A 55,388-nucleotide genomic window follows, 5' to 3' on the forward strand; every position below is an offset into this window, starting at 1 on the left:
GACCTATGCCGAGAACGGCGCGCCGGTCGACCTGCCCAGCGCCTCGGTCAAGGTGGAGGAGCTGCGCGGCGAGGCCTTCACCAAGGCCACCTGGCGGGTCAATCCCAAGCTGACCCTGGAGGGCGGGGTGCGGCTGGAGACCTCGACGATCAAGCAGTCGGGCGACGCCTCCAACAAGGAAAGCTTCTTCTACGCCAAGCCGCGCTTCCAGGCGACCTGGACGCCCAAGGCCAACCACCAGGTGCGCTTCCGCTTCGAGCGCGAGCTGGGCCAGCTGGACTTCGAGGACTTCGCCGCCTCGTCCGACCTGGACGACGGCAATGTCTATGGCGGCAATGTCGACCTGCGGCCCGAGCAGCGCTGGATCTCGGAGATCACCTTCGAGCGGCGGTTCTGGGGCGAGGGCATCGTCTCGATCGGCTATCGCCACGACGAGATCATCGACGTGATCGACCGCCTGCCGCTGGACGGCGGTCTGTCGGCGGTGGGCAACATCGGCAACGGCACGCTGGACCGGCTGTCGGTCAATATCGTGGTCCCGACCGACAAGTGGGGGATCAAGGGCGGCCGCTTCACCTTCAAGAACGACTGGAACGAGACCCACGTCACCGATCCGACCACCCACAAGGACCGTCCGATCTCGGAGGTCCGCCCAACCCAGGCCAATATCGGCTTCCAGCAGGACATCGCCTCGTGGAAGACCCAGTGGGGGATCAACTGGCTGCCGAAGCTGGGCCGCGACACCTTCGACCCCGACCAGACCGGCGGCTGGCGCGGCGCGGCCTATTTCGAGACCTTCGTCGAGTACAAGCCGACCCCGACCCTGGCCCTGCGGGCCCAGCTGAACATGTGGGACGACTTCGTCATCCGCCGCACGGTCTATGCCGACCGCGACACCCGGGCGGTGGCGTTCAGCGAAGAGCGCGACATCAACCCGCGGACCTTCTGGACGCTGCGGCTGAGGAAGACGTTCTGAGGGGCCGGATCACTTGCCCCCTACGGGCCTTCGGCCGTCTTCCCCCGGAGGGGGAAGAGCGCTGTGGTCGACGCTGTGCGGCTCCGCCCCCTATGGGGGCGGACAGGCCGCGAAGCGGCCAGGTGGGGGCAAGTGGGAAAACCCTACTTCTTCAACCGCCCGATCAGCGCCGAGGTCGACGGATCGTGCGCGCCCGCCACGCCGCTCTCCAGCTCGGGCAGGATGCGGCCGGCCATCACCTTGCCCAGCTCCACGCCCCATTGGTCGAAGCTGTTGATCCCCCAGATCACCCCCTCGACGAAGGTCTTGTGCTCGTAGAGGGCGATCAGGGCGCCGAACGCCTGGGGCGTCAGGCGGTCCATCAGCACCAGGGTCGAGGGCCGGTTGCCGGCGAAGGTACGCTGCGGGGCCAGGGTGGCGATCTCGGCTTCCGAGACGCCCTTGGCCTGGAGCTCGGCGACCACGTCCGCCGTGGTCCGCCCCACCATGAAGGCCTCGGCCTGGGCCAGCAGGTTGGACAGCAGCTTCTCGTGCATGCCAACCGGGCCTTCGTCCGACTTGGCGACCCCGATCAGCTCCATCGGCGTGATGTCGGTCCCCTGGTGCATGCACTGGAAATAGGCGTGCTGGACGTTGGTGCCCTCGTCGCCGAACACCACCGTGGCCGTGCCGCGCTTGACCGGCTGACCGTCCGGCCCGACCGACTTGCCGTTGCTCTCCATCTCCAGCTGCTGGAGGAACGAGGCCAGGCGGCGCAGGCGGTGCGAATAGGGCACAACCGAGCGGGCGCGGCGGTCCAGGCCGTTGCGGTTGAACACCTGGGCCAGGGCGATCAGCACCGGGGCGTTGGCTTCCAGCGGGGCGGTCCGGAAGTGCTGGTCCATCTCGGCCGCGCCGTCCAGGAAACCCTGGAACACGTCCCAGCCGCAGGCCACGGCCACCGACAGGCTGACCGACGACCACAGCGAATAGCGGCCGCCGACCCAGTCCCAGAAGCCGAACACCCGGTCGTCGGCCACGCCGAAGGCGGCGGTCTTGTCCAGGGCGGTGGAGATGGCGGCCAGGTGGGCGTTGGCGCCGGTCTCGCCCAGGGCGGCGGCCAGCCAGGCGCGGGCCGCGCCGGCGTTGGCCAGGGTCTCCTGGGTGGTGAAGGTCTTGGAGACCACGATGACCAGGGTCTGTTCCGGGTCCATGTCGGCCGTGGTCAGGGCGAACTCGGCGCCGTCCACATTGGCCACGAAGCGCAGGTCGATCGACGGCTTGACCGGCCGCAGGGCGTCCCACAGCAGGCGGGGACCCAGGTCGCTGCCGCCGATGCCGATGTGCAGGATGGCCTTGAACGGCTTGCCGGTCGCGCCCTTGATCGCGCCCGAGCGGACGGCCTCAGCAAAGGCTTTCATCCGGGCGCGGACGGCCTCGACCTCGGCCATGACCGGAACGCCGCCGGCCTTGACGTCGACGTCGGCCCTGGCGCGCAGGGCGGTGTGCAGCACCGCGCGGCCTTCGGAGGAATTGATCGCCTCGCCGCCGAACATCGCCGCCCGGGCGCCTTCGACGTCGGCCGCGTGGGCCAGGTCGAGCGCGGCCTCGAGGCCGGCCTCGTCCCAGGCCTGCTTGGAAAGGTCGATGTGCAGGCCGGCGACGTCCAGGGTCAGGGTTTCCAGCCGCCGGGGCTCGGCGTCGAAGAACTCGACGATGCGCTTTTCGCCGGCGGCCTTGGCGGCGGCTTCCAGGCGGGTCCAGGCGGCGTCGAGATCGGCCATGCGGGCGTTCCTTTCGGTGCGGTTGGTAAATCGGCGTTTACCCGGGCGGGCTTACCAAACCCCTGCCGCCGCGTCATGAAGACCAATGACGTTTTTCGCGGGGAGAGCTCCATGTCCTGTGACGCCGTCGCCTTTTCCGCCATGCTCTGGCTGGCTTCGTTCAGTCCTGACGCAGCCCAGGCCGGCCCTGCTCCGGCCGTGGTCCAGCCGGGCCAAGCCCCGCCTTCGGTGGCGGGCGAGCCGCTGTTCATCGACATCGTTGGCCGGGCCAAAAAGCTGAAGGCCCAGACCGAGGCCTACCGCGCCGCCCTGCCCAAGGACCCCGCCGGCGTCGCCCAGGCCTTGAAGGGCTGGGACGCCTTCGGCCTCAAGATCGGCGAGCTGTCGGACCTGGACATGAAGGGCCACGTCACCCTGAAGGCGCGCGGGGCGGTCGACGACCTCAAGTGCATCCTGCGCGGCATCAGCCAGGACCTGCCCGAAAAGCTGAAGGCCGTCTCGGAGGCAAAAACCGTCAAGGACCAGGACCTGGCCCTGCGGGACATGGTCTATCTGCTGAACGACAATGTCGAGGTGATCACCGCGCCCCCGCAGCCGGCGGCCTGAGGCCGCAAGCCCCCTCGGTCGCGTCGCGACAGCTCCCCGAAGGGGAGATCCACGCGGTAAGGATCGGCGGCCACGACTTCGCCACCGGCGCTTGTTAAGGCGCAGCTTGCCATCCAGAAGGTCGCCTCCTCCCGAGCCCGCCCGCCGATCATGTCGCCAAAGTTCAAATCCGCCGCCGCCCTCGCCGCCAGCCTGGTCCTGGCCGGCTGCGCGACCGAGACCAAGACCACGGTCTTCGTGCCGGTGGTCGCCCCGACCCCGCCCAGTTCGCTGACCCCGCAGCCGGTGATGCTGTTCAACCAGACCAAGGACGGCCGCAAGCTGTTCACCCTGGACGCCGAGTTTCCCTATTGCGACGTCGAGACCGGCAAGCTCATCGTTGTTCCCCGCTGGTACGTCACCGACTTCGCCAGCGTGCCCTGGTACGGCCAGGGGTTCATCGACCCCCAGGGGCCGACGGCGCGAGCCGCCATCGTCCACGACTGGCTCTACACGATCGGCGAGCCGGGCAAGCGCGAGGAGGCCGACGCCATCTTCCTGCGGGCCATGCTGAAATACGGCGTGCCGCCGTTCCAGGCCAACATCGCCTACAAGGCCGTGCGGATCGGCGGCGAGAAGGGCTACGGCCTGCCGACCGACTGGCGGTTCACCGATCCCAAGCGCCAGGACCTTTTCCAGCCGCCGCCGTTCCCCAAGCCCAGGACCGGGGCGGTGCGGATCCTGCCGCGCTGCCAGGGCTTCGGGGCGCTGATCCAGTCCGGCTGGCGAGCCTATCCGCTCAAGGCCCCGACCGTGGTCACGCCGCCGCCGGTGGTGGTGACGCGGACGCCGCTGGACCAGGTGCGCGAGCGGCTGCCTTTCGGGGGCAAGAGCGAGAAAAGGAAGTAGAGAGGCGGCGCGCTTGCCCCCACCTGACCGCTTCGCGGTCTGTCCGCTCCCATGGGGGGCGGAGCCGCAGGGCGTAGAACCTTGAGGCTCTTCCCCCTCTGGGGGAAGACGATCGCGAAGCGATCCGTAGGGAGCAAGCGACGGATCGCCGCTATCCCTTCGCCGCCTTCTCCACCGCCTCGATCACCAGCCCCTCGGTCAGCAGCTGCGGCAGGATCACCGGGTCGCCGCCGCCCTTGGGATAGACCAGGTACAGCGGCACGCCGGCGCGGCCGTGCTCGGCCAGGGCAGCGGCGATCGTGGCGTCGCGCTTGGTCCAGTCGGCGCGCAGCAGCACGGCGTCATTGGCCCTGAACGCGTCGACCAGGCGCTGGCCCTTCAGGGCGGTTCCTTCATTGACCTTGCAGGTGACGCACCAGTCGGCGGTGAAGTCGACCATCACCACCTTGCCCTGCCCTTGCAGCTCTTTGACCGTCTCCGGGCTCCACGGCTCGGCGCTCAGACCGGGACCAGCGGAGATCTCGGTCGAAGCGGCGGCGGGAGCCGAGGCGGCGGGCGCGGCCCGGACGCCGGCCGCCACCAGGGCCAGGGCGGCCACCAGAAACAGGGCCGCCAGGACGAAGGGAACGACCGCGCCCTTGCCCTCGATGCGGCGGCCCTGCCCCAGGCCGTAGAGCCAGGCGGCGAAGGCGACCAGCACGCTGGCGGCCAGCAGGGCGGCCAGCGGGATCGATCCCGTCTGCTGGCTGTAGACCCAGGCCAGCCAGGCGGCCGTGGCGTACATCGGGAAGGCCAGGCCCTTCTTCAGCACGTCCATCCACGGGCCGGGACGCGGCAGGCGGGCCAGCAGGCCGGGGATGAAGGCCAGCAGCACGAACGGCGCGGCGAAGCCAATCGCCAGGCCCAGGAACACCAGCAGGGCGGCCAGCGGCGGCTGGGTCAGGGCGAAGCCCAGGGCCCCGGCCATGAACGGCGCGGTGCAGGGGGCGGCCACGACCACCGCCAGGGCGCCGGTCAGGAACGAGCCGCCCAGGCCCGAGCCGCCCGCGCCGGCCGCCACGCCCTGCACGGAGGCCCCGACCTCGAACACGCCGGACATGTTCAGGGCCACCAGCAGCATCAGCAAGGCCAGCCCCGCGACCACCGCCGGCGACTGCAGCTGGAAGCCCCAGCCGACCGCCGCTCCGCCGGCTCGCACGGCGATCAGCAGGCCGGCCAGGACCAGGAAGGTCGCCACCACCCCGGCCAGGAAGGCCAGGCCCTGGACGCGGGTCCGGCCGGCGTCGTGGGCGTGGGCGGTCAGGCTGGCGGCCTTCATCGACAGAATCGGGAAGACGCAGGGCATCAGGTTGAGGATCAGCCCGCCGAGGAAGGCGAAGGCCAAGGCCAGAGGCAGGCCCAGGCCCGCGCCCTCGGCGGCGCCATGCGCCTTGGCCGGCGCGGCCGGCGGCGCGCCCAAGCCGCCGGCCTCGGGGGGAAGCGCCCCCGGCGTGGCGGTAATCTCGTAGGCCGCGCCGTTCAGGGCCAGCACCCCGGCCAGCTCGGTCGGCTTGGTCTCGGCCTGAGTGAAATCGTAGCCGGGGGTCAGCGACAGGGTCAGGCCTTCGGGGCCGCGCTCGATCGCCTGCTCGGGCGGGTGCTCGATGACCTTGCCGGAATAGGGATAGAAGAACGCGCCCGACACGTCGGCGCCCTTCAGCGGCGCGCCGGTCACGGCCAGCTTCAGCACCGAACCCTCCAGCTGGAACACCGCCTTCAGCCCGGCCGGCTTGGGGGCCTTGGCCAGGGTCTGCGCGACCTTGGCGCCCCACTTCGGGTCGGCCTGGGGCGCGCCCGCCACGACCGGCAAGGTCAAGGTGACGACCGCGTCCTCGGGCACGCAGACCTGCTCGCAGACCAGGAAGGCGGCGGCGGCCTTCAGGGTGACGACCGACCCGACCTGGGCGCTGGCCGGCACGCTGATCGGCACGGGCAGCAGCACCTCGCCGGTATAGGCGAAGTCCAGCAGCGGCCCGACGCGGCTCTTCTCCGGCGTCGGCCAGACGATGTCGCCGGCGGTCCAGCCGGCCGGCAGGGTCCAGACGATGCGGGTGGCGTCGCCGGCGTCGCCCGGATTGCGCCAATAGGTGTGCCAGCCGGGCTGGATCTTCTGGCGCAGGGCGACATAGACCGTCGAGCCCGGCGCGGCGCCGGCTTCCTGCGAGACCAGCTCGACCTCGATGTGGCCGGTCTGGACCGGATCGGCCTTGGCCGCGCCGCCCAGGCCCGGCACACCGGCGCACAGCAGGATCACCAGGGCCGGCAGGACGGCGAACAATCTGCGGAGCGGCATGAACAGGTTCCGAACGCGGCCAGGAAGAACGCCAAGACACATGGCTTGTCCAAGCGCTCTCGACAATGGCCAAGCCGTCGTGATCAGGTCCAGGACCCGCGTTCGCAACAGAGTCGCCCGTCCATGCCCGCTTCCTTCGACGACATCGAGATCGGCCAGGTGGTCACGCTGGGAACCACGGTCGTCGACGGCAAGGCGCTGGAGGCCTTCTGCGCGGCCTTCCAGCCCGGCTGGCCGGCGGCCAGCGGCGCGCCCGACACCATGGTCTTCGCCATCTGGTCCAAGCTGGACGCCGAGGCCAGCGCCGCCTGGCCCCAGACCAAGCGGGTCGGGGTCGACGCCCTGCGCTGGCTGCGCAACCCGCCGGCCGGCGAACTGCTGCGCGGCCGCATGACGGTGATGGGCAAGGACCCGGTCGGCGACGGCAAGGGCATCGTCATCGCCCAGCACGACCTGCTGGACGAGGCGGGCCGGCTGGTCTTTTCGTGCCTGACGCGGAGCATCTTCGCGCGGTAGGACCCCGGCTGAAGCTGGGGACAGGCACATGTGCCTGTCCCCGACCGCGCAATGAAAAAGGCGGCGGGCTCTCTCGAACCCGCCGCCTCTTCGACGCCGTGAAGCATCCAGCCTAGTTCAGGGCGCCGTTGGCGACCGATTGCTGCTGGCGCAGGGTGGCCAGGGCGATCAGGCGGTCCCAGCCGATCAGCGACACCAGGTGCGCATAGATCTGGGCCAGGGCGCCGCTGGCCTGCAGTTCCTTGATCTTGTCGGCCGGCAGGGCGTTCAGCTTCTCTTCCGAGACGCCGAAATACTCGGCCACGGTCTGGGGCTCGCCGGCCGAGCCGTCGGGATTGACCGGAGTGAAGACGGCCTTCTTCAGCTCGAACAGGTCGTTGTCCTTCAGCAGCTGCACGAACGAGTCGGTGCGGCGGCGCTCGACTTCGAAGTCGTCGCAGAACTTGATGCAGTTCTGGGTGTATTCGGTCGGCTCGCCCTTGGCGTCGAACAGCGGGGTCTGGCCGCCTTCGGCCAGCAGGTCCGAGCCGCGGTCGATGCAGACGATCAGGCGGTCCTGGCTCTCGTCATTGGCCAGGACGAACGGATAGCGGCGGATATAGGCCGGGATGTAGGCGCCCGGCTCGAAGCCGCCGTCGGCCTGGATGAACAGGTTCTCGCCGGTGTTCAGGCCCATCACGGCCAGCGGCACGCGATCCTCGCCGGCGAAGATCACCGGATAGCTGAGGGCGGCGGGGGCGAATTCGGTGACGGCCAGCGGCACGGCGGTGCCGTTCAGGGCGAAGCTGTAGGGCTTGTCCTTGTGGACCAGGGCCAGCTTGGCATGCTGCTCGCGGTTCAGCGGCTCCGGCGAGGAATAAAACAGGACGTTGCCGGAGATGCCGCCGGCGGGTTGGGTCGTTTCCATGAACAGCTCGACAAAAGGCTAGTGAACGGACGCCTATTGCGCTCAGGCGGCCTTTAAAGGTCTGGCGCTTCTAGCCGATCCCGAGGGGCCTCGCAATCGACCCCTCCGCCGCGCGGTCCAGCCCCGCTTCCGCCCCGCAAGCTTGACGCCGCCGCTCGCCGCCGCTCTGTGGGGGGCTGACCGATCGGAGGCCGTCCATGACCCGCACCGCGCTGTTGCCCGCCGTCGTCGCGGGCGTCCTGCTGAGCGGTTGCTCGCCAGCCCAGGGCCTGCTCTCGCCGCCCAAGGCCGCGCCGTACGCCGTCAGTCCCAGCACCGCCAGCTGGGCCAAGCCGCCGCCCGGCTATCTGACGACCGGCATAAACCTCGACGGAGCCTTGATCGTCGGCCCGCCGCCGACGCCGGACTCGCCGCGCGGCAAGGCCGACCGGGCGACCTTCGAGACGACGCGCAAGCTGGCGGGCACGCCGGCCTGGAACACGGCCATCGCCGACGCCGACCTGTCCGGCGTCCATGGCTTCAGGAGCTTCTCCTGCGCGGCCGGGGTGACGATCGGGCCGGACGCCACCCCGACCCTGGCCAGGCTGCTGTTGCGGATGACCGACGACGCCGCCACCCTCTACCAACCCGCCAAGGCCGCCTTCCAGCGCCCGCGCCCGCCGGTCGGCAACACCAGGCCGATCTGCGTGCCGCGCGAAAAATGGATCGAGACCGACGGCTCCTACCCATCCGGTCACGGCCTGATCGGCTGGTCCTGGGCCCTGGTGATCTCCGAGGTCGCCCCCGAGCACGCCAGCGCCGTCCTGGCCCGCGGCCGCGACTTCGGCGACAGCCGCGTCGTCTGCGGCGTGCATTATCCCAGTGACATCGAGGCGGGCCGCTATCTGGGTTCGGCTCTGGTCTCGCGCCTGCACCAGGATCCGGCGTTCATGGCCGACCTGGCCAAGGCCAGGGCGGAGGTGGCCGCGTCCCGGGCCAACGGAGCGCCGACGGGGTGCTCGGCCGCGTAGGTCGGCTGGGCGGCGTCCGAACGGGTCTCAATCCAGCATCCGCTCCAGCGTCGAAAGCGCGTCGGCCTCGCGGGAGGGCTTGTCCCAGCGAATGCGGTTGATGCGCGGGAACCGCATGGCCACGCCGGACTTGTGGCGCGTCGAGCGTTGCAGGCCCTCGAACGCCACCTCGAACACCAGGCCGAACTCCAGGTCGGCCCGCACCGAACGCACCGGCCCGAACCGCTCGATCGTATGGTCGCGCACGAACTTGTCGATCTGCTTGAGCTCCTCGTCGGTGAAGCCGAAATAGGCCTTGCCCACCGGGGTCAGCATACGCTGGCCAAGATCGTCCTCGCGCCAGACGCCGAAGGTATAGTCCGAATAGAAGCTGGACCGCTTGCCGTGGCCGCGCTGGGCGTACATCAGCACCGCGTCGATCAGGCGAGGGTCGCGCTTCCACTTGAACCACGGGCCCTTGGGACGGCCCGGCTCGTAGACGCTGTCCCAGCGCTTGAGCATCAGCCCCTCGGCGATGGCCGGGTCGCCCTCCGGCGGCTGGGCGCGCAGGGCGGCCAGTTCCTCCCAGGTTTGGAACGGTTGGATCGGCGACAGGTCGATGCGCGGACCCGCCGCCCCCGCCTTGGGAATTTGCGCCACGAACGCTTCCAGCCGTTTGCGTCGCTCGCCGAACGGCAGGCCGCGCAGGTCGGTCTCGCCGTCCAGCAGCAGGTCGTAGGCCCGGATCCCGGCCGGGAAAGCCTGTAGCTGCTTGCCATCGACCGTCTTGCGGTTCAGCCGCTGCTGCAGGTCGCCGAAGCTGGCCACGGCCCCGTCGCGCATCACCAAGAGCTCGCCGTCGATCGCCCCCTCGAAGGTCAGGGCCTCGACCACGTCGGGGAAGGTCGCCGAGATGTCGTCGCCGGTGCGGGTGTAGAGCCGCTTCTGGCCGCGCTCGCTGACCGCCTGGACGCGGATGCCGTCCCACTTCCACTCGGCGGCGTAGTCGGCGGGGTCCAGCTTGGCGAAGTCGGCCGCCTCGTCGATCGCCTGAGCCAGCATGACCGGTCGGAACCGTCCAGGCGCGTCGGGCGAGGGCTGCTCCGAGCGGCCCTCCAGCCAGGCGAACAGGTCGCCATAGGGCGGGGTCATGGCGTGCCAGACCTCCTCGACCTGGCCGATCTCCACCTGGCCGAAATCGGCGCAGGCCTGCTTGGCCAGCCGCGCCGAGACGCCCACCCGCAGGCCGCCCGTCATCAGCTTCAGCAGCGCCCAACGACCGTCGGCGTCCAGGGCGTCCAGCCAGCCCTCGATCAGCCGCTGCACCTCCGACCGTGACGCCGTGCGCAGGCTCTCGACCACCTCCGACAGGTCCGGCTCGCGGTTGGCGCCGGGCTTTTCCGGCCAGACCAGGGCGACGGTCTCGGCCAGGTCGCCGACATAGTCGTAGGACCAGGCGAACAGCTGGGGGTCCATCCGGCTCTCCACCGCCTTGCGGATGAAGGCCGGCTTGGCGGCGTTGAACGACAGCGCTCCGGTCAAGGCCGCCAGCACCCAGCCGCGCTCGGGATCGGGAGTCTCGCCCAGGAAATCCTTGATCAGGGTCAGCTTGGCGTTGCGCGAGCTGGTCAGGGACAGCCGGTCGAGAAGATGGGCGAAGGCGCGCATGGTGGCCATTCAACGCGCGAGATCGCGTGGGGGCCAAGCTTTTCCCTTATGGTCAAGCTCCCGGCGCCGCGCTAGCCTTGGCTGAGTTGTCTGGGGGAAACACGTCTTGCGTCAGTTCGAAGCCGCCGTCGCGGCCACGGTTCTCTGCATCGCCGCGCCCGCGTTCGCGGCCGATCAGCCGTCCACGCCGCCGCCGGTCACGGCCTCGGCGCCGGACCTGTCCTGGCAGGACAGGCTGGAACACCACACCGGGGTCATCGACCTGCCGCAGGCCAAGGCCCGGCTCAATCTCGGGACCGACTACTACTATCTCGACGCCGCGGCTTCGCGGCGCGTGCTGGTCGAGGGCTGGGGCAATCCGCCGGACGCCGCCGACGGCGTGCTCGGCATGATCTTTCCCGCGCGTTTCAAGCCGCTGGACGGACCGTCCTGGGGCGCGGTGATCACCTACCAGGATTCCGGCTATGTCGCCGACAAGGACGCGCGCGACACCGACTACGACAAGCTGCTGGACGACCTGCGCAAGTCCGAGCCCGACGACAACGCCGAGCGCGAGAAGGCCGGTTACGCCAGCCTGCACCTGGTGGGCTGGGCCGAGCGGCCGACCTATGACGCCGCCCGGCACGTGGTGATCTGGGCGCGCGAGCTGAAGGCCGGCAACGCCTCGGTCGACACCCTGAACTACGACATCCGCCTGCTGGGCCGCAAAGGCGTGCTGAGCCTGAACGTCATCTCCAGCATCAACGACCTGCCCGAGGTGCGCGCCGCCGCTGGTCACATCGCCGACCAGGCCGCCTTCGTGCCGGGCCAGACCTACGCCGACTTCCGCAAGGGCCAGGACAAGATGGCCGAGTACGGCGTCGCCGGACTGATCGCCGCCGGCGTCGGGGCCGCCGCCGCCAAGAAGCTGGGCCTGCTGGCGATCCTGGTGGTGTTCCTGAAGAAGGGCGCCGTGCTGCTGGTCGCCGCGTTCGGCGCCGTCGCCGCTTGGTTCCGCCGGACCTTCCTGGGCCAGAAGGACGTCGCCGCGAAAAGTTCCAAGCCACCGAGCGGGCCGGACCTGATCTCCTAGAGCATCGCGCGGAAAAGTGGACGCCGGTTTTCCGCAAAGCGATGCGAAAACAAAAATCTAGAGCAGATCGTGCGATTCCTATATCGCGCGATTTGCTCTAGTCGAACGGGAAGGAGGACGGTTTCAGTCAGAAGGTCGGCCTTGCGGTCAATTCGAACATCTGTTTGCATTGACCTGTCCAGCTGGACCGGAGGCGACCTTGATCCCGCCCGAACCCTTCGTTCCGCATCCGCGCAAGAGCCCGCTGACCACGCCGTGGGAGCCGATCTTCGCCGACGTTCGTGAGGATCGCTGGATCCTGGCCGTCGAGGTGCGCGAGCCGCACACCAATTCGCGCGGCGGCCCGCACGGCGGCCTGATCGCCGCTCTGGCCGACAACGCCATGGGCCTGTCCTGCGGGGTGATGCTGAGCCGGCTGAACATTCCGAGCCAGGGCCTGGTCACCCTGTCCCTGGGGCTGGACTACATCGCCGCCGCCCAGATCGGCCAATGGCTGGCCTTCGACACCGACTTCATCAAGCCGGGCAAGAGCCTCTGCTACGCCGAGGCCACGGTGCGGGCCGACGACAAGCCGGTGGCCCGGGCGCGGGCGACGTTCAAGGTGGTGTGAGGCCAAGCCTCTACTCCCCCTCCTCCTCGTCATAGCCCACCAGCCGCAAAGCCCGGGCCGGTATGCCCTGCAGCTCGCACCAGCGCTCCAGCGCCTCCTCGCGGCCGTGGGTGATCCACACCTCGCCGGGCCGCAATTCGTCGAGGGTGGCGGTCAGTTCGTCCCAGTCGGCATGGTCGGAGATGATCAGCGGCAGCTCCACGCCGCGCTGGCGAGCCCTGGCCCGCACCCGCATCCAGCCGCTGGCGAAGCAGTCGACGGGATCGGGGAACCGCCGCGACCAGCGGTCGGCCAGGGCCGAAGGCGGGGCGACGATGATCGCGCCCTCGAAGTCTTTCTTCGTGCCTGTGGTGGCGGGCGCGAGAAGGCCGAGATCGACGCCGTGGCGGCCGTAGAGCCGGTTCAGACGGTCCATCGCGCCGTGCACATGGACCGTCTTGTCCCATCCCGCCTCGCGCAGCAGGCGGATCACCCGCTGGGCCTTGCCCAGGGCGTAGGCCCCGACGATGTGCGAACGCTCGGGAAACTGCTCGACGGACTTCAGCAGAGCGGCCACCTCGCCCTTGTCGTCGGGATGGCGGAATACCGGCAGGCCGAAGGTCGCCTCAGTCACGAAGACGTCGCAGGGCACGGGCTCGAAGGCCGGGCAGGTGGGATCGCGGCGGCGCTTGTAGTCGCCGGAGACGACGATGGTCATGCCCTTCCAGCGGATGACCGCCTGGGCCGAGCCCAGCACGTGGCCGGCCGGGACCAGCCCGACCTCGACGCCGTTGTGGGTGAAGGTCTGGCCATAGGCCACCGCCTGGCGGCGGCCAGCGAAGTCCTCGCCGTAGCGCTCGGCCATGATCGCCAGCGTCTCCGGGGTGGCGGCGACCACGCCATGTCCGGCCCGGGCGTGGTCGGCGTGGCCGTGGGTGATCACGGCCCGGTCCACCGGGCGGACCGGGTCGATATAGAAGTCTCCAGGCGGGCAATAGAGCCCGTCGGGCTTCGGACAGATCAGGTCCTGAGGCTTCATCGGCTGGATATGGGAACGCGCGCGGCTATAAACCTATCCCAGGAGCCTTGAATGAACACAGATCCGAGCGCGGGCGAACAGCATCGGCTGATCGCCAACACCATGAACGAGGGCAGCCCCCAGGCCCGGGCCCTGGGGTTTCAGACCCTGGAAATCGGCGGGGCCGTGGCCATCCTCAAGGTGCCCTATCGGCCCGAGATCGTCGGCGATCCGGAGACCGGGGTGATCGCCGGCGGGGTGGTCACCACCCTGCTCGACCACGCCAGCGGCCAGGCGGTGCACGCGGCGATGACCGAATGGACCTCTATCGCCACCCTGGACCTGCGGATCGACTACATGCGGCCGGCCCAGCCGGGGCGTGACGTCCTGGCCCGCGCCCATTGCTACAAGCTGACGCGCTCGGTGGCCTTCGTGCGGGCGGTGGCCTACGAGGACGCCCCCGACGACCCGGTGGCCGCCGCCCAGGCCGTCTTCATGCTGGATTCCAGCGCCGGCAAGAAGGCGGGCGCCAACCTCAAGCCGCCCCGGTCCAGGACGGAGGGCGCGGCATGAGCGACGCCGACAGCCGCCTGAGCGCCGTGCTGGGCTCGATCCCGTACGCCCGGTTCATCGGCATGCGCGCCGAACTGGCCGGCGACGAGATGACCGCCATCCTGCCGTTCTCCGACCGGATCATCGGCAATCCGATGCTGCCGGCCATCCACGGCGGGGTGCTGGGCGCCTTCATGGAGATGACCGCCCTGGCCCAGCTGTCGGTGGCCGAGCCCCTGAAGCGCCAGCCGCGCACCATCGACATCTCGATCGAGTACCTGCGCTCGGGCCGTCCGCTGACCACCTTCGCCCGCGCCAGGATCAACAAGGTCGGCCGGCGGATCGCCAATGTCCATGTCGAGGCCTGGCAGGAGCAGCGCGCAGCCCCGATCGCCGCCCTGCGCGGTCATTTCCTGCTGACCGCGGCGGAGGATTGACCCTAACCGAAGAACGCCGGTTGGAAAGGTGAAAGTTTCCGGAGAAACGGTTTCAATCAACCACATTACACCTCTGTAATGCCGAATACCGGAGACAACGTTTCTTAAAAACGCTTCATGAAGCAAAGGTAACGGGTATTCACCATCCCGCGGGCCTATATCCCTGATCACCGGACGCGGACGGCGCGCCGGACCAACAGGGAACCAAGACAATGACCTTCTCGACCAACGCCTTCTCGGGTTTCGCCAGCATCGTTCTGGCCATGCTGCCCCTCGTCGTGATCGCCGGTTCGCTCGTCACGAGCTTCTAAGTGATCGCCGCGTAGCTCCACCGGGTTCGCGCCCCCTTCTTCAGGGATTGGAGGCGCCCAGCGCCTCGCGGGCCGCCCGGTGGAGAAAGGCGTGACGATGCGCCAATCGATCGATGTCGGCGTCGTATCCGCCGCCGATCACCCCGGCCACGGGGATCCCCCTTTCCAGACACGAGCCCAGGACGAACGCCTCGCGCCGCGCGAGCCCCTCGTCGCTCAAGTCCAAACGCCCCAGCTTGTCATCCGCGTGCGGATCGACCCCGGCGTTGAAGAACACCAGGTCCGGCGCCACGCGCGCCAGCAGGTCCGGGAGGACCTCTTCCAGCTTCCGTAGATAGACCCCGTCGCCCGCGCCGTCCGGCAGGTCGATGTCCAGGTCGCTGACCGCCTTGCGGGCCGGGAAGTTCTTCTCGGCGTGCATCGAGAAGGTGAAGACGCTGGGATCGTCGTCGAAGATCCGGGCGGTGCCGTCGCCCTGATGGACGTCCAGGTCGACGACCAGAACCTGACCGATCTTGCCTTCCGCCAGCAGCCGGCGGGCCGCCACCGCCACGTCGTTGAACACGCAGAAGCCCGCCCCGGTGTCGGCCTGGGCGTGGTGGCTGCCGCCGGCGGTGTTGCAGGCGACCCCGTGCTCCAGCGCCAGACGCGCCGCCGCCAGGGTGCCGCCCACGGCCGCCTGGGCGCGCCGGGCCACCGACTCGGTGTTGGGCAGCCCGACCCGTCGCGCCACCTCGGCGGGCAGGGTCAGGTCGATCACTCCGCGCACATAGGCCTCGTCATGGACCAGCAGCAGGCTGTCCAGGTCGATCGGCTCGGGCCGGACGAAGCCGGTCGGTCCGGCCAGGCCTTCGGCCTGCAGCACGGCGGCCAGTCGCGCGAACTTGTCCATCGGAAAGCGGTGCCCGGCCGGCATCTCGGCGCGGAAGGCGGGGTGGTGGACGATCGGCGGAAACGGCGTGGCCATGACGCAACGATGGGAAAGGCGCAGCCCTGACGCAAGGTCACGTCTTGCCCCGCTCGCCCGGCGCGCCTAACCAACCGCCATGCGCACGCCCGAAAACCTCGCCGAAATCCTGACCCTCGAAGCCATCGAGGTGAACCTGTTCCGGGGTGTCAGCCGCAATGACGGCTTTCCCCGCATCTTCGGCGGCCTGGTCATCGCCCAGGCCCTGACCGCGGCCTACAAGACGGTGCCCGACCGCATCTGCCACTCGCTGCACGCCTACTTCATCCGGCCTGGCGACGTGAACGCCCCGGTGCTCTATGAGGTCGAGCGGGCCCGCGACGGCGGCACCTTCACCACCCGGCGGGTGGCGGCCATCCAGCACGGCGAACAGATCTTCAACCTGGCTTGCTCGTTCCAGACGCCCGAAGCGGGGCTGGAGCATCAGAGCGACATGCCCGAAGCGCCCGATCCGGAGAGCCTGCCGACCGACGCCGAATATCTGCGCTCGCTGGGCGACGAGGTGCACCCCCGTTTCGTGAAGATGGCGGAACATCACCGGCCGGTGGACCTGCGCTGGGTCGATCCGCAGCATCCGACCAGGCCGACGCCCAAGCCGTCGACCAAGCAGGTGTGGATGCGGGCCCGCGCGCCGATCGGCGACGACATCCGCTTGCAGCAGTGCGCCCTGGCCTACGCTTCGGACATGGCCTTCATGGAAAGCGCCCTGCGTCCCCACGGGCTGATCTGGACCAGTCCCGGCCTGCAGGCCGCCAGCCTGGACCACGCCATGTGGTTCCACCATCCATTCGACTTCAACGACTGGATCCTGTTCGCGCAGGACAGCCCGTCGGCCTCGCAGGGCCGCGGCCTGGTGCGCGGGCAGATGTTCAGCCGCGACGGCAAGCTGGTCGCCTCGGTGGCCCAGGAATGCCTGATGCGGGTGCGGAAGTAGGCTAGGCGGGCATTTCCAAGATGTCGCATCCTGCGACATCAAGCGTGCGACCTTGGCGGCGAAACTCCTTTTCCTCTCTTGTCGAAGGGAGGGCGCCGATCAGTCGTAATGGCGCTCGGCGTCGCCTTCGTCGCCGGTCGGCTCGGGTCCTTCCGGCTCCCCCACCATGGCGGGCGGATCGGCCAGGACCAGGCCCTCGGCGATCTTCAGCTCGGGCACGGCTGCGCGGGTGAAGGGCAGATACCAGGTCTGGCCGCCCAGGGCCGGAGTGATCTCCAGCAGGTCGTCGGCGCCGAAGTTCTGGACGCTCTTGATCCTGCCGAGCAGGTCGTTGGTCGCCACGTGGCGCACGGTCAGGCCGATCAGGTCGGCTAGGTAGAACTCGTCTTCCTCGGGCTCCGGCAGGGCGGAGCGCGGCACGTAGAGGCGCAGGCCGCGCAGGGCGTCAGCCGCCTCTTTGCTGTCGATCCCGGTGCAGCGGGCGACGACGCCGTCCTTGGCCACGCGGGCGGTGGTCAGCGTCAGGGCGGGCGAGCCGTCCTGGCGCGTCAGCACCTTGAACTTGGTCAGGGTCAGCGGATCTTCGGTATAGGTCGTGATCCGCACCTCGCCGCGCACGCCGAAGCCGCCGGCGACGCGGCCGACCAGGATCAGGGTCTGTGCGGGGGACGAGGTCATGCGGGGCGCGCGCAAAAGAAAACGCCGCCGCCGAACGGATGTCCGGCGGCGGCGCTTCCGAGGGCCTTAGCCTTCGGTGGTTTCTTCCGAAGCCGGGGCTTCTTCAGCGGCCGGAGCCTCTTCGGCGACGACTTCCGGCTCCGGAGCCGGAGCGGCGGCGGCTTCGGCGGCCGCGGCGGCGGCGGCTTCAGCGGCGGCCTTGGCGTCTTCCTTGGCCTGGGCTTCGGCGGCGGCGCGCTCTTCGTCGCGCTGGGCGCGTTCGGCCAGGCGCTCTTGAGCCTTCTTGCCCGGGGCGCCCTTCTGCGGGTTGTTGCCGTGGGCCCAGGCGGTCAGGCCTTGGGCGGCCAGGAAGCGGGCGACGCGGTCGGTCGGCTGGGCGCCCTTCTTGAGCCACTCCTGGATGGACTCGACCTTCAGGGTCACGCGCGCGGCGTCGTCCTTCTTGAGCAGCGGGTTGTAGGTGCCGACCTTCTCGATGAAGCGGCCGTCGCGGGGCGAGTGGCTGTCGGCGACGACGATCGAGTAGTAGGGGCGCTTCTTGGCGCCGCCACGGGCGAGACGGATCTTCAGCATTGTCGTAGTCCTTGGTCTAAAGTTCTATTTCTTGAACGGGTTGAAGCCGGGGGGCAGGCCGCCCAGTCCGGACAGGAGGTTGGGCTTGGCGTCGCCGCCGCCCCCGGATCCCGGAAGACCGGGGAGCCCCGGAAGGCCGCCAAGGCCCCCCGCGGAATTCGGATCGGGCGCGGCCATCTTGCCGCCGCCCATGGCCTTGAGCCGGGACATGTCGCCGCCGCCCATCATGGCGGCCATGCGGGCCATGCCCTTGCCGCCGTCCTTGCTCATGGCCTTGAACATGTCGGCCATCTGGCGGTGCTGCTTGAGCAGGCGGTTGACCTCGGCCACGTCGACCCCGGCGCCCGCCGCGATGCGGCGCTTGCGCGAGGCCGCCAGGATGTCGGGCTTCTTGCGCTCCAGCTTGGTCATCGAGCTGATGATCGCCTGCTGGCGACGGAAGATGCTGTCGTCGATGCCGCTTTCGGCGATCTGCTTCTTGACCTTCTGGACGCCCGGCAGCAGGCCCATGATGCCCTGCATGCCGCCCATCTTCTGCATCTGCGAGAGCTGGGCCGACAGGTCGTTGAGGTCGAACTGGCCCTTGGCCAGCTTCTTGGCCATGCGCTCGGCTTCGGCCACGTCCAGGTCCTGGGCGGCCTTCTCGACCAGGGCGACCACGTCGCCTTGCCCGAGGATCCGGCCGGCCACGCGGCGGGCGTCGAACACGTCCAGGGCGTCGATCTTCTCGCCGGCCCCGAGGAACTTGATCGGCAGGCCGGTGACGTGGCGCATCGACAGCGCCGCGCCGCCGCGGCCGTCGCCGTCGGCGCGGGTCAGGATCAGGCCGGTCAGCGGCAGGCGCTCGTGGAAGGCTTTCGCCGTGCGCACGGCGTCCTGGCCGGTCAGGCTGTCGGCGACCAGGATGGTCTCGGACGGCGTGGCGATGCGGGCGATTTCCGCCGCCTCGCTCATCATCGCCTCGTCCAGGGTGGTGCGGCCGGCGGTGTCGAGGATCAGGACGTCGTAGCCGCCCAGCTTGGCGGCGGTCAGGGCGCGCTTGGCGATGTCGGCGGCGCTCTGGCCGGCGACGATCGGCAGGCTCTCGACCTCGACCTGCTTGGCCAGCATGGCCAGCTGTTCCATGGCGGCCGGACGGCGGGTGTCGAGCGAGGCGACCAGCACCTTCTTGCGCTCGACCTTGTTCAGCCGCAGGGCCAGCTTGCCGGTGGTGGTGGTCTTGCCCGAGCCCTGCAGGCCGGCCATCAGGATGACCGACGGCGGGTTCAGGGCCAGGTTCAGGCCGGTGGGAACTTCGCCGCCCAGCATGTCGACCAGGCCGTCATAGACAATCTTGACCACCTGGTCGGCCGGCTTGACCGAACGGATGACCGCCTCGCCGGACGCGCTTTCCTTGGCCTTGCTGATGAAGTCCTTGACCACCGGCAAGGCGACGTCGGCTTCCAGCAGGGCGACGCGGACCTCGCGCAGCGCCTCGTCGATGTCCTTCTCGGACAGCACGCCGCGACCGCCGAGGCGGTCGAAGACCCCTGAAAGTCGCTCTGTAAGGCCGTCGAACATGCGAAACCCACGTCAAAACAATGACCAAACGCGATCAGCCCCCGTGGACGATCACGTCGACGGGGGTCCTCGCCGTCCTCGTCCGGATGGATCCTGGGCTACCAGGCCGGGGTCGTGACGGTGGAGGCGCTGCTGATGAAGCGCCGGAAGCGCGCGCTTATGCACGAAAGGGAGCAGGGAGTCAAAACGATCAGCCCCGCAGCTCCAGCCCGTTGCCCTCGGGATCCGACAGGTAGAGCGACACCGCCTCGCCGGTCGAGCCATAGCGTTCGCCGATGTCGCCGATCGCCACCCCGTTAGCTTCCAGGTGGGCGCGCACCGTGTCGACGTCGAAATCGGCCACCCGCAGGCACAGGTGATCCATGTTGCGGCCCTCGGGGCCCGGCGCGGCGCCGCCCATCCGGCCCAGGCGGCCGGCGACGTCGATCAGGTCGATCAGCTGGGCGCCGGCCCGCAGCTGCACCAGGCCGATGGCGTCCTGCCGCCGTTCGACCGCGCAGCCCAGCACCTCGACATAGAACCTTTCCATCGCCGCGGGGTCGCGGGCGCGGATCACCACGTGGTCGATGCCGAGCAGGCGCATGACGAGGTCCTCGGGCGGAAAGGCGTCGCTGAGCTATTCATCGGCAGTCCCGTCGGCAAGGCCGGCCGTCACGGAGGGACGGCCGGCCTTGCCGCTCAGAGCAGCCAGCCGTCGGTCGACAGGCTGGCGCCCGAGACCAGCACGGCGAAGTCGGAATGGGCGTCGCCGTCCAGGTCGCCCCAGATGACCGAGGCCCGGCCGAACAGGCCCGCCAGGGCGTAGGCCCCCAGGTCGACCCCGCCCAGGGCGGCGACCGCGCCCAGCAGGCTGGAATAGGCGCTGACCATCAGCTGGCCGACCCCGCCGGCGGTCCAGCTGGACACCAGCGAGAAGGCCTGGTCGCCGTCCAGGGCGGCGTTGGCGTCCAGGGCGCTGAAGTCGAACAGGTCGCCGCGGCTGTAGTCGGCGACATAGTCGATCGACAGCTTGTCGCCACCGAACGCGGCGGCGTCGAAGGCGAAGACGTCGGCGCCGCTGCCGCCCAGCAGGATGTCGAGGCCCGCCCCGCCGTTCAGCCGGTCCGCGCCCGAACCGCCCAGCAGGACGTCGTTTCCGCCGGCCCCGAACAGGCGGTCGGCCCCGCCCTCGCCGCTCAGCAGGTTGAAGGCGTCGTTGCCCTCGATCAGGTTGGCCGAGCCGTTGCCCGTGCCCAGGGTCGCGTCGCCGGTCAGCTTGAGGTTCTCCAGGTTGACGGACAGGCTGTAGTTGATCGCGCTCCAGACGGTGTCGACGCCGGCGGCGGCGAGTTCGGTCACGGTGTCGCGCCAGCTGTCGACGACATAGCGGTCGTCGCCGGCCCCGCCGGTCATCCGGTCGGCGCCCGCACCACCGTCCAGCACGTCATTTCCCAGGCCGCCGATCAGGACATCGGCCCCGTCGCGGCCCTCCAGCGTGTCATTGCCGGCGTTGCCGGTCAGGGTGTTGGCGGCGGTGTTGCCGATCAGCCGGTCCGAGCCGGAGCCGCCGACGCCGTTCTCGATCGTGACGCCATAGGCGATGCCGACATTGTCGGTCAGCCGGCCGACCACCGGGTTGGCGGCCAGCAGGGCCATGTTGGACGTGTAGGTCGCCAGGGACACTGGAGCGTAGCCCGCCGCCGCCCGGTTGGCGTTGACCTGCTCGAACGACGGGGCGGTGTCGTAGGTCACCCCGCCGATGCTGCTGAGCGAGCCGGGGGTCAGGTCGATCAACTGATCAGTCGCGTAGCCCGAGGCGTCCAGGGTGTCGATCCCGCCGGCGTCCCAGATGGCCATGACCGGGGCGGGCGTCTTGGTGAAGTCGTAGGAGTCGCGGCCGGCGTTGCTGTTGAAGCCGTAGGTCGTGTCGCCCGTGCGGGTGGTCATGTCGGCGCCGTAGATCGCCTGGATGGCGGCGATGTCGTGCACCAGCGGGGTCGAGGCGTAGACGGTGGTCGAGAGGTTGAAGTCGAAGTGCCGCGCCCCGGTCTCCGAGGCGGCGAAGTAGGACATGATGCTGTAGGCGCGGCTATCCTGGTAGTATTCGGCGTTGGCCGTGTAGGTGATGCTCACCCCGGGGGCGGCGTTATAGTCGCCAGGATGCTCCAATCCCAGGGCGTGGCCGCTTTCGTGGGTCAGGGTGTGGATGCCGTAGAGCCCCTCGTCCAGCTGGAAGTTGCTGGGCTGGTTGGCGCTGACCCAGACGTCGCCGGCGATCAGGTCGGCGTTGTCGGGCGTGTAGTCATAGGGCAGGTAGGCGTAGGCCTGGGTGCCCGGCCGGTTGGTGTAGTTGGCGAAGGTGATGTCGGCCTGTTCGGGCGCGGTCTCCACCAGGGTGGGGGCGATCAGGTCGTCCCAGCTGGCCATGGCCTCGCGGGCGGCCGCCTTCTGGTCCTCGGTGAATGGAGCGAAGCCGAAATATTCGGGCCGGCCATAGAGCTGGCCGCCCTCTTCATAGACGTAGGGCTCGGCGAACATGCTTTCGGCGGTGTGGAAGCCGAAGTTCAGCACGCTGACGTCGCCGTCGCGGGGTACGGCGTGCTCGACATGGCCCGGCGTCCAGCCGGCGCCGCCGCGATTGAGCTGCTCGATCACCTGCTCGATCGTGAACACCGGCTTGTCGCGGATCGTGCCGCCCTGGCCGTCCACCGAGGCGTTGACCGGCTCGACCGAGACGTCCAGCGCCGGCGCGACCGCGTCGGTCGGCCCCTGGAACACCGGGAAATCGATGTCCCGGTGGAGGTCCTGGTCCAGGCTTTCGTCGTGGAGGCGCATCGGTCTTTCCGTTGGCTGGTGTGGATGTCGTTTCGCGGCGGTCAGGCCGCGCGGGCTAGGGCGCTGGCCGTGATCGCCACGGCAGGGTTTCGGCGAGCGCGGCGTTCACGGCGGCGTCGAGTTGGGGGCTGGGACTGGCGCCGCCGGCGGGCAGCGCCGTCGCGCGGGGGGCCGCGCCGAACAGCTCGGACGGGGCGGCCGTGGCCCGGAAGACGCGGAGACTGAAGACCAGCAGCGATCCGCCTCGGGCTGCCGAGGACCGGGCCTCATCCGGCTGGACGTTGGCGTGGAACAGCAGGACGGCGGTGTCGGCGGCGATCAGGCCGGGATCGCCCGGCGCCAGCAGCACGACCGGGATCGGCGCTCCGTCGGCGGCCAGGGCCCGGACCCGCTCGCAAAGCGCCGCCTGCAGCCGGCGACGGTCCGGCGTCCGGTCGGGGTCGACCAGGCACTGAACGCCCAGGCGTCGGGCTCCGTCCCAGGCGAGGGTCGGGGTCGAAGCTGTGGCGACGTCGCCGCAAATCATGGTCCCGATCGGGGACAGGGCGCAGGCCCATGCCATGAATTGTCGAATTGGCGACATAGAATTCCCGCAGCCGATCCGTCTTGGGCGTCTTCGGCCTTCTGACCTTCGCGGGGAAATCGGCCCTATGCAAGCATAAGGTGTATGGTGAAGCTTACATATTTCAAGGTGCGCTCAAGCTTGCGACGACGCGCCTTCAATCGGCCGGCGAGGTGATGGTCGCACCAGCGGCCTTCAGGCGGTCAAGAACGCCGTTGGCCGGCAGCAGAAAGGCCAGGTCGACGACGGCGATGGTCACGCCAGGCCGGTTCAGCGCCTCGTTCAGGGCGTCCGCAGACTGGCCGATTTGCTGCGCCAGCAAGGCCGGACCGCCGGGCGCGCGCATCACGCAGCGCTGGGCCGCCGAGGTGGAATAGCGGGCCCGCACGCTGGCCAGGTCGCCATTGGCCCAGTCGGTTCCGATGTCGGTCGGGTGGGCGCCGTCATATTCCAGTTCCGTCAGGGCGTCGCGCAGGCAGGCCAGGTTGGCCTCGTCAGACAGCTTGCCGGCGCTGGCGAGGATCGGGCCCAGGCGGTACTGGCTCATCGCCTTGACCTTGACGCCCTTGGCCTTGGCCATGCGCTCTATCGTGCTGACCGGCTTGGCCTCGGACAGGCCCGCCGCCTGGCGGAAGTCGGACAGCAGGATGAAGCCGGCCACGGCCGGTTTCCAGTCCTTGTACGGCACGCCCGTTCGGCCGGCCCGTTCGCGGGCGCTGACAAACCGCGCCTTCAGGTCAGCCGGGAGGCGATCCTCCAGGTTCTTGCTGAAGGGGCCGTAACGCACGCCCCCGCCGCCGGTCAGGAAGAATTTGGTGACCTGCAGCGGGCCGACCGAGGCCTCGGGCGGAACCAGGACCAGGCTGGCCTGGTCCATGGCCCGGTTCAGGCGCGGACTGTCCCACTTCAGCTGATGCGGCAGGGGCGGAGCCGAGCCGACGACATAAAGCTTGGCGGCGCCCTTCTCGACCAGCCACAGGGCCGGACCCGGCGGCCGGGCGACCACCTGCAGTTCCTCGACCACGGCGCTGCCGGAATCCTGGGGAAACAGTTCGACCGTTTGACCGGAAGGCGCGGGCGGGGCCTGGGCCGACGCCGGAAGGGCCAGGGCCGCGAAGCCGAGGGCGGCGCCGCCGATCAGCGCGGGAATGCGTCGAACCATGGGCGTCCTCGTCTGGCGGCGGCGTTACGAACGCAGATAGGTATCCTAGTGCCGTGGCGAAAGCGCGGCGGGCGGCAGGTCGCGCAGGGTCTGGGCCAGCAGCCGCCCCTCGGCGCCGCGGCTGGAACCGGCCCGCCAGGCGACGACGATCTCACGGCTGGACTGTTCTGAGTCCAGCGGCCGGATGGTGACCGGCGCGTTGTGGGCCAGGCCGGCCGCCACCGCCATCGACGGCAGGAACGACACGCCCAGGCCCGAGCCGATCATCTGCACCAAGGTGGGCAGGGAGGTGGCCGCGAAGCTTTCCTCGTCGCCAAAACCGGCGCCGCGCGGCGGCTCCAGCCCGCAGGCGGCCAGGGCGTGATCACGCAGGCAGTGGCCGTCCTCGAGCAGGATCATGTCGTCGCCGCGCAGGGTTTCGGGATCGACCCGGTCGAAGGCAGCCATGCGGTGGTTGGCCGGAGCGGCGGCCAGCAGCTCGTCGTCCTCGACATGGGCCCAGTCCAGGCCGGTCATGTCGTACGGCAAGGCGATCAGGGCCGCGTCCAGTCCGCCGGACTTCAGGGAAGCGATCAGCCGATGGGTCAGGTCCTCGCGCAGGTACAGCTTCAGCTTGGGGAACTGGTCGCGCAGGGCCGGCAGGGCGCGGGGCAAAAGATACGGGGCGACGGTGGGGATCACGCCCAGGCGGAACCGGCCGGCGAGGGGCTGGCCGGCCCCGCGCGCGGCCTGCACCAAGTCCTCGGCCTGGGCCAGGATCGCCTCGGCCCGGCGCACGGCCTCCTGGCCGGCCGCGGTCAGGATCACGCCGGACCGCGCGCGGTCGACCACCGGGGTGCCGAGAATCTTCTCCAGTTCCTGGATGCCCGCGGACAGGGTCGGCTGGGTGACGTGGCAGGCGTCAGCGGCCCGGCTGAACGAGCCGTGCTCGGAAAGAAGCTTCAGATACTGGAGTTGGCGCAGGGTGGGAAGCATGGCCCTTAGATAGGCAGGATCTATCGGAAATCACAGGACAATCGACGACGCCTCTGCCGCACTTGCGAGAATGCGGCGCAACAATCATAGATTAAACCTATCGTCAGGAACGAAACAATCGATTGGCCCTATCAGAATCCCTTGCGTAGAAGGGCCTTCGCAATTCCTTGCAGGAGAACTTCATGTCCTTGATCAACACCCAGATCAAACCCTTCACCGCCCAGGCCTACAAGGGCGGCAAGTTCGTCGAGGTCAGCGACGCCGACCTGAAGGGCAAGTGGTCCGTCGTGTTCTTCTACCCGGCCGACTTCACCTTCGTCTGCCCGACGGAGCTGGAAGACCTGGCCGACAACTATGCCACCTTCCAGCGCCTGGGCGTGGAGATCTACGCCGTGTCGACCGACACCCACTTCTCGCACAAGGCCTGGCACGACACCTCGCCGGCCATCGGCAAGATCCAGTACACCATGGTCGGCGACCCGTCGGGCCAGATCACCAACAACTTCGGCGTCATGCGCGAAGGTGTCGGCCTGGCCGATCGCGGCACCTTCCTGATCGACCCGGAAGGCGTGATCCAATTCGTGGAAGTCACCGCCGAAGGCATCGGCCGCAACGCCATCGAACTGCTGCGCAAGATCAAGGCCGCCCAGTACGTCGCGTCGCACCCGGGCGAGGTCTGTCCGGCCAAGTGGGAGGAGGGTGAAAAGACCCTCGCCCCGTCGCTCGACCTGGTCGGCAAGATCTAAGCCCGCCTACGACCTGTCGCGGCCTTCGGGCCGCGATGGGCGCTCCGCCGGTTCCGTCAGCCCGCGGAACCGGCGGCTTTGCCCGCCATTCCTGAATTCGCCAATTCCCGGCCCGCGTCTCCCCGCGCGTCGCCTCGTCGTCGGAGCCTGCCATGTTGGACGATGGTCTGAAGACCCAGCTGAAAGCCTATCTGCAGAACCTGCGCCAGCCGATCACGCTGGTCGCCTCGCTGGGCGAAGGCGCGGGATCCAACGACATGCGCGCCCTGCTCGAGGACGTGGCCGGAACCTCCGACAAGGTCAGCCTGAACCTGGCCGGCGACGACGCCCGCAAGCCGTCCTTCGCCATCACCCGCGCCGACGATAGCGCCGATGTCCGCTTCGCCGGCCTGCCGCTGGGCCACGAGTTCACCTCGCTGGTGCTGGCTCTGCTGCATGTCGGCGGTCATCCGCCGAAGTTCGACGCCGAGGTGCTGGACCAGGTCCGCGCCCTGGAAGGTGAATTCCGCTTCGAGACCTATTTCTCGCAGAGCTGCCAGAACTGCCCGGACGTGGTCCAGGCGCTGAACACCATGGCGGCCCTGAACCCCAACATCAGCCATGTCGCCATCGATGGCGCGCTGTTCCAGGCGGAAGTCGAGGCGCGCCAGGTCATGGCCGTGCCGACCATCCTGCTGAACGGCCAGCCGTTCGGCCAGGGCCGCATGAGCCTGGAACAGATCCTGGCCAAGCTGGACACCGGCGCCGTGGCCCGCGAGGCCGAGAAGATCAAGACCAAGGACGCCTTCGACGTCCTGGTCGTCGGCGGCGGCCCCGCTGGGGCCGCGGCGGCGATCTACGCCGCCCGCAAGGGCATCCGCACCGGCGTGGCGGCCGAGCGCTTCGGCGGCCAGGTGCTGGACACCATGGCCATCGAGAACTTCATCTCGGTGTCGCACACCGAAGGCCCCAAATTGGCCTCGGCGCTGGAGCAGCACGTCAAGGACTATGACGTCGACATCATGAACCTGCAGAAGGCCGTCGGCCTGGTTCCCGCCAAGACCCCCGGCGGCCTGATCGAGGTCAAGCTCGAGAACGGCGCCAGCCTGAAGTCGCGCAGCGTGATCCTGGCCACCGGGGCCCGCTGGCGGAACATCAACGTGCCCGGCGAGGCCGAGTACAAGAACAAGGGCGTGGCCTATTGCCCGCACTGCGACGGCCCGCTGTTCAAGGGCAAGCGCGTGGCGGTGATCGGCGGCGGCAACAGCGGCGTCGAGGCGGCCATCGATCTGGCCGGCATCGTCGCCCACGTGACCCTGATCGAGTTCGACAGCCAGCTGCGCGCCGACGCCGTCCTGCAACGCAAGCTGGCCAGCCTGCCGAACGTGCGCATCGTCACCTCGGCCCTGACCACCGAAGTGCTGGGCGACGGCGCCAAGGTCACAGGCCTGACCTACAAGGACCGCAACCACGACCAGGTCCACACCGTCGACCTGGAAGGGGTGTTCGTGCAGATCGGCCTGGCGCCCAACACCGAGTGGCTGAAGGACAGCGTGGCCCTGACCCAGCGCGGCGAGATCGAGGTCGACCACCGTGGCGAGACCTCGCTGCCCGGCGTGTTCGCCGCCGGCGACGCGACGACCACGCCCTACAAGCAGATCATCATCGCCATGGGCGAGGGTTCGAAGGCGGCCCTGTCGGCCTTCGACTACATGATCCGCCTGGAGCCGGCGGTTCCCGCCGAGCAAGAGGCCGCCTGACGCGTCTCCCGACCGGGTGAACGTCTCGATTGGGTCTCCACGAAGCCGCCGTGACCGCCCTTGGGGCTGTCGCAGCGGCTTTCTTGCGCCGGCTCGGCGTATTGGGAGATGCGGCGATGCGCCTCTCGCCGAACGCGCGATCTTCACCTCGACAGCAATCTTGAGCGCGCGCTATCCTGTTAACGAATGGGCAAATGATTCTGCGCGGCTGAGGGGCCGAATCGGCGCGATGGGCGTCGAGCCGCGGATCGTTAGAGGGTGGGCAAGATGAGGCTGCTGTCGAAGGGCGAGCGGAACACCAAGGGCGGCGTCAAGCCCGTGATGCTGGCCGCCGAGAACGATCGTCCCGAAACCGACGGCGGCGCCGACCGTCTGGTCGAGGCCACCCAGGCCATCGGCGTCCGCTACGAGACCATCCACGGCGGGCTGGACAGCATCAGCCGCGTGGTCGAGCACCTGCGGGCCATCGAGCCGCTGCTCTCCGAGATCCGCGGCCCGGTCGCCGAGGAGTTCGAAGCCCGCCGGGCCGAGCACGCCGAGTTGATCGCCCTGCGCGCGGCCCACGATCAGGCCGCCCGCCAGTTGGCCGTCGCCCAGGCCGAGGAGCGCGAGCTTTCGGCTCGCCTGGCGACCGCCGACGCCGCCCTGACCGAATCTGAAGCCCGACGCCAATCCCTGGACGTCGCCCTTGAGGACGGCGCGCTGGAGATTGACCGGCTGCGCAACGGTCTGCAGCAGTCCGAACTCAAGGTCGGCGGCCTGGAAGCGGCCCTGCGCGACGCCACCGCCCGCGCCGAACACCTGGCCCAGGACGTCGAGACCCTGCGGATCCAGACCCAGGACATCGACGCCCGCCGCGGCGAGTCCGAGGCCGCCCTGGCCGCCGCCAAGCAGCAGTCGGCCCTGCAGGCCGAAGAGCTGGGCACGGTGAAGAAGCGCCTGGACCAGGCCGGCGCCGACGTCGCCCGCCTGTCGCGCATCGAGACCGAGCTGGAGGCCCAGGTGGCCGCCGAGCGCGCCCGCGTGCTGGCGACCGAGAACGCCCTGACCACCATCCAGGCCGACAGCGCCCGCACGATCCGCGGCCTGGAAGCCCAGGTGGAAGCCGGCCGCGCCGAAGCCCTGGCCCTGCAGACGCGGCTGGAGACCGCCACGGGTCGCGCCGACAAGCTGGAAGAGATGAACGGCCAGATTTCGGCTCGTCTCAACGAAAGCAGCGCCCAGCAGCAGGCCGTCGAGCGCCGGGCCGGCGACCTCAACGTCGCCCTGGAGCGCGCCCTGGAACGGGTCCGCAATCTTGAGGACGAGGTCGAGGACCTGCGTGGCCGCCACGCCGGCGTCGACACCGCTCGCGCCGCTGCGATCGAACGCGCCGATCAGCTGGCCAAGACCGTGGTGGCCCACGAAAAGGCCCTCAAGCGCGCCGAGGAACGCGCCGCCCAGCTGCGCACCCGCTTCGAGGCGCTCCAGGCTTCGGAAGACGAGACCCGCCGCGCCCACGACGACAAGATCGCCGAGATGCAGGCCGAGATCGAGCGTATCCGCTCGGAGGCCGCCCTGGCCGAGGGCGCCCTGGAATCGGCCCGCCGCGACCGTTCACGCCTGCAGATGGCCCTGCTGGGCGCGACCAGCGACGACATGCAGGCCGTCGGCTGATCTTTCGAGCCTCCTGAACAAGTCGCATGGACCCCGGGCCTCCGCCCGGGGTTTTTGTTTGGGCCGTCCTCGCCGCAGCCTATTGCTACTATAACGATATATTATTGACGACTCCTCCTAAGAGTGATCACCCTGTGCTGGGCTTGGTCGATCGACGCGGGGGCTGACCCGCGCGATGTCCGACGTGGCGGAGGGCGCGATGAAGAACTCGAAACCGGAACGGAAGATCGGCTGGCGGACGCTGGCCGCGACCCTGGTGTGTCTGGCGGGCGGGGGCGGACTGTTCACCGCCCAGGCGATCGACGCCGCCGCGCCCGCCAAGCCGGCCTATCTGGCGGCCTTCCCGAACTTCGCGCCCAAACTGACGCCGCAGATGCCGGGCGACGTCGATATCGCGCTGAAAACCCAGCTGGAGCACGCCAAGAAATTCTCCGAGGTGCAGCGCGAGTTCGACCTCTATTCCTGGCAGATGTTCCTGGCGCTGAACTGGCCCACCAACAGCCAGGGCGTAGCCGCGCCCAAGCTGACCGACACCCGGTTCGGCCAACCGCACTGGACGCTATGGCACAATTCCAGCGCCATCTTCCAGACCGACGGCGCGCGGCCCGCCGCCTGCGGCGTCTCGCCCAAGGCCCGCACCCTGGTGCTGTTCCGCGGCGACCTGGCCAAGCCGGTCAGCAAGGGGCTGGCGCCGTTCTCGGCCCAGGCGACGGCCAACGCCGACCCCCGGGCCACCCGCTTCCTGGGCGTGCTGTCGGCGGTTGGCGAGCTGAACGCCGCCAATCTGGGCGACGACATCGACCAGGCCTTCTCGGGTCCGATGATCGATCAGAACGGCGAGTTCGTCTATTACGAGATCATGATCGACCCCAACGAGGTCGGCTATCTCTGCGACAACAGCCTGTACAACATCAACGGCCAGGTCGCCTTCACCAAGGCTGGCGGCAAGGTCTCCATGCCGGTCGGCACGCCCGACCAGGACTGGAGCGGGTCATTCGAACTGAAGTTCGCCTGGCGGATCCTCAAGCCGGGCAAGGACGACTTCACCCGCTTCTACACCAGCCCGGCCCTGGTCATGGACCCGGGGCCGGACGGCAGGCCGCTGGAGCGCAAGGTGACCGTCGGCCTGGTGGGCATGCACATCGGCCACAAGACCAAGACCTCGCCGCAGTGGATCTGGTCCACCTTCGAGCAGGTCGACAACCTGGATGTCGACGCGGTGGCCCACCCCAGGCTGAGCCCGTCGTTCGTCGATCCGAACTGCCCGATGTGCGCGGTCAACCAGCTGCCGCAGAAGGTCAAGGGCGTCTATCCGCGCATCCCGACCCAGGCCTGGCGCGGCATACCGATTCCCGGCGACAAGGTGGCGCTGAACCGCCAGGCCCAGGCCGCGCTGAAGGCCCAGGATTCGGTCTGGCAGTACTACCAGCTGATCGACACCCAGTGGCCGACCGATCCCTCGGCGCCGCCGGCGCCCTGGAACGGCGGCCTGCCCAACGCCATCGGCAACAAGCCGGGCGGAAATCCGACGCCGGTGTTCCTGACCAACATCACCATGGAAACCTACTTCCAGAAGGGCAACCAGGTCGCCTGCAACGGCGAGGAGCTGCCGGACGGCCAGGACTGCCCAGCCTCCGGACCCGCCCAGCCGCCGGTCTGGAACTCGGTGCTCAACAACCAGGGCAAGCCGGTGACCCCGGGGATCAACACCCTGACCTTCCAGACCGAAAGCTGCATGGGCTGTCACTCGTCGGCGGGGGTCTGGACCGCCTACGACCCCAAGAGCGGCAAGGGCAAGCAGTCGGGACAGCTGACGGCCGACTTCTCCTGGCTGCTCAGCCAGAAGGCCAGCTACGAGAAGTAGAGCGGCTACGGCGCCTTGCCGCTCTCGACATAGACCTTCAGCCGGTCGAACTGCTCGCCCAGCACCTGGTCGACGACCGGGGCGATCTTGTCGAGGCCGCCCTTCATGTAGCCGCCGGCGTCATAGGTCTGGGTCAGGGTGGTCTTGCCGTCCTTCTCCGCCAGGGTCCAGCCGAGGTGGCCCGTCGGGCCGGACATCTGCAGCGGCCCCAGGCCTCCGAACAGCCTCAGGCCCTGGCCCGGCTGGGCGTAGACGACGGTCATGTGCAGGACCGAACCGCCGTTCGGCAGCTTCTCGCAGAAGCAGCCGCCGGCCATGGGGGCCAGGGACAGATTGGCGGCCGAGCCCGACCAGGTGTGGTCCTTGTTCCACCACTGCGAAGGCTGGGAGAGCGCCGCGTAGACCTTGTCGGCCGGGGCGTTCAGCAGGGCGGTACGCTTGACCTCGAAGCCGTTAGGCTGGGCGTCGATGACCTCGCCCTGGGCGGCGGTTGCGGCGAGGGCGAGCGCGGCGGCGAGCAGCAGATGTTTCATGGGGAGCCCCTCCTGTTTAGGAGAAGGGTGGCGTGCCCGAGCGCCCCGTCAAGTCGGACTTGCCCCCACCTGACCGCTGCGCGGTCTGTCCAAGGCGCGAGGCTCTTCCCCCTCTGGGGGAAGACGACCGCGAAGCGGTCCGTAGGGGGCAAGCGGTCTGGCTCGAACCGCCCCTAAGCCGCCTCGAACCGCAGCGGGCCGCCCCAGAAGCTCTCGACCAGGGCGTTCTGCGGACCCGGCTTGCCGGTGGTCAGGAAGCGGCGCGAACCGTCCCTCCCCGGGTCGAATTCCGGATGGCGCCGCAGATACAGCTCCAGCGCGTCGGCGGTCGAGGCCGGCTGGTGGATGACCGGGGTGCCGGCCGGCAGGGCGGCGCGGAAGATGTCGGCGATGATCTCGTAATGGGTGCAGCCCAGCACCGCCCGGTCGGGATAGCGGCCGATGCGGGTCTTCAGCGCCTGGACATAGCCCTCGACCGCCTTGGCCAGATCCACGGCCCCGGCGTCGGCCTCGATCATCGGCACGAGGTCGGGGCAGGCTTGCGAGAACACCGCAATGTCCTGCTTGCGCTTGTCGATCTCGATTTCGTAGACGCGCGAATTCGCCGTGCCCTGGGTCGAGAACACGCCCAGCACGTCCAGCTGTTCGACCTTGTCGCCGCGCCGTTCGGCCTCGTGCTCCCAGGGCAGGCCGGTGGCCGCCTCGATGGTCGGGACGATGATGCCCAGCACGTTGATCGGCCGGCCCAGCGCCTTGCGATAGCCGGGCAGCCAGGTCTGCTGCAGGCGGCGCAGGGCGATGGCCGAGGCGGTGTTGCAGGCCAGGACCACCAGGCTGGCGCCGGTGTCGAACAGGCGCTGGCAGCCGGCCCGCGTCAGGTCGACGATCTCTTCGCCCGCCCGGCCGCCATAGGGGGCGTTGGCCTGGTCGGCGAGATAGACGAAGTCCGCCTGGGGCAGACGGTTCACGAGGGCGCGGTGGACCGTGAGGCCGCCCACGCCGGAGTCGAAGACGCCGATGGACATGAATCTGGCTTACCCCGCCGTTGCCGAACCGTCCACGCGCGGCGTCTGAGATTCTCGCGCAGATCTGGTGCAGATGCTGCTCTCCTCGCACGAACCGGTCCCGGCGGACCGGAGCTCACGGGAATTCTGTCGCAAAATTCACGTTTGGCGGGACGAATTCGGCTCGAAAGCGCTTACTTCCCAGCCATCCGGCGCTTTAGGGTCGCGGCTCGTTCCTTCGGAGACCCGCCGCCGTGAAGCGCCGTTCCTTCCTCGCCGCCGCCAGCGCGACCGCCCTGACGCCCATGATCGCCAAAGCCGCCACGCCCGCCGCCTCTCCGGCCTCGTCCAACCCGCTGCTGGCCCCGTGGACCGGCCCGCACGGCGGCCTGCCGCCGCTGGACAAGGTCAGGCCCGACCTGTTCGCCGCGGCCTTCGAGGCGGCAATGGCCGAGCAGCGGCGGGAGATCTTCGCCCTGACCGCCAAGCGCTCGGCGCCGACCTTCGAGGGAATCCTGGCGGCCTATCAGGACTCCGGCCGGACCCTGAACCGGGTCAGCGCGCTGTTCGGGGTGTTCACCTCGACGATGAACGACGCGGCCATGCAGAAGGTCGAGGCCGAGACCACGCCCAAACTGGCGGCGTTCGGCGACGAGATCGTCCAGAACGAGCAGCTGTTCGCCCGCATCAAGGCCGTCTACGACGCCCGCGAGACCTCGAACCTGACGCCCGAGCAGAAGCGCCTGACCTGGGTGATCTACAACTATTTCGCCCGCCAGGGCGCGGCGCTGGACGCCACGAAGAAGGCCCAGCTGGGCCAAATCAACCAGGCCCTGGCCAGCCTCTACACCAGGTTCAGCCAGAACGAACTGGCCGACGAGGAGGGCTACACCCTGGAGCTCTCCGAGGGCGACCTGGCCGGCCTGCCGGAGTCGGTCAAGGCCGGGGCGGCGGCCGCCGCCGAGGAAAAGGGCCTCAAGGGCAAGTGGCTGATCACCAACACCCGCTCGTCCATGGAGCCGTTCCTGGTCTATTCCGACCGCCGCGATCTGCGCGAGAAGGGCTGGCGGATGTGGGTGTCGCGTGGCGACAACAACGACGCTCACGACAACAAGGCGGTGATCACCGAGATCCTCAAGCTGCGGGCCGAGAAGGCCCAGCTGCTGGGCTTCCCGACCTACGCCCACTGGATCACCGACGACCAGATGGCCAAGACGCCCGAAGCGGCCATGGACCTGATGATGCAGGTCTGGAAGCCCGCCGTGGCTCGCGTCCACGAGGAGGTGGCCGACATGCAGAAGGTCGCCGACGCGGAAGGCGCGACCTTCAAGATCGCGCCCTGGGACTATCGCCACTACGCCGAGAAGGTGCGCAAGGCGCGTTACGACCTCGACCAGAACGCGGTCAAGCCGTACCTGCAGCTGGAGAAGCTGCGCGAGGCGATCCACTGGGCGGCGGGTCAGCTGTACGGCTTCACCTTCACCCAGGTCACCGACGTGCCGGTCTGCCATCCTGACGTGCGGGTGTGGGAGGTGACCAAGGGCGGCCAGCGCGTGGGCCTGTGGTACTTCGATCCCTACGCTCGGTCCGGCAAGCAGTCGGGCGCCTGGATGAGCGAATACCGGACCCAGGAAAAGTTCAGGGGCGTGGTCACACCGATCGTCTCCAACAACTGCAACTTCGTGAAGGGCAAGCCCGGCGAGCCGGTGCTGATCTCCTGGGACGACGCCACGACCATGTTCCACGAGTTTGGCCACGCCCTGCATGGCCTGAACTCGGACGTGAACTATCCGGCCTTGGCCGGCACCAACGTGGCCCGAGACTTCGTCGAGTTCCCCAGCCAGCTGAACGAGCACTGGCTGCCGACCAAACCGGTGCTCAGCCAGTTCGCCGTGCACTACCAGACCGGCCAGCCGATCCCCGACGCCTTGGTGGCCAAGATCGAGAAGGCAAAGACCTTCAACCAGGGCTTCTCGACGGTCGAGTACCTGGCCTCGGCGATCTACGACATGAAGATCCACCTGGCCGCCAAAGGTCAGGCTATCGACCCGGCCGCCTTCGAAAAGTCGGCCATGGACGAGATTGGCCTGCCGCCGCAAATCGTCATGCGTCACCGGCCCACCCAGTTCGGGCACATCTTCGCCGGCGAGGGCTATTCGGCCGGCTACTACGACTATATCTGGGCCGACACCCTGACCGCCGACGCCGCCGAGGCCTTCGAGGAAGCGCCCGGCGGCTTCTACGACAAGGCGGTGGCCAAGCGCCTGCACGACGACATCATGAGCGTGGGCAACACCGTCGACGCGGGCGAGGCCTTCCGCCGGTTCCGCGGTCGCGACGTGAAGATCGGCGCCCTGATGCGCAACCGCGGCTTCCCGGTCCCGCCGGGAACGTAGGCTGAGCGGAGCTTGGGGACAGGCGCAAGCGCCTGTCCCCGGCCGCATCTCGTTTCGATCGTTTCAGATATATCTAAAAACACTCTTGACCTTGGCGTAATCCGATATATCTATCGTTTCGATATAACGAAACAGGATCTGAATCCCACATGTTTGGACGTCATTTCCACCATCACCCCGGCCGCCACGGCGGTCATCACGGCGCCCCCTTCGGTCGCCATCCGTTCGGCTTCCACGGCCACGAGGGCCACCATCGTCGTGGCGGCCGCATGGGCCGGTTCTTCGACCACGGCGACTTGCGCCTGGTGGTCCTGAAGCTGATCGCCGACAAGCCCAGCCACGGCTACGAGCTGATCAAGGCCGTCGAGACCGCCGCTGGCGGCGCCTACACTCCCAGCCCTGGCGTGATCTATCCGACCCTGACCCTGCTGGAGGAGTTGGGCTACGTCACCGCGGCCGACGCCGGCGGCGGCAAGAAGCTCTACACGATCACCGACGAGGGCCGGGCCTTCCTGGAAAGCAACAGCCAGCCGGTCCACGGCCTGTTCGCCCGCATGGCCGAGGCCGCCGCCCAGAGCGCCGCCTTCTCGCCGCAGATCATGCGGGCCCGCGAGAACCTCAAGACCGCCCTGCGCCTGAAGCTGACCTCCGGCTCGCTGACCCCCGAACAGGTCGCGGCGATCGCCAAGGTCATGGACGACGCGGCCGCCGCCATCGAAGGGGTCTAGCCGCCATGCAGAGCCATGCCCGCCTGAACACCGACCGCGGCGCGCGCTACATGATTCAGCTGGCCAAGCACTGGGGTCACCGGTTCGAGGCGACCTATGACGACGTCTCGGCCCTGATCCCGCTGCCGCTGGGCACTTGCAGCATGCTGGCCGATCCCGAAGGCCTGGACGTGACGATCGAGGCCGTCGACCTGGAAGCCTTGGCGCGGCTGGAGGACATCGTCGCCGAGCACCTGCTGCGCTTCGCGTTCCGCGAGCCGGTCAAGCGGCTGGGCTGGACGCGGGCCTGGGAGGCGGGCTGCATCGATCCGCCGACCCTGCGGGTCAACCGCGTCTCGTCCTCTTAAGGGTGGAGGCTGTGAAAAAACGCCATCGCTGAAGAAATCGCGGGTGTTTTCTGTCGAACTGGGCGCGATTTGCAGTTCATGTTGGAATTTCTCGCGACATCTGCTCGTGTATTGGGAAAATTTTCCAACGAAAAGCCCGCCGCCGAGTTTTTACACAACCTTGGCGGGTTGCGGACGTTCAATCGCCACTCGGCCCGCAGGCCCAACCGATCAGCCTTCGGGTCCCCATATCGTAAGTGCCTGTAACGAACCTATCGTTGGAGTCATCAATCAGCAGCTCCTCCTGGTCGGCCCGCAGGAGGTGCGTGCCCGGCGCGTAGATCGGTGTCGAAGCTCTTTCGTGGAAATGAACGGTCACCTTCGACGTGTCCGAGCCAAGCCATGGGCCGCTCAGACGCCAAAACACCATGTGCCAGCCGGAGCGCTTGGACCACGAAGGCCTTTCCCAGATATAGTAGCGTGAGGGCCACTGATCGGCCGAGCGAACGCACGGGTGTCGCTCAAGCAATCGATCAATCTCGTCAGCAATGGCTGGGCTTGGGGGCGACGTGATCGTAAGCGCAAGGAACAGAAGGCCAGCAAGGATTACGCCGCACGCTAGAAGTACGGAACGTTTCCCTGTTCGCGGATTCCTTCGCATAGCTCGACCATAGACACGGACGAAATGTGCGCAACGGGTCGCAATCAGACGAAAGCGCGGTGCGGGAAGCCGGACGCCGGAGTCCGCCTCGGCAAGGTCGCGGTCCTGGTCCGCGTCGACGTCGCCCCCCGCCGAGCACTCGCCCCTCGCATTCGCGCCCTCGCCGTCCTACCTAGGCAGTCGCCGCGCGGGATCCCCGCCCAAGCCGATCCGGAGTCCCCATGTCGCTGAGAGTCGCCGTCCAGATGGATCCCGTGCTGGGGATCAACATCGAAACCGACACCACCTTCCTGATGATGTGGGAAGCCCAGCAGCGCGGCCACCGGCTGTGGTTCTACACGCCCGACAAGCTGTCGATGGAGGACGGCCGGGTGTTCGCCCGCGCCCAGCCCCTGACCCTGACCAAGACCCAGGGCGCCCACGCCGAGCTCGGCGAGACCGTGATCCTGGACATGAAGGACGACGTCGACGTGGTGCTGATGCGCCAGGATCCGCCGTTCGACATGGCCTACATCACCGCCACCCACTTCCTGGAGAAGGTCCATCCGCACACCCTGGTGGTCAACAATCCGGCCGAGGTGCGCAATGCGCCCGAGAAGCTGTTCGTCACCGACTTCCCGGGCGTCCAGCCGCCGACCCTGATCACCAGCGACCACCAGGCGATCTACGACTTCCGCGCCCGGCACGGCGACATCGTGCTCAAGCCCCTCTATGGCGGCGGCGGGTCGGGCGTGGCGCGGCTGCTGGCCGACGACCCCAACCTGGACGCCCTGCTGGAGCTGCACGCCATGATCGGCCGCGAGCAGGTGATCGCCCAGAAGTTCGTCCCGGCCGTCAGCAAGGGCGACAAGCGCATCCTGCTGGTGCACGGCGAGCCGGTGGGGGCCGTCAACCGGGTGCCGGCCGCCGGCCAGGTGCGGTCCAACCTGCGGGTCGGCGGCCGGGCCGAGGCGGTGGAGCTGACCCCGCGCGACCTGGAGCTCTGCGCGATCATCGGCCCGGAACTGAAGAGGCGCGGCCTGCTGTTCGTGGGCATCGACGTGATCGGAGAATATCTGACCGAGATCAACGTCACCTCGCCCACCGGGGCCCAGCAGCTCAAGCGGTTCGGCGGCGCCGACGCCGCGGCGATCCTCTGGGATCGGATCGCCGAGCTCAGCTCCACCTGAGGATTAAGTGCGTCGGATAGACGACTGAATCGTCACACTTTCCTGAAATGTTCGTTTTTCGTTCTTGCTCCGCTCCAGCGACCATGCTTGGCTTGTGGATAAATCGGTGGGCAAGGGGGCGGGGAAGCCAATGGCGGCAAAGGTCGTCACGGTGGCGTTCGAGGGCGTCGAGGCGCGCCGGGTCGACGTCGAGGTGCAGCTGACGGGCGGCGCCCAGGTCATGGTCATCGTCGGCCTGGGCGACAAGGCCGTGGCCGAGAGCAAGGAGCGGGTGCGCGGCGCCTTCGCCGGCCTGGGTCTGGCGCTGCCGCCCAAGCGCATCGTCGCCAACCTGGCCCCGGCCGACCTTCCGAAGGAGGGGTCGCACTATGACCTGCCAATCGCCCTGGCGGTGATGGCGGCCATGGGCGTGATCCCGATCGACGCGCTGGACGGCTGGGCGGCGATGGGCGAACTGTCCTTGGACGGACGGATCGCGGCCTGCGCCGGAGCCCTGCCGGCGGCCATGGCGGCCGGGGCCATGGACCTGGGCCTGATCTGCCCCGAGGCCTGCGGGCCCGAAGCGGCCTGGGCCGGCGGCACACGGATCCTGGCGCCGCGCTCGCTGGTGGCCCTGATCAACCACTTCCGGGGCGGCCAGCTGCTGTCGGCCCCGTCGCCGGGCCCGGTGGTCGAGGGCGAGGCGGCCAAGGACCTGCGCGACGTCAAGGGCCAGGAGCACGCCAAGCGGGCCCTGGAGATCGCCGCCGCCGGTTCGCACAACCTGCTGTTCTGCGGTCCGCCCGGCTCGGGCAAGTCGATGCTGGCCCAGCGCCTGCCCGGGCTGCTGCCGCCCCTGAGCTCGCACGAGCTGCTGGAGACCTCGATGGTCCATTCGGTGGCCGGGCTGATCGCCAAGGGAACCCTGACCCGGGCCCGGCCCTACCGCGCCCCGCACCACAGCGCCTCGATGGCCGCCCTGACCGGCGGCGGGCTGAAGGCCAAGCCGGGCGAGGTGTCGCTGGCGCATAATGGCGTGCTGTTCCTGGATGAACTCCCGGAGTTCGGAGTCCAGGCCCTCGACAGCCTGCGGGGGCCGCTGGAAACCGGCGAGGTGATGGTGGCGCGGGCCAACGCCCATGTGCGTTATCCGGCCCGGGTGCAGCTGGTGGCGGCGATGAACCCCTGCCGCTGCGGCCACGGGGGGACCGGGCGCGGGGCGTGCGAAAAGGCCCCGCGCTGCCTGCGCGACTATCAGGGCCGGGTCAGCGGGCCGCTGATGGACCGCATCGACCTGGCCGTCGACATGCCCGCCGTCACCGCCGCCGACCTGGCCCTGCCGCCGCCGTCCGAAGGCACGGCCGAGGCCGCCGCCCGGGTCGCCCGGGCCCGGCGGCTGCAGCTGGAACGGGCCGAGGCGATCCCGAACGCGCCGTCGGGGGCCGAGGCGCTGAACGGCCGGGCCGAGGGCCGCTATCTGGAGCAGATCGCCGACCTCGACGAGGCCGGACGCGGCCTGCTGTCCCGGGCCGCCGAGGCCGGCCAGATCAGCGCCCGCGGCTGGACCCGCGTGCTGCGCCTGGCCCGCACGATCGCCGACCTGGAGGGCGCGGCGGGCGTACGCCGCGTGCACGTCGCCGAGGCCCTGGCCCACCGGCGCACCAGCGCCCTGGGCGCGGCGGCGGGCGAGGGGGTGTTCTAATAGACCTATCGCGGCGCGCGCTTGGCCAGGATCCGCTGCAGGGTCCGCCGGTGCATGTTCAGCCGTCGGGCGGTCTCCGACACGTTGTGGCCGCACATCTCGTAGACCCGCTGGATGTGCTCCCAGCGCACGCGGTCGGCGCTCATCGGGTTTTCCGGCGGGGCGGGGGCGGCGTCCTTGGCGGCCAGCAGGGCGCGGGCCACGTCGTCGGCGTCGGCCGGCTTGGACAGGTAGTCGATCACTCCCGCCTTCACGGCCGCGACGGCGGTGGCGATGTTGCCGTAGCCGGTCAGCATGATGACCTTGGCGTCGGGCCGCACGTCGCGCACGGCCTCGACCACCTTCAGGCCCGTGCCGTCCTCCAGCCGCATGTCGAGCACGGCATGGGCCGGGGCCTGGCTGCGCAGGGCGCTCATCGCCTCGGCCACCGAAGCGCAGAGGGTCACCGCGAACCCGCGCTGTTCGAGCGCGCGACCCAGTCGCGTCCGCAGGGGCGCGTCGTCGTCGAGGAGCAGCAGGGACTTGTCGGGCAGAGCCGCGACCATTTCACCGATATCCGCCATGAACTTCAGCGCCTCCCTACGCTGACACTCAACCAGGCTGCGAGCGAGCCATCTTGCTGCCCAATTCGCGAGTGTCGCAAGTGTTTCATTACAGCTCGCTCGCTCCGATGATCGCAGGCGCCTCCAGCGCCGACCGGGGCCAGCGCGCGGCGACCACCGCGCCGCCGCGCCGACCATTCCTGAAATCCACGCTCGCCCCGGTTCGTTCCAGCAGCGTCTTGGCGATGAAGAAGCCCAGCCCCATGCCGATGTGGCCGGTCCGCGAGCCCTCCGCCCCCGGACGGGACGTCACATAGGGCTCGCCCAGCTTGGCCAGGATCTCGGGCGAGAAGCCCGGCCCGTCGTCGCGCACCTCGATCACCACCGCCCGGGCGTCGAAGCGGGCCACGACGATCACCTCGGCCCGGGCGAAATCGACGGCGTTCTCGACGATGGTCGTCAGGGCATGGAGGATCTCGGCCCGTCGCCAGATGTCGGGCGCCGAATCGCCCGGCGGGCCGTTGACCACCGCCTCGACCCGGATGCCGTGGATCATGTGCGGCTCGATCACCTCGTGCACCAGCTGGGTGAGGCTGATCCGCTCGTGCACCGCGTCCTTGGCCTCGGGCATCTCGGTCAGGCGGGCCAGGATCTCGCGGCAGCGCGCCGCCTGGCCGATCATCAGCTCGGCGTCCTCGCGGGTCTGCTCGTCGGGGGCGTTGCGGACCATCTCGCGGGCCACGACCGAGATGGTGGCCAGGGGCGTGCCCAGCTCGTGGGCGGCGGCGGCGGCCAGGGCCCCCAGGGCCGAGAGCCGCTGTTCGCGGGCCAGCACCGTCTCGGTGACGTTCAGGGCCAGCTCCATCCGCGCCGACTCCGTCGCCGCCTGCCAGGCATAGGCCCCAGTCAGGGCGATCCCCAGGATCCGCGCCAGCACGATGGTCATCAGGGTCAGGCCGCCGGGCACGGGGGCCGGCCCCGCCGACGGGGGGTAGGGCGAGGGCAGGTAGACGAACGTCAGCACCAGGCAGGCCGCCACCGCCAGGGCCCCGACCGCCACGGCGAACCGGGCCGGCAGGGTGGCGGCGGCCAGGGTGACGGGGGCGATCAGCAGCAGGGAGAACGGATTGACGATCCCGCCGGTCAGGTAAAGCATTCCCGCAAGCTGTATGGTGTCGAACGCGATCTGGGCCGTGGCCTCGCCCTCGCGCGCCATCCGCTGGCCGCCGAACGCCAGGCCGATCAGCACGTTCAGCCAGGCCGACAGGGCGATCAGCGAGAAGCAGAGGGCGAAGGGCACCTTCAGGTCCAGGACCAGGCCGGCGACCAGAACGGCGGTGGTCTGGCCGATCACCATCAGCCAGCGCTGGGCGATCAGGGTGCGGACCCTCAGGCGTCCGCGACGCAGCCCTGGCCCCGCCCAGGACCAGTCCTCGTCTTGCGCCGCCTCGGCGTCAGGCTTATCGAGCCCCGACCGAGGCGAACTATGCGGCGCATTCTTGAGAGACGCGTCTGCCATGTCGCACCATAAGGCCAGAAATTCTCGTCTGGCGAGAGCGAAAGGTTCAAAGCCCATGCCGCGTCATCGGTTGCTTGCGATTCTGGCGGGGCTGCTGGCCGTCCTGCTGGCTGGCGGGCTGATCTTCAGGACCGGCGTCCTGGACAAGGCCCCGCCGCCGTCCCTGGTCGGCGGCCCGTTCCAGCTGGTCGACCAGAACGGCAGGCCGACCACCGAGGCGGCCCTGAAGGGCCAGTGGAACGCGGTGTTCTTCGGCTTCACCTACTGCCCGGACGTCTGTCCCGGCACCCTGCAGGCCCTGGCCGCCGCCAGCGACCAGCTGGGCCCCAGGGCCAAGGACCTGAAGATCGTCTTCATCTCGGTCGACCCGGACCGCGACAAGCCGCAGGCGGTCAAGGACTTCCTGTCGGGCCCGACCCTGCCGAAAAATATCCTGGGCCTGACCGGCGCGCCCGAGCAGACCGCGGCGGCCGCCAAGGCCTATCGCGTCTATTACAAGAAGGCCGGCGACGGGCCCGACTACAGCGTCGATCACTCCACGGCGGTCTATCTGATGGATCCCAAGGGCCGGTTCGTCAAAGTGATCCCCTACAATCTGCCGCCCGACGAGATCGCCCGGCAGATCAAGGACGCCATGGAGGGCCGCGGCTAGCGCCTGGCGCGCCCGCGACGCTGTACCGCTACCGGAAGGCTGTACTTTCTTGAGGATTGGCGTGCTATGTTGCATTGCAACATTCCGGATGCGCCATGCTTTACGCCCTGCACGAGGCCAGTTTCTACGCTTCCACGCCCCTGCGGCTCGCGGCCCGCGCGGCCCGCGACTTCTGGGGCTCGCCCCTGAATCCGGCCGCCGAGAGCGATCTTGGCCGCCGGATCCACGCCGGCGCGGACCTGTTCTCGAACGTCACCCGGCGCTACGGCAAGCCCGACTGGCGCATCGACAGCGTCAAGATCGGCCAGGTCGACGTGCGCGTGCGCCCGACCGTGGTCTGGGAAAGCCCCTGGGCGCGGCTGATCCAGTTCGACCGCGACATGGCCGACATGCGCCGGGCCGGCCGCTTCCAGCTGGACCCCGCCGTGCTGATCGTCGCGCCGCTCTCCGGCCACTACGCGACGCTGCTGCGTGGCACGGTCGAGGCCTTCCTGCCCGACCACGCGGTGTTCATCGTCGACTGGGTCAACGCCCGCGAGGTCTCGGTCCTGCAGGGGCGCTTCGACTTCCACGACTATATCGACCACATCCGCCAGATGCTGACGGTCCTGGGGCCGCGCCCCAATGTCGTGGCCGTCTGCCAGCCCGGCCCGCCGGTCCTGGCCGCCGCCGCCCTGATGGCCGAGGACAACGACCCCTCGCGCCCGGCCAGCATGACCTTCATGGGCTCGCCGATCGACGCGCGCCTGTCGCCGACCGTGACCAACCAGCTGGCCGAGGAAAAGCCGTTCACCTGGTTCCAGTCGAACATGATCTACACCGTGCCCCCGCCCTATCCAGGCATGGGCCGGCGCGTCTATCCGGGCTTCGTCCAGCTGGCCAGCTTCATGAGCATGAACGCCGAGAAGCACCAGGCCGCGCACCAGCGCTATTTCCAGGATCTGGTGAAGGGCGACGGCGACAGCGCCGACAAGCATCTGGAGTTCTATGACGAGTACCTGTCGGTGCTGGACCTGACCGAGGAATTCTACCTCCAGACCATCGACATCGTCTTCCAGCAGCACCTGCTGCCCAAGGGCGAACTGACCCATCGCGGCCGGATGGTGAACCCGGCGGCGATCACCGACATCGGCCTGATGACGGTCGAGGGCGAGAACGACGACATCTCCGGCATCGGCCAGACCCAGGCCGCCCACGGCCTGTGCTCGTCCCTGCCCGAGGCCCTGAAGACCGACTATGTCCAGCCGGACGTCGGCCACTACGGCGTGTTCAACGGCCGCCGGTTCCGCGAGGAAATCTATCCGCGGGTGCGCGACTTCATCCTCAAGAGCGACCCGAACTTCGGGGGCTGAGTCCGTTCGCACGGGGAGGGCCTGAAGCCTTGCGCGACGCAGCGGCAGGGGCGATCTAGGGAACATGAACCTCTTCCGCCCGCAGCGCTACGCCGATGGGGACCGGCTGGACGTGCGCGGCTGCGCGGTGCGGCTGAAGGTCGACGGACGGGCGCGGCGGATCTCGCTGCGGGTCGACCGGGCCAGGTCCGAGGTCGTGGCGCTGGCGCCGACCCCGCGCCGGCTGGCGGAGGCCGTGGCCTTCGCCCACGAGAAGGCCGACTGGATCGCCGGCCAGCTGGCCGCCCTGCCGACCCGCCAGGTCATCGCGCCCGGCGGCGTCCTGCGCCTGCTGGGCCGGCCCTATCGGCTGGAGGTAGGCCCCGGCCGGCCGAAAATGACCGACGACGCCCTGATCGCCCCCGATGACAGCACCTGGTCCCTGAAGATCCTGCGCCTGGCCAAGCGCGAGGCGCTGGTCCGCCTGACCGAGCGCACCGCCCACCACGCCGCCGCCCTGGGCCGTCCCATGCCGTCGGTGGCCATCGCCGACCCCAAGGCCCGCTGGGGCTCGTGCCGCCCGGCCCGCCCCGGCCATCCGGCCGCCATCCGCTACAGCTGGCGCCTGGTCCTGGCTCCGTTCGCGGTGGCCGACTATGTCGTCGCCCACGAATGCGCCCATCTGATCGAGGCCAACCACGGGCCCAGGTTCTGGGCCCTCTGCGAGCAACTGGCCGGCGATCCCGCCCCCCACCGCCGCTGGCTGCGGGCCCACGCCGCGGAACTGCACGCGATCTCGGCGTAGGGTGCGCGTCCCCGGGTCGCGGGGACGCGCACTCACGGCAGGGCGCCGGTTGGTTTGCAGAGCACCCCGCGTGAGTGCGTGTCCCCTCCTTGATCCGCCGAGTCCGGACCTAAAGCCCTCTTCAAGACGAACGATCCAGCGCCGTGGGCGACGTGGGGGACACGCACTCACCCCGATCGCTAGGGATCATCGGCTTCGGCCTTGCCGTGAGTGCGCGTCCCCGGCGCTTATCCTCGGGCCATGCGGGATGAACCCCAGTCAAATCAACACCCTGAACTTTCTCGACCCCAATCGATCCTCACCCTTCCGAACCACCCTTATCCTGGTCTCACCTCGTCGCGGGGAAAGGGCGCATGGCCAGCGACCGATGCGGCGGCGGGGGGCGATCGAGCGGGGCTCGTCGGAAGCGCGTGAGTTTGCAGCCGAAGAGCTGAAACAGAGGGCGAGGGACGTAAGCTCGCCCATCGGGGTCTTCATGCTGGGAAGGTCCCGCCCGTCGTGGGGTTCGCTCCGGTCCTCTTAAAACGGCTCACTCCCGCCTCTGACACATGCGGTGCACAGATCCAGAGGAACCACCGGGTGGGGTGAAGGGCGGAAAAGGCCCGCGCGCCCCGGCCTTGCGGATAACGGTCGCGCGGAGCGTCTGACTTCGTCGAAACGGTATTTATCAAAAGAACTCCGGACGTCGTCCGGCGCTCCGCGACCCTTTCCATCCACTCAGCGGTTTTCCGCGTGAGAGCGAGAAGCCGTGCCCGCCATCACTTGCCCCCACCTGACCGCTTCGCGGTCTGTCCGCCCCCACAGGGGGCGGAGCCGCACGGCGCCGGCGACAGCGCTCTTCCCCCTCTGGGGGAAGACGACCGCGAAGCGGTCCGTAGGGGGCAAGTGGATGTCAGTAAGGCAACTGTTCCGGCGCCGGGGTTCCGGCCGGCGGGGTTTCGGCGGCAGGGCCTTCGGGGGCGGCGGCGGGGTTCAGGATGTCGCCGATCGGGTCTTCCCCGGCCGGGCCCGGCGGCTCGATCACCCCGCCGGGGATCGGGGTGGCCTTCAGGCGAGGCAGGGTCGCGGCCATGAAATTATGCCAGATCTCGGCCGGGGCGCCGCCGCCGGTCACCCGCTTCATCGAGGTGTTGTCGTCCTTGCCGGTCCACACCGCGGTGACGAAGCCGCCCGTGTAGCCGACGAACCAGGCGTCGCGGTAGTCGCTGGTGGTGCCGGTCTTGCCGGCGATGTCGTAGCCTTCGACCTTGGCCCGCGTGCCCGTGCCGCCGGCCACGACCTGGCGCATCATCTGGTTCATGTACTGCAGCGAGGGCGAGGCGATCACCTGGGCGCGCTGGCCCTTGTCGACGCCGTGGTCGTACAGGACCTTGCCGCTGGTGGTGCGGATCCGCTCGATGCCGTAGCCCTTGGCCAGGAAGCCGCCGTTCGAGAACGGAGCGTAGGCCTGGGCCATCTCCATCGGCGAGACCTCGACCGCGCCCAGGGCCATCGACGGGTCCAGCTGGATCTTGCTGGTGATGCCCAGCCTGCGGGCGGTGGCGGCGACGTTGCTGGTGCCGACCTCGCTGGCCAGGCGCGCGGCGACCGTGTTGATCGACTGGGCCAGGGCCGTCTGCAGGGTCATCGGACCCAGATACTTGTTGGTGTAGTTCTTGGGCTCCCAGTTGCCGATCTTCACCGGCTCGTCGACCACCATGACATTGGGATTGCGGCCCTGGTCCATGGCGGTCAGGTAGACGAACGGCTTGAAGGCCGAGCCGGCCTGGCGGCGGGCGCTGGTGGCGCGGTCGAACTGGCTGTCGCTGTAGTCGGCCCCGCCGACATAGGCGCGGACGCGGCCCTCGCCGTCGATCGCCACCAGGGCCGCCTGCTGCACGCCCTGGCCCTTGTGGCCCTCGACCCCGGTCTGCACCGAGCGCTCGGCGGCGACCTGGATCGGCAGGTCCAGGGTGGTCTCCACCACCAGGTCCTCGGTCGGCTCGCCGACCAGCGAGCGCACCTGGGCGTCGACATAGTCGGTGAAGTACTGGGCGCGCTGGTTGGCCAGGGTGGCCGAGACACGGACCGGCTCGGCGAAGGCCTGGTCGCGCTGTTCGGGGGTGATGGCCTTCATCCGCACCATCTCGTCCAGCACGATGGTGGCGCGGCGGGCGGCGCGGTCGCTGGCCGAGACCGGCGAATAGCGGGCTGGAGCCTTCATCAGTCCGGCCAGCAGGGCGGCCTCGCCGACGGTCAGCTGCGAGGCGGGCTTGTTGAAATAGCGCTGCGAGGCGGCCTCGATGCCATAGGCCCCGGCCCCGAAATAGACCCGGTTCATGTACAGGGCCAGGATCTGCTTCTTGCTGAACTTCAGCTCAAGCCAGACGGCCAGGATCAGTTCCTGGGCCTTGCGGCGATAGTTCTGGGCCGGGCTGAGGAACAGGTTCTTGGCCAGCTGCTGGGTAATGGTCGAGCCGCCGCGCTGGGGGCCGCCCTCGTGGCTCAGGTTCCAGACCAGCGAGCGGGCGATGCCCCAGGGGTTGAAGCCGATGTGGTGGTAGAACTGGCGGTCCTCGATGGCGACGAAGGCGGCCGGCACATAGTCGGGCAGGGCGTCCAGGTCGACGGGCGGCGCGTACTGGCTGCCGCGCACGGCCAGCAGGGCGCCCGAGCGGTCCAGATAGTTGATCGAGGGCTGGCGCTTGACGTCGTACAGCTTGGAGGTGTCGGGCAGGTCGCTGGCGAACACGGCGAAGAAGGCGACGATGAAGATCAGGCCCCAGACGCCCAGCACGACGGTCCAATAGAGCAGCGCCTGCAAGGGCGTGCGTTGCGGCTTCGCCGGCTTGTTCCCGCCGAAGGTACCGTTGGCCATGTCGTCCTTAATCCCGCAAACACGCGGTCGCCCCGGGGCCCGCGCCGCATTCCGTTTAGCCGATGCCCACAGAAGGCGCGACAAGATTGACGAGAGATGAACACATCTTCACCCGCCTCGCGCACCCCCTTGCACCCTGGGCGTGTTCATGGTTCGTTTCGGCTTCCGGTCGCGACGCGCAGATGCTGGCGATCTTCCGTGCAGGACCGTTGAAGCCGATGTCCGCTTTCAAGCCGATTTTGGCGGCCGGATCATGGCGCCGCGCTTGGCCTGGCCTCCGCGCGCTGTCAAAAGACGCCCGTGTACGACCATCCTGATTCCGCATACGGGTCCCCTGCGCGGGGACCGGCCGTCTCGCTCGACGCGGCGCGCGAGGTGCTGCGCCGCACGTTCGGCCATTCGGACTTCCGGGGTCTGCAGGCCGGGGTGATCAGCGAGTTGCTGGCCGGGCGCAGCGCCCTGGCCGTGCTGCCCACCGGCGGCGGCAAGAGCCTGTGCTACCAGATCCCCGCCCTGGTCCGTCCGGGCCTGGGCCTGGTGGTCTCTCCCCTGATCGCCCTGATGGCCGACCAGGTGGCCGGCCTGCAGCAGGCGGGGGTGGCGGCCGAGCGGCTGGACAGCAACACCCTGCCGGGCGAGCGGGCCGAGATCTGGCGGCGCATCGACGCCGGGGTTCTGGACCTGCTGTACCTGTCGCCCGAGGGCCTGATGCAGCCGTCGATGCTGGAGCGGCTGTCGCGCCTGCCCCTGTCGCTGGTGGCGGTCGACGAGGCCCACTGCGTCAGCCAGTGGGGTCACGACTTCCGGCCCGAATACCGCATGCTGGGCCGGCTGGCCGAGGTGTTCCCCCACGCCCCGCGCCTGGCCGTCACCGCCACCGCCGACGCCCGCACCCGCGACGACATCCGCGCCGAACTGCGCCTGCAGGGGGCGGCCGAGTTCGTCGACAGTTTCGCCCGCCACGAGCTGGCCCTGAACGCCGAGCGCAAGAAGGGCAAGGGCCACGACCGGGTGATCGAGCTGGTCACCGAGCGCCCCAACCGCGCCGGCGTGGTCTATGCCGGCAGCCGCGACTCCACCGAGAAGCTGGCCGAGAAGCTGATCGCCGAGGGGATCCCCGCCCTGGCCTACCATGCCGGCCTCGACAAGGCCGTGCGGGCCCGGCGGCTGGAGGAGTTCCTGGAGGCCGACGCGGCGGTGATGGTGGCGACCATCGCCTTCGGCATGGGGGTCGACAAGCCCGACGTCCGCTTCGTGATCCACGCCGACCCGCCGGCCGCCATCGAGTCCTATTGGCAGGAGATCGGCCGGGCCGGCCGCGACCGCCAGCCGGCCGAGGGCGTCACCCTCTACAGCTCGGCCGACCTGGCCTGGGCCGTGCGCCGGATCGAGGCCCAGAGCGCGCCTGACGAGGTCAAGGCCGTGCAGCTGCGCAAGCTGCGCCAGTTCTACGCCATGCTGGAAGGCGTCACCTGCCGCGCCGCCGCCGTCCGTCGCTATTTCGGCGAGGAGGGCGTCGAGCGCTGCGGGGTCTGCGACATCTGCGTCTCGCCGCCGACCGGCGTCGACGCCACCCAGGCGGCCCAGAAGGCGCTGTCGGCCGCCCACCGCATGGGCGGTCGGTTCGGGCGCGGCCGCCTGGTCGACCACCTGCTGGGCAAGACCAAGGACGTCACCCCGGCCGAGGCCCAGATGTCGACCTTCGGCATCGGCAGGGAGTTCAGCCCCCAGGGCTGGCGCGACCTGATCGACACCCTGGTGTTCGAGGGCCTGCTGCGCGAGGACCCCAATGACGGCCGCCCGCTGATCGGCCTGGGCGACGGCGAGGGCGTGCGCCAGGTCTATCGCGGCGAGCGGCTGGTCTCGCTGCGCCAGCAGCCGGCGACGGCCGACAGCCCCGGGCGTTCAGGGGCCGGCAAGACCGCCCGCAAGCGCCAGGCCCTGACCGTGCCGCTGGAGGACCAGGCCCTGTTCGAGGCCCTGCGCAGCTGGCGGCGCGAGGAGGCGGCGCTGCAGCACGTGCCGCCCTATGTCATCTTCCACGACGCCACCCTGGCCGAGATCGCCGCCGCCCGTCCCGGCACGCTCGCCGCCCTGGCCAAGGCCGGCGGCGTCGGCCAGGGCAAGCTGGACCGCTATGGCGAGGCGGTGCTGAAGGTGGTCCGCGACAACTAAGTTGGCGCTGGACAGGGAAACGTTTCACGGCGCGATGTGTTAGGCTGGTTGGCGCCTCATTCCACGGGATTTCGCATGACCGACTTCACGATCAAGACCCCGGCCCCCAAGGCCTCCGCCAAGACGAAAGCCCAGGCCGGCGTCAAGCGCGCCAAGGCCGCCGTCGAGAAGGCGGTCGAGACCGTGGCCGAAAAGACCGAGGTGGCCCGAACCTACGCCGCCGAGAAGGCCGATGTCGGCAAGGCCTGGACGGCCGAAAAGGCCAAGGTCGCCCACCAGCAGGCCGAGGAGCATCCCGTCGCCCTGGCGGTCGGGACCTTCGTGGCCGGCCTGGTGTTCGGCTTCCTGCTGGCCCGCAACTTCGACCGCTAGAGTCTCAAAGCGAGAGCCGCTCGGCGGTGACGCCGGCGGCGCGCAGGGCGGCCAGCCGGGCGAAGGCCAGGGTCAGGGCCTTGCGCCGCGCCGGGGCCAACGGCGCGACCGGCGCCTCGCGCACCACCGCGCCGCCGAAGCCGTCGGCGACGATCAGCCCTGGCTCGTCGGGCAGGATCCCCTCGGGAAAATCCGGCGACACCGCGAAATAGAAGGCGTCGCAAAACGGCGCGTATTCGGGCCATTTGCGGTCGACCCGGAAGTCCTCCAGCCCCGACTTCACCTCGACGATCAGCACGTCGCCCTTGGGACCGAGAGCCATCAGGTCGGCGCGGCGGCCGTTGGGCAGGGTCACCTCGGCCAGGGGCGCATAGCCCAGCGAGACCAGAAACCGCCCGGCCCCGCGGGTGACCAGATCGGTGGTCTCGGGCCGGGAGGGCCGAAGATCGATGACGACGTTCATGCTGGAACCATGTTCCAGCTTTGTTCGCGGATCAAGATGAGTTTGATCTGCTCTATCTTTTCGATAGCTCCACTATTCGAACGCCGCATAATTTGTATAACTCGCTAAGCTAACCTCCGTGGCGAGACGAGGGGGAATCGATGGACGTTGAGCAGCCCTATGTCATCGCGCGGAGTATTCAGGGGTCGGTAGGGCAAGGCCTGGTCCAGATTGGTGAGCGCGGACGGTGTCGTTTCTGCGGGAACACCGATCTCAAATTCTTCCGGAAAGTCGCTCATACATTCCCGGAAGCCTTGGGAAATAAATGGATCGTATCGCTTGATGAATGCGATCTCTGCAATGAGGCGTTCTCTGTTTATGAAGATGCACTGGCCAAAGCCGTCGGCTCGGTTCTGACTATCGGCGGAACTCTCGGGAAGGGCAACAAGGTCCGCCAGACCGGGCGCAGCAGGGGCAACACCGTCATTTCGCATGGCCGAAACGAGAACGGCAAGCGACGGTTGACCCTTCAGGCTGTCGTAGCTGATTTCAAAGATGCGTTCACATTGGACGCCGCGACTAACCTTCTCCACTGGAAGATGCCTGTTCCAGCAGCGCCGTTCTCTCCGCTCTTGGCCTATAAGGCGTTGGTCAAGATGGGCTTGAGCCTGGTTCCCACTGAGCGGCTTGGCGAATATTCAGCCCTGCTCGATTGGGTGCGTCGGCCATTGGCGGCCGCTCCTGAGGACAGCCTTCGCGTTGGCCTCTCCTTTGGGGCGGTAGGCAATAGTCCGCAGTTGGTTGTCGGGACGCTTCTGCGCAGGATCGCCAACATCCCTGAGGCGCCGGAAACGATCTTCATCTATTGCGCGGGGTCGGTATGCATCCAAATCGATCTAGCGGCCGCGCTGGCTACGGCAGAACGCCCGGCGTCGGCTGCGCGATTGAACTTCCAATGGATTAATGAGCTCTGCGGCGCCCCTCAACGGCCAGCGACGATCATCCGCTACGGCGCTCCGATAGAGCTTGACTGGTCGTCCGCAACTCAGATCCCAACCCCCATTGAGACACTGAAAATTACGTTCAATCCCACAACTTTGATGGGCTCGATAATGCCCATCCTTCGCACCGGCCAGCCGCCGCGAAAAGAGATCTAGCCCCGGGCGATAGGACGACGATGAAGTCTGGAACGCGGCGCATCACGGTCTCACCCCGGCGGCTGCTGCGGATATTCCAGCTTGGCGTAGCCTAGCGACTTCACGCGGGCCAGGGCCGCGGCCTTGGCGGCCGGGTCCATCACCGCCTTGCGCGACAGCAGCCAGACGAAGTTGCCGCCCGGCGTGGCCATGATCGCCCAGGAATGGTCGTCGGCGCAGTCCAGCACCCAGTATTCCTGCTTCTTCAGCCCGCCCAGGAAGCTCATGGTGAAGCGGGTGTTCTGGGTGCCCGCGATGATCTTGCCGGTGGTGTCGAACGCCTTGGCCGCCCCGCTGGCCGAGCCCTTGCGGCAGACCTGGTGGACGGAGAAGCCGTCGGCGCCACGGCCGGTGAACTCGGTGGTCGGGGCCTCGCAGTCGCGCTGGCCGGCGTTGGGCGTGCGGGCGATCTCGTACCACTTGCCGGTATAGAAGCTGGCGGCGATCGGCCGGGCCGGCGGCCTGGCGGCGGCGGTCGCCGACATCGGGGCCGCCAGCAGGCTGGCGGCGATCAGGATCGTAAGTCTGCGCATGACGCCCATCTTGCCCCAAGGGACGCCAGAAACGCAAAGCGCCTCGCCCAGGTTCCGGCGAGGCGCTGGTGAGAGCTGACGGCCGGCTATTCGGCGGCGATGGTCACCGGCGTGGCGCGGTCCTTGAAGTTGATGGCCTGCAGGTGGCGGATGCCCTCCTCGGCGATGTCGTCGCCGACCATCCGCTCGCCCTCGCCCTTCAGTTCGTCCAGGTCGACATACATGGCGTAGAAGGCCTTGGTGCGCTCGGTGATGATGCCGGCGTTCAGCAGCGTCTTGACCAGCACCCGGAAGATGTTGGTCTGCTCCTTCATGTTCTCCCGACGCAGGTCGTCGGTCATGATCTTCCCGTATTCCTCGACCACCTTGTCGGGATCCAGGCCGAACTCGGCGTAGAGGTCCAGCTGCTGGTGCGGCGAGACCAGGTTGAACAGCAAGGTCTGGAAGCAGTGCGCCGCCCAGTCCTCGATGATGGCGTGTTCCTCGGGGGTCAGCTTGGGCACCGTGCGGTCGGCCCAGATCTTCCCGAACTTGTGGTGGAAGGCCTCGTCGGTCATCACCAGCTGCAGCATCTTCTTGGCCAGCGGGTCGTTGATCTGGGTGTAGAAGGTGGCGAAGGCGCCCATGGCCAGGCCCTCGACCAGCATCTGCATGCCGATGATCTTCTTGTAGACCTCGGGCGCGCCGATGATCTCGACCAGCAGGGTCTTCAGGGCCGGGCCGCATTCGACCGGCTTGCCCCAGCGGGCCTTGATGTACTTGGCGAAGGCGGTGACGTGCCGGGCCTCTTCGCGGGTCTGGTTGGCGGCGTATTCCTGGGCGCCCTGGTCCTTCAGCACGTGGCAGAGCGACGCCGACAGGTTCAGCGCGCCCTGCTCGCCGTGCAGGATCGACGAGAAGCTGCGCAGCACAGACTGGTTGATGAAGCGGATGCGCTGCTTGGGATCGCTGAGGTGGTCGGAGACGTAGTCGGTGGACAGGGCGATCACCAGGTCCTCGGGAACCAGCGCCTGGTTCTCCATGTCGAACGGCTCGTCATAGTCGATATAGGCCTTGTCCAGCGGGTCCCAGAAGTGGTCGTGGGTCGCGGAGATGATCTTGTCGAAGGCGGTCGAGCGGTTGTTGTAGCGGTCCAGTTCGAGCATCGACTCGAAGTCGTCCGGCGCCACCGCGTCGTACATGGCGTCCTTGGTGATGTTCTTGTCCGTCACGGGAAGTTCCTCGCCAATGGGTCTGGACAGGATCCGTCTAACGCGGGTCTCTTGCCTATCTGAACACTGTCCACTCAAAGAACCGGCGGGGTCAAATTAAAAATGACGGCTGCGTCAGGTTTGCAAAACCGCATCGCGCCGGGAGAACCATGGGCCTGAACGTCTTCGTCCTGACCGGCGCCGGGATCTCGGCCGAGAGCGGCCTGGGCACGTTCCGCGACGCCAGCGGGATCTGGACCCAGTATGACTTGTCGGAGGTGGCGACCCCCGAAGGCTTCGCGCGCGACCCGGCCAAGGTGCGGGCCTTCTACAACGCCCGCCGGGCCAACCTGGCGGGCGCGGCGGCCAACGCGGCGCACAGGGCCCTGGCCCGGCTGCAGAAGGGTCTGGCGGCGCGCGGCGGGCGACTGTTCCTGTGCACCCAGAACGTCGACGACCTGCACGAGCAGGGCGGCTGCACCGACGTGGTCCACATGCACGGCCAACTGCGGGTCACGCGCTGCCACGCCTGCCAGGCGACCTGGCCGGACCTGGAACCGTTGAGCGCGGACACCGCCTGCCCGCGCTGCCGGGTCACCGGAACGGCCCGGCCGCATGTGGTGTGGTTCGGCGAGGTCCCGCTGTTCCTGCACGGTATCGACGCCGCCCTGGAAGAGAGCGACCTGTTCGTCGCCATCGGCACCTCGGGCGCGGTTTATCCGGCCGCCGGTCTCGTGGCCCAGGCCCGGCGGCTGGGAATCCGGACCTGCGAACTGAACCTGCAGCCGTCGGACAACGCCCGCGTCTTCGACGAGCGCCGCTACGGCCCGGCGACTCAGGTCGTGCCGGCCTGGGTGGACGAGGTGCTGGGCGGGTAGAGTGCGGCCTCTACCCTTCCAGCCCCGCCAGCACCTTGGGGTCTTTCTTCGCCAGCTCGACGATACGCTCGATCAGGGCGTCCTTGCTCTCCAGCGACAGGCCGTCGCGCAGCCGGGCCAGGCGGTCGCGGACATAGCCTCGGCCCGTGGCGTCCAGCAGGTTGGCCGCGGCGACCACGGCCGCCTGGTGCTTGCAGGCCCCGAACTTGTCGAAGCCGGGACAGGTGCAGGCGCCCTCGCCGTCCGGCGCGCGCAGGGTGACGACATAGAGGTCGCCGGCGCTGCCGGTCACGTGGCCGGTGACGGCGTCGTCCTCGATCGCCACCAGGTCGACGGCCCCGGCCTCGGCCATGGCCGCGCCGCTCTCGAACCAGCGCTCGTCCATGCGGCCGCGCCACGCGGCCACGTCGAAAAGCGGGGCGTCGAAAGGGCTGTCGGCGGGACTCATGCGGGATCCTCGGTGAGCGGGGAGCCTTGAGCCCCCTCCGATCATTTGTCTAGCCCAGGCCCCGGCGTCGCCGCGGGTTCGTTTCACGCTCGCGCAAACTTGGAGTTTCGCATGGGAAAGCCGATCAGTCCTCCGCCGGTGGCCGGCGGCCTGCGGGGCGAGTTGCCCGCCTATCTCTCGAACGGGGTGGTCGGGCTGCGCGTGCGGGCCAATCCGCTGGCGGCGGGCATGACCCTTGTCAGCGGCCTGGCCGGCCGCCATCCGGTGCGGGATATCGAGGCCGCCGCCCTGGCGCCCTATCCCCTGGCCGTCGATGTCGCCCTGGACGGGGTGTGGACCACGGACGCCGGCGACGCCCTGACCATCCTCGACCAGGCCTACGACTTCGAGACCGCCGAGCTGACGACGCGGCTGGTCTATCAGCCCGGTGCGGTGCGCGCCGAGATCGAGGTGACGACCTTCTGCAGCCGCGATGATCCGACCATTGTCTGCCAGGAGCTGCGCCTGAGGCTGGACGGCCTGGCCAAGGTGGCTTTGCGGCCGATGATCGACACGCGCGGCGTGGAAGGCCAGGCCCTGGCCCACGAGCGCCGCACGCCGGGCGAGGCCGAGCCGGCCTGCGACGGCGCGCTGCTATGGGAGACCGAAGGCGGCCTGTCGACCTGCGGTCTGGCCCTGGTGACCAGCGTCGACGCGCCGGTGGAGACGCAACATCCGCCCTTCCAGCGTGGGCGGTTCCATACCGAGCACAGTTTCGAAGGCGACCAGCGGCGCGACTACCGGCTGCGCCAGATCGTCAGCGTCACGCCCAGTTCCATCCACGACCAGCCTGACCAGCACGCCGTGCGCATGGTCGCCCTGGCCCGGCGCCAGGGCTTCGAGGCGATCCGGGAGGCCAACCGCAAGCAGTGGCGCGATCTCTGGCGCGGCCGCATCGAACTGGTGGGCGCGCCGCGACGTTGGCAGGCCCTGGCCGACGCCTCGTTCTACTATCTGATGGCCTCGTCGCATCCGTCGTCGCCATGCTCGACTTCGATCTTCGGCTTGGCCACCTGGGGCGACTATCACTACTATTTCGGCCACGTGATGTGGGACG

51 protein-coding genes (2 of these 51 only partly in view) are annotated in these 55,388 nt (G+C 68.9%); 28 read left to right on the forward strand and 23 right to left on the reverse strand.

Going from position 1 to position 55,388, the window contains the following annotated elements; genetic code table 11:
- Positions 1-976: the final stretch of a TonB-dependent receptor gene (locus EV278_RS01375; RefSeq protein ID WP_132085919.1), read on the forward strand. It extends 1,094 nt beyond the left edge of the window; only the last 976 of its 2,070 coding nucleotides appear in the window; the start codon falls outside the window, past its left edge; the stop codon is at positions 974-976.
- Positions 977-1,119: 143 nt separating this feature from the next.
- On the opposite strand, the gene pgi is transcribed toward EV278_RS01375, so the two are convergent.
- On the reverse strand, positions 1,120-2,739 hold the full coding sequence (pgi, locus tag EV278_RS01380; protein ID WP_132085921.1) for a glucose-6-phosphate isomerase: 1,620 nt from the start codon (positions 2,737-2,739) through the stop codon (positions 1,120-1,122).
- A gap of 111 nt (positions 2,740-2,850) precedes the next feature.
- On the opposite strand from pgi, the gene EV278_RS01385 reads away from it, so the two are divergent.
- Entirely contained in the window at positions 2,851-3,345 is a 495-nt protein-coding gene (locus EV278_RS01385) for a hypothetical protein (protein WP_132085922.1), read from the forward strand.
- A gap of 150 nt (positions 3,346-3,495) precedes the next feature.
- Positions 3,496-4,233 carry a DUF1353 domain-containing protein gene (locus EV278_RS01390; protein WP_165916488.1) on the forward strand — a complete coding sequence of 246 codons (738 nt, stop codon included), beginning with the start codon at positions 3,496-3,498 and terminating at the stop codon, positions 4,231-4,233.
- Between the two features lie 151 nt (positions 4,234-4,384).
- Here the strand turns inward: EV278_RS01390 and EV278_RS01395 are convergent, their stop codons facing one another.
- Positions 4,385-6,565, reverse strand: a complete 2,181-nt coding sequence (locus tag EV278_RS01395) for a thioredoxin family protein (RefSeq protein WP_132085924.1) — start codon at positions 6,563-6,565, stop codon at positions 4,385-4,387.
- Between the two features lie 123 nt (positions 6,566-6,688).
- Here EV278_RS01395 and EV278_RS01400 point away from each other — a divergent pair, with 123 nt between their 5' ends.
- Entirely contained in the window at positions 6,689-7,081 is a 393-nt protein-coding gene (locus tag EV278_RS01400; RefSeq protein WP_132085926.1) for an acyl dehydratase, read from the forward strand.
- Between the two features lie 112 nt (positions 7,082-7,193).
- Here EV278_RS01400 and EV278_RS01405 read toward each other — a convergent pair whose 3' ends face one another.
- A complete protein-coding gene (locus tag EV278_RS01405) occupies positions 7,194-7,988 on the reverse strand; it encodes a SapC family protein (RefSeq protein WP_132085928.1) in 795 nt (264 codons plus the stop codon).
- Between the two features lie 197 nt (positions 7,989-8,185).
- Between EV278_RS01405 and EV278_RS01410 the strand changes: the two genes are divergently transcribed.
- Positions 8,186-8,998, forward strand: coding sequence for a phosphatase PAP2 family protein (locus EV278_RS01410; protein ID WP_132085930.1), 813 nt, complete (start codon positions 8,186-8,188; stop codon positions 8,996-8,998).
- Positions 8,999-9,025: 27 nt separating this feature from the next.
- Here EV278_RS01410 and EV278_RS01415 read toward each other — a convergent pair whose 3' ends face one another.
- Positions 9,026-10,654, reverse strand: coding sequence for a cisplatin damage response ATP-dependent DNA ligase (locus EV278_RS01415; protein ID WP_132085932.1), 1,629 nt, complete (start codon positions 10,652-10,654; stop codon positions 9,026-9,028).
- Positions 10,655-10,751: 97 nt separating this feature from the next.
- Between EV278_RS01415 and EV278_RS01420 the strand changes: the two genes are divergently transcribed.
- Positions 10,752-11,717 carry a DUF2167 domain-containing protein gene (locus EV278_RS01420; RefSeq protein WP_132085934.1) on the forward strand — a complete coding sequence of 322 codons (966 nt, stop codon included), beginning with the start codon at positions 10,752-10,754 and terminating at the stop codon, positions 11,715-11,717.
- 199 nt (positions 11,718-11,916) lie between these two features.
- Positions 11,917-12,327 carry a PaaI family thioesterase gene (locus EV278_RS01425; protein WP_132085936.1) on the forward strand — a complete coding sequence of 137 codons (411 nt, stop codon included), beginning with the start codon at positions 11,917-11,919 and terminating at the stop codon, positions 12,325-12,327.
- Between the two features lie 10 nt (positions 12,328-12,337).
- Here EV278_RS01425 and EV278_RS01430 read toward each other — a convergent pair whose 3' ends face one another.
- Entirely contained in the window at positions 12,338-13,345 is a 1,008-nt protein-coding gene (locus tag EV278_RS01430; RefSeq protein ID WP_132085938.1) for a ligase-associated DNA damage response exonuclease, read from the reverse strand.
- Between the two features lie 51 nt (positions 13,346-13,396).
- Between EV278_RS01430 and EV278_RS01435 the strand changes: the two genes are divergently transcribed.
- The 3 genes from EV278_RS01435 (at position 13,397) to EV278_RS24205 (ending at position 14,624) form a co-directional block, all read left to right on the forward strand.
- Positions 13,397-13,897: a PaaI family thioesterase gene (locus tag EV278_RS01435; RefSeq protein WP_132085940.1), complete on the forward strand. Its 501-nt coding sequence runs from the start codon at positions 13,397-13,399 to the stop codon at positions 13,895-13,897.
- Positions 13,894-14,313 carry a PaaI family thioesterase gene (locus tag EV278_RS01440; protein ID WP_057185443.1) on the forward strand — a complete coding sequence of 140 codons (420 nt, stop codon included), beginning with the start codon at positions 13,894-13,896 and terminating at the stop codon, positions 14,311-14,313. Before EV278_RS01435 ends, EV278_RS01440 begins: the two co-directional genes overlap by 4 nt.
- A 212-nt stretch (positions 14,314-14,525) precedes the next feature.
- On the forward strand, positions 14,526-14,624 hold the full coding sequence (locus EV278_RS24205; RefSeq protein WP_243692036.1) for a hypothetical protein: 99 nt from the start codon (positions 14,526-14,528) through the stop codon (positions 14,622-14,624).
- 40 nt (positions 14,625-14,664) lie between these two features.
- Here the strand turns inward: EV278_RS24205 and EV278_RS01445 are convergent, their stop codons facing one another.
- Positions 14,665-15,591, reverse strand: coding sequence for a histone deacetylase (locus tag EV278_RS01445; RefSeq protein ID WP_132085942.1), 927 nt, complete (start codon positions 15,589-15,591; stop codon positions 14,665-14,667).
- 79 nt (positions 15,592-15,670) lie between these two features.
- Here EV278_RS01445 and tesB point away from each other — a divergent pair, with 79 nt between their 5' ends.
- Positions 15,671-16,525 carry an acyl-CoA thioesterase II gene (gene tesB, locus EV278_RS01450; RefSeq protein WP_132085944.1) on the forward strand — a complete coding sequence of 285 codons (855 nt, stop codon included), beginning with the start codon at positions 15,671-15,673 and terminating at the stop codon, positions 16,523-16,525.
- Positions 16,526-16,624: 99 nt separating this feature from the next.
- On the opposite strand, the gene rimM is transcribed toward tesB, so the two are convergent.
- From rimM to EV278_RS01490, 8 genes are all read right to left on the reverse strand, one after another.
- Positions 16,625-17,203 (reverse strand): ribosome maturation factor RimM, encoded by a 579-nt coding sequence (gene rimM / locus EV278_RS01455; protein WP_132085946.1) that lies wholly within the window; start codon positions 17,201-17,203, stop codon positions 16,625-16,627.
- A 66-nt stretch (positions 17,204-17,269) separates the two neighbouring features.
- Positions 17,270-17,776, reverse strand: coding sequence for a 30S ribosomal protein S16 (gene rpsP, locus EV278_RS01460; RefSeq protein ID WP_132085948.1), 507 nt, complete (start codon positions 17,774-17,776; stop codon positions 17,270-17,272).
- A 24-nt stretch (positions 17,777-17,800) separates the two neighbouring features.
- A complete protein-coding gene (gene ffh / locus EV278_RS01465) occupies positions 17,801-19,336 on the reverse strand; it encodes a signal recognition particle protein (RefSeq protein WP_132085950.1) in 1,536 nt (511 codons plus the stop codon).
- Positions 19,337-19,526: 190 nt separating this feature from the next.
- Positions 19,527-19,919: a VOC family protein gene (locus EV278_RS01470; RefSeq protein ID WP_132085952.1), complete on the reverse strand. Its 393-nt coding sequence runs from the start codon at positions 19,917-19,919 to the stop codon at positions 19,527-19,529.
- A 95-nt stretch (positions 19,920-20,014) separates the two neighbouring features.
- On the reverse strand, positions 20,015-22,150 hold the full coding sequence (locus tag EV278_RS01475; RefSeq protein WP_132085954.1) for a M10 family metallopeptidase C-terminal domain-containing protein: 2,136 nt from the start codon (positions 22,148-22,150) through the stop codon (positions 20,015-20,017).
- Positions 22,151-22,205: 55 nt separating this feature from the next.
- Positions 22,206-22,676: a hypothetical protein gene (locus tag EV278_RS01480; protein WP_132085956.1), complete on the reverse strand. Its 471-nt coding sequence runs from the start codon at positions 22,674-22,676 to the stop codon at positions 22,206-22,208.
- A 193-nt stretch (positions 22,677-22,869) separates the two neighbouring features.
- Complete coding sequence (locus EV278_RS01485; protein WP_132085958.1) at positions 22,870-23,874, reverse strand: TraB/GumN family protein; 1,005 nt, start codon at positions 23,872-23,874, stop codon at positions 22,870-22,872.
- Between the two features lie 45 nt (positions 23,875-23,919).
- Positions 23,920-24,849, reverse strand: a complete 930-nt coding sequence (locus EV278_RS01490; protein WP_132085960.1) for a hydrogen peroxide-inducible genes activator — start codon at positions 24,847-24,849, stop codon at positions 23,920-23,922.
- A gap of 182 nt (positions 24,850-25,031) precedes the next feature.
- On the opposite strand from EV278_RS01490, the gene ahpC reads away from it, so the two are divergent.
- The 4 genes from ahpC to EV278_RS01510 all read left to right on the forward strand — a co-directional run bounded on the left by ahpC (position 25,032) and on the right by EV278_RS01510 (position 30,854).
- A complete protein-coding gene (gene ahpC / locus EV278_RS01495) occupies positions 25,032-25,595 on the forward strand; it encodes an alkyl hydroperoxide reductase subunit C (RefSeq protein ID WP_028039395.1) in 564 nt (187 codons plus the stop codon).
- A 152-nt stretch (positions 25,596-25,747) separates the two neighbouring features.
- On the forward strand, positions 25,748-27,334 hold the full coding sequence (gene ahpF, locus EV278_RS01500) for an alkyl hydroperoxide reductase subunit F (RefSeq protein WP_132085962.1): 1,587 nt from the start codon (positions 25,748-25,750) through the stop codon (positions 27,332-27,334).
- Positions 27,335-27,601: 267 nt separating this feature from the next.
- Positions 27,602-28,990, forward strand: a complete 1,389-nt coding sequence (locus EV278_RS01505) for an intermediate filament-like cell shape determinant CreS (protein WP_165916489.1) — start codon at positions 27,602-27,604, stop codon at positions 28,988-28,990.
- 199 nt (positions 28,991-29,189) lie between these two features.
- Positions 29,190-30,854, forward strand: coding sequence for a hypothetical protein (locus EV278_RS01510; protein ID WP_132085964.1), 1,665 nt, complete (start codon positions 29,190-29,192; stop codon positions 30,852-30,854).
- 5 nt (positions 30,855-30,859) lie between these two features.
- Here EV278_RS01510 and EV278_RS01515 read toward each other — a convergent pair whose 3' ends face one another.
- Together EV278_RS01515 and EV278_RS01520 are read right to left on the reverse strand one after the other, a co-directional pair.
- Complete coding sequence (locus tag EV278_RS01515; RefSeq protein WP_132085966.1) at positions 30,860-31,387, reverse strand: SRPBCC family protein; 528 nt, start codon at positions 31,385-31,387, stop codon at positions 30,860-30,862.
- Between the two features lie 173 nt (positions 31,388-31,560).
- Entirely contained in the window at positions 31,561-32,412 is an 852-nt protein-coding gene (locus EV278_RS01520) for an aspartate/glutamate racemase family protein (protein ID WP_132085968.1), read from the reverse strand.
- A gap of 233 nt (positions 32,413-32,645) precedes the next feature.
- On the opposite strand from EV278_RS01520, the gene EV278_RS01525 reads away from it, so the two are divergent.
- The 5 genes from EV278_RS01525 to EV278_RS01545 all read left to right on the forward strand — a co-directional run bounded on the left by EV278_RS01525 (position 32,646) and on the right by EV278_RS01545 (position 39,352).
- The gene (locus EV278_RS01525) at positions 32,646-34,787 is read left to right on the forward strand and encodes a M3 family metallopeptidase (RefSeq protein ID WP_132085970.1); all 2,142 of its coding nucleotides are present in this window, start codon (positions 32,646-32,648) and stop codon (positions 34,785-34,787) included.
- 149 nt (positions 34,788-34,936) lie between these two features.
- Positions 34,937-35,515: a PadR family transcriptional regulator gene (locus tag EV278_RS01530; protein ID WP_165916490.1), complete on the forward strand. Its 579-nt coding sequence runs from the start codon at positions 34,937-34,939 to the stop codon at positions 35,513-35,515.
- 5 nt (positions 35,516-35,520) lie between these two features.
- Positions 35,521-35,862 carry a DUF2218 domain-containing protein gene (locus tag EV278_RS01535; protein WP_132085972.1) on the forward strand — a complete coding sequence of 114 codons (342 nt, stop codon included), beginning with the start codon at positions 35,521-35,523 and terminating at the stop codon, positions 35,860-35,862.
- An 861-nt stretch (positions 35,863-36,723) separates the two neighbouring features.
- Positions 36,724-37,671: a glutathione synthase gene (gene gshB, locus EV278_RS01540; RefSeq protein WP_132085974.1), complete on the forward strand. Its 948-nt coding sequence runs from the start codon at positions 36,724-36,726 to the stop codon at positions 37,669-37,671.
- Between the two features lie 130 nt (positions 37,672-37,801).
- Complete coding sequence (locus EV278_RS01545) at positions 37,802-39,352, forward strand: YifB family Mg chelatase-like AAA ATPase (protein ID WP_132085976.1); 1,551 nt, start codon at positions 37,802-37,804, stop codon at positions 39,350-39,352.
- A 5-nt stretch (positions 39,353-39,357) separates the two neighbouring features.
- Here the strand turns inward: EV278_RS01545 and spdR are convergent, their stop codons facing one another.
- Both spdR and EV278_RS01555 read right to left on the reverse strand, forming a co-directional pair.
- Entirely contained in the window at positions 39,358-39,915 is a 558-nt protein-coding gene (spdR, locus tag EV278_RS01550; RefSeq protein WP_018061492.1) for a stationary phase response regulator transcription factor SpdR, read from the reverse strand.
- 88 nt (positions 39,916-40,003) lie between these two features.
- Positions 40,004-41,413, reverse strand: a complete 1,410-nt coding sequence (locus EV278_RS01555) for an ActS/PrrB/RegB family redox-sensitive histidine kinase (RefSeq protein ID WP_132085978.1) — start codon at positions 41,411-41,413, stop codon at positions 40,004-40,006.
- Between the two features lie 55 nt (positions 41,414-41,468).
- Here EV278_RS01555 and EV278_RS01560 point away from each other — a divergent pair, with 55 nt between their 5' ends.
- The 3 genes from EV278_RS01560 to EV278_RS01570 all read left to right on the forward strand — a co-directional run bounded on the left by EV278_RS01560 (position 41,469) and on the right by EV278_RS01570 (position 44,201).
- Positions 41,469-42,065 (forward strand): SCO family protein, encoded by a 597-nt coding sequence (locus EV278_RS01560; protein WP_132085980.1) that lies wholly within the window; start codon positions 41,469-41,471, stop codon positions 42,063-42,065.
- A gap of 95 nt (positions 42,066-42,160) precedes the next feature.
- Positions 42,161-43,417: a polyhydroxyalkanoate depolymerase gene (gene phaZ / locus EV278_RS01565; protein WP_132085982.1), complete on the forward strand. Its 1,257-nt coding sequence runs from the start codon at positions 42,161-42,163 to the stop codon at positions 43,415-43,417.
- Positions 43,418-43,481: 64 nt separating this feature from the next.
- Positions 43,482-44,201 carry a SprT family zinc-dependent metalloprotease gene (locus tag EV278_RS01570; RefSeq protein WP_132085984.1) on the forward strand — a complete coding sequence of 240 codons (720 nt, stop codon included), beginning with the start codon at positions 43,482-43,484 and terminating at the stop codon, positions 44,199-44,201.
- A gap of 892 nt (positions 44,202-45,093) precedes the next feature.
- Here EV278_RS01570 and EV278_RS01575 read toward each other — a convergent pair.
- A complete protein-coding gene (locus EV278_RS01575; protein ID WP_132085986.1) occupies positions 45,094-47,058 on the reverse strand; it encodes a penicillin-binding protein 1A in 1,965 nt (654 codons plus the stop codon).
- Positions 47,059-47,358: 300 nt separating this feature from the next.
- Between EV278_RS01575 and recQ the strand changes: the two genes are divergently transcribed.
- Together recQ and EV278_RS01585 are read left to right on the forward strand one after the other, a co-directional pair.
- Positions 47,359-49,233, forward strand: coding sequence for a DNA helicase RecQ (recQ, locus tag EV278_RS01580; protein ID WP_207905422.1), 1,875 nt, complete (start codon positions 47,359-47,361; stop codon positions 49,231-49,233).
- Between the two features lie 75 nt (positions 49,234-49,308).
- On the forward strand, positions 49,309-49,605 hold the full coding sequence (locus tag EV278_RS01585) for a hypothetical protein (RefSeq protein ID WP_132085988.1): 297 nt from the start codon (positions 49,309-49,311) through the stop codon (positions 49,603-49,605).
- 4 nt (positions 49,606-49,609) lie between these two features.
- Here EV278_RS01585 and mmcB read toward each other — a convergent pair whose 3' ends face one another.
- Positions 49,610-50,068: a DNA repair putative endonuclease MmcB gene (gene mmcB / locus EV278_RS01590; protein WP_132085990.1), complete on the reverse strand. Its 459-nt coding sequence runs from the start codon at positions 50,066-50,068 to the stop codon at positions 49,610-49,612.
- A 140-nt stretch (positions 50,069-50,208) separates the two neighbouring features.
- On the opposite strand from mmcB, the gene EV278_RS01595 reads away from it, so the two are divergent.
- On the forward strand, positions 50,209-51,204 hold the full coding sequence (locus EV278_RS01595) for a hypothetical protein (protein ID WP_132085992.1): 996 nt from the start codon (positions 50,209-50,211) through the stop codon (positions 51,202-51,204).
- A 50-nt stretch (positions 51,205-51,254) separates the two neighbouring features.
- On the opposite strand, the gene EV278_RS01600 is transcribed toward EV278_RS01595, so the two are convergent.
- Positions 51,255-51,776 (reverse strand): lipocalin family protein, encoded by a 522-nt coding sequence (locus tag EV278_RS01600; protein WP_132085994.1) that lies wholly within the window; start codon positions 51,774-51,776, stop codon positions 51,255-51,257.
- A gap of 86 nt (positions 51,777-51,862) precedes the next feature.
- Entirely contained in the window at positions 51,863-52,987 is a 1,125-nt protein-coding gene (locus EV278_RS01605) for a ferritin-like domain-containing protein (RefSeq protein ID WP_132085996.1), read from the reverse strand.
- Between the two features lie 149 nt (positions 52,988-53,136).
- Here EV278_RS01605 and EV278_RS01610 point away from each other — a divergent pair, with 149 nt between their 5' ends.
- Complete coding sequence (locus EV278_RS01610; protein ID WP_132085998.1) at positions 53,137-53,844, forward strand: Sir2 family NAD-dependent protein deacetylase; 708 nt, start codon at positions 53,137-53,139, stop codon at positions 53,842-53,844.
- A gap of 10 nt (positions 53,845-53,854) precedes the next feature.
- Here the strand turns inward: EV278_RS01610 and EV278_RS01615 are convergent, their stop codons facing one another.
- Positions 53,855-54,292, reverse strand: a complete 438-nt coding sequence (locus tag EV278_RS01615; protein WP_132086000.1) for an SWIM zinc finger family protein — start codon at positions 54,290-54,292, stop codon at positions 53,855-53,857.
- A 111-nt stretch (positions 54,293-54,403) separates the two neighbouring features.
- On the opposite strand from EV278_RS01615, the gene EV278_RS01620 reads away from it, so the two are divergent.
- Positions 54,404-55,388 carry the 5' portion of a glycoside hydrolase family 65 protein gene (locus EV278_RS01620; protein ID WP_132086002.1) on the forward strand. 1,082 nt of this gene lie beyond the right edge of the window, so 985 of the gene's 2,067 nt are visible here — the first part of the coding sequence; it begins with the start codon at positions 54,404-54,406; its stop codon lies off the right edge, out of view.

This window comes from Caulobacter sp. BK020 (assembly GCF_004342605.1).
Taxonomy (GTDB): domain Bacteria; phylum Pseudomonadota; class Alphaproteobacteria; order Caulobacterales; family Caulobacteraceae; genus Caulobacter.

What these genes read in the sequence shown, in the direction of transcription:
- EV278_RS01440 (WP_057185443.1), top strand. Translation starts at nt 13,894, where the DNA reads ATGAGCGACGCCGACAGCCGCCTGAGCGCCGTGCTGGGCTCGATCCCG.
- ahpC (WP_028039395.1), top strand. Translation starts at nt 25,032, where the DNA reads ATGTCCTTGATCAACACCCAGATCAAACCCTTCACCGCCCAGGCCTAC.
- EV278_RS01575 (WP_132085986.1), bottom strand. Translation starts at nt 47,058, where the DNA reads ATGGCCAACGGTACCTTCGGCGGGAACAAGCCGGCGAAGCCGCAACGC.
- EV278_RS24205 (WP_243692036.1), top strand. Translation starts at nt 14,526, where the DNA reads ATGACCTTCTCGACCAACGCCTTCTCGGGTTTCGCCAGCATCGTTCTG.
- EV278_RS01570 (WP_132085984.1), top strand. Translation starts at nt 43,482, where the DNA reads ATGAACCTCTTCCGCCCGCAGCGCTACGCCGATGGGGACCGGCTGGAC.
- EV278_RS01610 (WP_132085998.1), top strand. Translation starts at nt 53,137, where the DNA reads ATGGGCCTGAACGTCTTCGTCCTGACCGGCGCCGGGATCTCGGCCGAG.
- EV278_RS01470 (WP_132085952.1), bottom strand. Translation starts at nt 19,919, where the DNA reads ATGCGCCTGCTCGGCATCGACCACGTGGTGATCCGCGCCCGCGACCCC.
- EV278_RS01405 (WP_132085928.1), bottom strand. Translation starts at nt 7,988, where the DNA reads ATGGAAACGACCCAACCCGCCGGCGGCATCTCCGGCAACGTCCTGTTT.
- EV278_RS01505 (WP_165916489.1), top strand. Translation starts at nt 27,602, where the DNA reads ATGAGGCTGCTGTCGAAGGGCGAGCGGAACACCAAGGGCGGCGTCAAG.
- EV278_RS01430 (WP_132085938.1), bottom strand. Translation starts at nt 13,345, where the DNA reads ATGAAGCCTCAGGACCTGATCTGTCCGAAGCCCGACGGGCTCTATTGC.
- EV278_RS01480 (WP_132085956.1), bottom strand. Translation starts at nt 22,676, where the DNA reads ATGATTTGCGGCGACGTCGCCACAGCTTCGACCCCGACCCTCGCCTGG.
- EV278_RS01585 (WP_132085988.1), top strand. Translation starts at nt 49,309, where the DNA reads ATGACCGACTTCACGATCAAGACCCCGGCCCCCAAGGCCTCCGCCAAG.
- ffh (WP_132085950.1), bottom strand. Translation starts at nt 19,336, where the DNA reads ATGTTCGACGGCCTTACAGAGCGACTTTCAGGGGTCTTCGACCGCCTC.
- EV278_RS01485 (WP_132085958.1), bottom strand. Translation starts at nt 23,874, where the DNA reads ATGGTTCGACGCATTCCCGCGCTGATCGGCGGCGCCGCCCTCGGCTTC.
- EV278_RS01510 (WP_132085964.1), top strand. Translation starts at nt 29,190, where the DNA reads ATGAAGAACTCGAAACCGGAACGGAAGATCGGCTGGCGGACGCTGGCC.
- EV278_RS01395 (WP_132085924.1), bottom strand. Translation starts at nt 6,565, where the DNA reads ATGCCGCTCCGCAGATTGTTCGCCGTCCTGCCGGCCCTGGTGATCCTG.
- EV278_RS01385 (WP_132085922.1), top strand. Translation starts at nt 2,851, where the DNA reads ATGTCCTGTGACGCCGTCGCCTTTTCCGCCATGCTCTGGCTGGCTTCG.
- tesB (WP_132085944.1), top strand. Translation starts at nt 15,671, where the DNA reads ATGCGCACGCCCGAAAACCTCGCCGAAATCCTGACCCTCGAAGCCATC.
- EV278_RS01545 (WP_132085976.1), top strand. Translation starts at nt 37,802, where the DNA reads ATGGCGGCAAAGGTCGTCACGGTGGCGTTCGAGGGCGTCGAGGCGCGC.
- EV278_RS01410 (WP_132085930.1), top strand. Translation starts at nt 8,186, where the DNA reads ATGACCCGCACCGCGCTGTTGCCCGCCGTCGTCGCGGGCGTCCTGCTG.
- EV278_RS01445 (WP_132085942.1), bottom strand. Translation starts at nt 15,591, where the DNA reads ATGGCCACGCCGTTTCCGCCGATCGTCCACCACCCCGCCTTCCGCGCC.
- EV278_RS01520 (WP_132085968.1), bottom strand. Translation starts at nt 32,412, where the DNA reads ATGTCCATCGGCGTCTTCGACTCCGGCGTGGGCGGCCTCACGGTCCAC.
- EV278_RS01515 (WP_132085966.1), bottom strand. Translation starts at nt 31,387, where the DNA reads ATGAAACATCTGCTGCTCGCCGCCGCGCTCGCCCTCGCCGCAACCGCC.
- EV278_RS01560 (WP_132085980.1), top strand. Translation starts at nt 41,469, where the DNA reads ATGCCGCGTCATCGGTTGCTTGCGATTCTGGCGGGGCTGCTGGCCGTC.
- EV278_RS01475 (WP_132085954.1), bottom strand. Translation starts at nt 22,150, where the DNA reads ATGCGCCTCCACGACGAAAGCCTGGACCAGGACCTCCACCGGGACATC.
- EV278_RS01415 (WP_132085932.1), bottom strand. Translation starts at nt 10,654, where the DNA reads ATGGCCACCATGCGCGCCTTCGCCCATCTTCTCGACCGGCTGTCCCTG.
- EV278_RS01555 (WP_132085978.1), bottom strand. Translation starts at nt 41,413, where the DNA reads ATGGCAGACGCGTCTCTCAAGAATGCGCCGCATAGTTCGCCTCGGTCG.
- gshB (WP_132085974.1), top strand. Translation starts at nt 36,724, where the DNA reads ATGTCGCTGAGAGTCGCCGTCCAGATGGATCCCGTGCTGGGGATCAAC.
- mmcB (WP_132085990.1), bottom strand. Translation starts at nt 50,068, where the DNA reads ATGAACGTCGTCATCGATCTTCGGCCCTCCCGGCCCGAGACCACCGAT.
- phaZ (WP_132085982.1), top strand. Translation starts at nt 42,161, where the DNA reads ATGCTTTACGCCCTGCACGAGGCCAGTTTCTACGCTTCCACGCCCCTG.
- rimM (WP_132085946.1), bottom strand. Translation starts at nt 17,203, where the DNA reads ATGACCTCGTCCCCCGCACAGACCCTGATCCTGGTCGGCCGCGTCGCC.
- spdR (WP_018061492.1), bottom strand. Translation starts at nt 39,915, where the DNA reads ATGGCGGATATCGGTGAAATGGTCGCGGCTCTGCCCGACAAGTCCCTG.
- EV278_RS01530 (WP_165916490.1), top strand. Translation starts at nt 34,937, where the DNA reads ATGTTTGGACGTCATTTCCACCATCACCCCGGCCGCCACGGCGGTCAT.
- EV278_RS01600 (WP_132085994.1), bottom strand. Translation starts at nt 51,776, where the DNA reads ATGCGCAGACTTACGATCCTGATCGCCGCCAGCCTGCTGGCGGCCCCG.
- EV278_RS01615 (WP_132086000.1), bottom strand. Translation starts at nt 54,292, where the DNA reads ATGAGTCCCGCCGACAGCCCTTTCGACGCCCCGCTTTTCGACGTGGCC.
- EV278_RS01390 (WP_165916488.1), top strand. Translation starts at nt 3,496, where the DNA reads ATGTCGCCAAAGTTCAAATCCGCCGCCGCCCTCGCCGCCAGCCTGGTC.
- pgi (WP_132085921.1), bottom strand. Translation starts at nt 2,739, where the DNA reads ATGGCCGATCTCGACGCCGCCTGGACCCGCCTGGAAGCCGCCGCCAAG.
- EV278_RS01400 (WP_132085926.1), top strand. Translation starts at nt 6,689, where the DNA reads ATGCCCGCTTCCTTCGACGACATCGAGATCGGCCAGGTGGTCACGCTG.
- rpsP (WP_132085948.1), bottom strand. Translation starts at nt 17,776, where the DNA reads ATGCTGAAGATCCGTCTCGCCCGTGGCGGCGCCAAGAAGCGCCCCTAC.
- EV278_RS01535 (WP_132085972.1), top strand. Translation starts at nt 35,521, where the DNA reads ATGCAGAGCCATGCCCGCCTGAACACCGACCGCGGCGCGCGCTACATG.
- EV278_RS01595 (WP_132085992.1), top strand. Translation starts at nt 50,209, where the DNA reads ATGGACGTTGAGCAGCCCTATGTCATCGCGCGGAGTATTCAGGGGTCG.
- EV278_RS01435 (WP_132085940.1), top strand. Translation starts at nt 13,397, where the DNA reads ATGAACACAGATCCGAGCGCGGGCGAACAGCATCGGCTGATCGCCAAC.
- ahpF (WP_132085962.1), top strand. Translation starts at nt 25,748, where the DNA reads ATGTTGGACGATGGTCTGAAGACCCAGCTGAAAGCCTATCTGCAGAAC.
- EV278_RS01490 (WP_132085960.1), bottom strand. Translation starts at nt 24,849, where the DNA reads ATGCTTCCCACCCTGCGCCAACTCCAGTATCTGAAGCTTCTTTCCGAG.